The organism is Micromonospora fiedleri, assembly GCF_016774385.1.
GTDB classification, from domain to species: Bacteria; Actinomycetota; Actinomycetes; order Mycobacteriales; family Micromonosporaceae; genus Micromonospora; species Micromonospora gifhornensis.
The window spans coordinates 626,706-684,376 of record NZ_JAETXL010000004.1 but is presented as its reverse complement, the minus strand read 5'-3'; the positions used below and the strand labels follow the sequence as shown (position 1 = coordinate 684,376).

Sequence of the window (57,671 nt, the reverse complement as noted above, 5' to 3'; positions counted from 1 at the left end):
AAAGAACAACCACACACCATCAAGCAACCCACCAAGGCCACCATCCGGGGCATCTGCTCCGTACCCGCACCCGCCGCTCTCGCGCCGGGCACTTTTACTACGTTACCTCACCGTCTGGCCCGTGTCAACCGGTGTGTCCCGGTCCGTCACGCTTCATGCGGTTCGGCACCCGCGATCCGGCGCAGCGGAGATCCGCTTCGCCAGTTCATCGGATTTGGCAGGCCGGCCGCTGCGGTCTCCCGCAAGCTCGCCCGGTGCCCTGCCGGACGTGAACCTTACCCGGTCGGTTCCGCTCCGCCAAATCCGCCTCGCGACGAACCAGACGAGCACCACCCGGACCGAGCTCACCGAGGAGATCCTCCGCAAACCCGGTGCCATTGTCGGAGCGGGGTCACCGGGTCTTTCGCCCCGTTTCGCCCGTTCCGCGCTGGCAGAGAGAAACCTACGCGGCGGGCGGATTGATCGTCAAATCGATCGGGAGCGGTCCCCCCTCACGGTCTCCGGAGCGGGGTTGCGGGGTTAAGGGCGCGGGACGTAAGATGCCGGGCAGTCGCCGTACCGTCCAGGCATCGAACCGGCTCAGGGCGTACGACGGCGTGCTGCTCGCCAGGCGCGGACGCCGAGCAGGCCGACGGCCGTGCCGATCGCCAACGAGGCGCCGATCAGCAAGGCGTGCACCCAGAGGAAGCCGGTGGCCGGCCAGTCCCCGACCACGTCGCTGGTCCACGACCTGGGGTCGTTCCAGATGGCCAGCGCGAAGCGGGGCCAGATCACCCAGGTCCAGACCCCGACCCCGGTGAGGAAGACCGCCCAGCTCCGCGACAACACCATGGTCGGCGAGTATGCCAGCGGCACCACCGGGGGCGGTGCCGAAGCTCTTGCATCGGTACGGTTGAGCGCATGAATCCGCCGCTCAGCCGCACCAGCGCGGAGGCGCACCTCTACATGGACCTGCACGCCTGTTCGTGCGGGTCGACCCGCTTCCCCCGGCACAGTGCCGTCGTCGCGTTGGCCGACGGTGACCTGGCCAGCCGTTACACCGGCGCCTGCGAAGGGTGCGGCGAGGAACGGGAGTTCGTCTTCCGGCTACCGGCCACACCGGGAAGCACGAGCGGCGGGTTCCGCTACGGCGGCGACGGACCGTCTCAACTGCTCGACCCCGGCGAATGGCTCCTGGTCGCCGACGCGTACGCCGGATCGGTGCCGGCCGAATCCGCCGGTGAGGCCGGCCAGCGGGCCCACGCCGCGCTCACCCGGGCGGTCGCCGCGCTGGACGAGGTGGGCAAGTTCGCCCCGGACGGCGGCGGCGAGATTCCGTCGAGCGCCTTCGTCAGCGACCGGGGCCGGCAGCTGCACCAGCGCGAGCCGGGCCGGTTCCGCCGCGACCGACTCGCTGCGGTCCGCGGCAGCTACGCCGAACTGCTCGCACGGCTCGGCTGAGCGCCTCGGCCCCGGCTCAGCTGAGCCGGTCGGGGCGTAGGACTCCCTGCGCGTGATCACCCGGCTATCGGTCAGGGCCGGCCGCCGTCCTGGTCGATGTCAGTGGCGAACGGGGCGAGCTGGGCTGGCGGGAGATGGGCGACATCGAGCGGTGCCAGCCGGCCGACGAGTTCGGACATGGACCCGGCCACCGGTCGCAGCTTGCGCTCCCGGTCAGCTGAGGCGGGACCGACCATGTCCTGCTCGGGCAGGAAGTAGACCGTGCTGTCGTGCGGCTTTGCGGTCGAGACCAGCAGCAGGCCGCCGGACGGTCTCGCAATGACCAGCCACTCCGGTGACAACCAAGGATCGCGGTGTACGCGCTGCGCCGGCACCAGGTCGGTGGGCGGACGCTGCGGGTGCACCCCGAACAGCGGACGCTCCGGCATCAGAGTGAACGTGACGCCCGGAACGTGGTGGTCCACCTCGGGCTGCGCCCCGTTGTTCCGGCGCAGCCAGTCGCGGTAGTCGGGCGGAAGCGGCTGCCCGAGGGCCGCCTCGACGGCCTGGAGTTGCGCCTCGTCGAGTTGACCGTACGGGCTCAGTCGCGCCCGCTCCCACGGTCGGCCGGTGGGTGGCGCCTCGCTGCCGTCCACCCGGCGGACGGTGATCTCCCACTCGTCCAGGCTGGACATGGCGAGGTCGGCGAAGCGCCAGGTCTCCTCCCCGACGGGAAACGTCTCGCCGAGCGTGATCTCGTGGGCGGACTCCGCGCCGTGAGAGGGCATGACGATGATCTCGGCGCGTACGGGCGGCCCGACGTCGACCCAGCGCACCCCGAGCCGAGCCGGTCCCAGGATCGCCGTGGCGTTGTTCGCGATGGCGGCGACATCAGTGAACGAGCGCAACGCTTGTCTCCCGGTTCTCCCGGCTGGGCGTGACGGCGGACCTGGTCAGAACGGCCCGTCCTGGTAGTTGCGGGGGTCGGTGAAGGTGCCGGGCGGCAACATCTGGACCGGCGGCTGGTCGTCCAGCTCCTTCGGGGTCAACCGTCCGATGAACTCGCCCATCGACCAGGCCACCGCGCGCAGCTTCTGCTCCCGTACGGCTGAGCCGGCCGGGCCGGGCGGACCCAGCAGATCCAGTTCGTGCACGAAATAGATCTTTGGGACGTCTGTCAGTGCGGGGATCACCAGCAGCCCACCGAACGGATTCGCGATCACCAACCACTCGCGCGAAAACCACGGATCCCGATGTACGCGCTGCGCGTGCACCAGGTCGAAGGGCGGGTACTGGGGGTGCACCCCGAACAGCGGACGCTCGGGCAGCAGCGAGAACGGTTTGCCGGGAATGTGGTGCTCGACCTCGGGTTGCGCGCCATTGTTCCGGCGCAGCCAGTTGCCGTAGTCCACCGGGAGCGGGTGCCCCAGAGCCGCCTCCACCGACTGGAGTTGTGCCTCGTCCAGCTCGCCGTACGGGCGCAACCGTGCCGGTTTCCAGAGGTGACCGGTGGGCGGCTCCATCACCTCGTCCTCGTCGACCCGACGGATCGTGATCTGCCACGCGTCTTCGCTGGTCATGTCGAGATCCGCGAAGCGCCAGGTCTCCTCGCCCACCGGGAAGGTCTCGCCGAGCCTCACCTCGTGATACAAGGACTGGGTAGCGCCCTCAGGCATGACCACGATCCCGGCACGGACGGGCGGACCCACGTCCACCCAGCGCGCCCCGAGGCGGGCCGGGCCGATGTCGGTGGGGATGTTGTTACGGATCGCGGTTTTGGCGGTGAAGGATCGCAACGGCTGTCCCCCTGTCCCTGCGGCCGGCATCTCAGCCGTCGATCATCTCGTGCAGCGCGGATTCCTCCGGCAGCCTAAACCCGAGCACCTCACGGGCGATCCGTTCGGCCTCCGCCCGACCGACCGGCACCGACCCGCCGATGCCCGACTCTCCGCTGGTCGTCCAGCGAGCCTCACGCTGGCCGCTTCCGGATGACAGCAGGACGACGCTCAAGCCGATCACGGTACCGCTGCCGTCGAGGAGCGCGAGGTAGCTGATGTCGGCCCGCTCGTCTTCCAGGTCGGTACGGCCGAGGGTGTGCCGGCGCGGTCTGTCGCTCGCGGCCCTGGTCGCCGGCTCCGCCGACCGGGGCGCCGGGACCGACGGCGTCAGCGGCATCGTCGGCGGGGTCGGCGGGACATCCGGGCTCGTCACCGAGACGGTCTGCGGGACGCTGCTCGTGCCACCCATGTCCAGGTGGGCGTGGTAAGGCGCCATCAGGTTCAGGAAATCCCGCACCGACATCGGTGTGGGATGGTCGATGTTCCACGGGTTGCGCAGATGCACCAGGCCGTCGACCACCGACACGACCTCGTACGCATGGCCGAACACGAGCCCGAACGGTAGTTCGACGAGTCCGGCCTGGTACTGCCTCTTCGGCCAAGTGCCGACGATCACCGGGCTTCCAGCGGCCAGAAGGGCGGCAAGTCGAGCAGCGACGGCGGCTTCCTGTCCTGGCCTGGTGTCGAAGCGCGACATCCGGCTCGGTGCACCGGTCAGCTGGGTCATCAGCTCGGCTTGGAGATCGCTGGTGCTGCCGACATGCAGCCGGGCGTAGCCGAGCGGCGCCGCCCGATGCGGATCGTTCTTGCTGTGCCAGGCGGTCCAGTCCTGCTGCCAGGCGACGCGACGCTGCATGGTCCACGTCCGGTCGACCGCCGCCAGCGCCTTCTCCAGCACCGACGCCCAGCCCGAACCGTTCGACGACCGGTCCGCATAGGCGGATGTGCCGGAAGGGTGGGTCCGCAGCGGCACGTCCGGCCGTACGGTGATCCGGAGGCGCCGTCCGGTGGGAGTCGAGGTACCCCCGTGCAGCATGCTCTCGTGCAGCAGCACGTCGACAGTGCCGTCCGGGTTCGGCTGGAAGAGCTGGGCCAGCGCATCCGGGCGGTGACCGGCGACGGCGGCCATGGTGGCGAGCATTCCGCAGTCGCCGAGCGCGCCCTGGCGCACCTGCTCGCGCTGCGGTGGGCCGTCGAAGAGTGGCGCCGGTTGACCGGTCCGCAGGTCCAGTGCCTGGCCGTATCCGACCGGGGAGTTCGGGACGGGGTCGGGCAGGGTGACCCGGTCGGCGACCACGGCCACCTCGCTGCCGATGACCGTCGGCTCGACCTCGATCTCGATATCGACGATGGTGCTGGGATCGGGGGGAAGCATCGCCCGCAGCACGTCGGTCAGCGCGTTCGGGACCAGCGCCATCAGCCGCGCGTCGGTCACGTAGTGGAAGCCGTGGGTGCTGAGCACCGCCATCGCGGCGGGGTTGGATCCGTACGCGGCACGGAAGGCGGCGGCGACCCGGCTGCGGTCCTCGGCCAGCAGTGACCTGCGACCGCCCTCGGTGGTCAGGTCGAACGCGGGCGCCGACACGTCCAGCGGGAACTCCGGGGCGCCGTCGAGGGTGTAGGGGCGCAGGTCGAAGCGGCCGGTCAGGTCGACGTAGACGCCTTCGGCGGCGAGCCGGTCGGCCAGCTGTGGATCGGTCTGCCGGATCGCGTCCAGCGCGGTCGGTGGCAGCGCGACGACCTGCCCGGCCAGGGCCGGCATCCGGGGCAGCGAGGATTGGCTCTGCTCCCCGTGCACGGCCAGCTCGCGCAGCTTGTTGGTGAGTTCGGCGGCCGAGCGCGGCTGGAAGTCGGGTGCCAGCCGGGCGCGGTAGTCGATCGCCCGGAACCGCTCGACCCGGTTCGGGTCCGGGTTGACGGCGAGCACCCCGGCCACCGCCTCCGGTGTGATCTTCGGCGTGCTCAGCCGGATGACGTGGTGCCACGCGTCGGCGGGGAGCAACGCGAGGCGGGCGGAGGCTCCCGGCGTACCCCAGGGGAGGCCGAGCTGGTCGACAAGCGCGTCGATCTCGCGGCGCAGGACCAGCCGGGTGCTCGGGTCGGCATTCGGGTACCCGGCGGCCAGCACGCGCAGCTCGGCCAGTCGGCCGCGGTCGCGGGCGGTGAGGCCGGCCGGGTCGATGGGCGCTTCCGGGGTGCCCTGGTCGAAGAGCCCGACCTGGGCCTGGCCGCTCTCGTGTCGGGCCAGCAACTCGGCTAGCTCGTGGGCCACCGCGCGGTCCACCACGGCGTCGACGGCCCGGTCGGAGACGGTGAGGGTGAAGGTGCCGTCGAGGTTGCGGATCGTCTGCGCCACCGTCGTGCCGGTGAGCGCGCCGGTGGTGACCTGGACCCGCAGCGGTGCCAGGCCGCCCGCCCGGACCTCGAAGACGTCCGGCTCGACGGCGGCGATCTGGTCCGCGCCGATCGTGTCGGCCAGGGTGGGCAGCACCAGCCGCGCCCGGTCGAGCACCGCCGTCGGATCGGCCGCCGGTCGGCCCTGCCCGTGGAAGTCGGAGTCCGGCAGCGCCGCCACGCTGCTCTGCGCCACCTCGACGTGCCCGTACCAGGGGCTCATCAGGTCCAGGAAGGCGCGCACCGGCATCGGGGTGGGGTGGCTGGCGTTCCACGGGTTGCGCAGCTGCACCTCACCGTTCGTCACCGACACGACCTCGTACGCGTGGCCGGGGATGAGTCCGTACGGCGGTTTGCCGGGGTACTGGGCGGCCGGCAGGGTTCCGGTGATCACCGGACTGCCGGCGGAGAGCAGGGTGGCCAACCGGGCTTCCGCCTCGGCTTCCCGGCCGGGCGTCGGATCGAGCCGACTGACGCTGCTGGGCAGGCCGGTGAGTTGGGTGAGCAGTTCCGCCTGCACCAGTCGGCTGCTGCCGTTGCCGAGGCGGGCGTAGCCGAGCGGGGCGGCCTGGTGCGGGTCGGCGCCGGGTCGGCCGCTCCACTGCTGCTGCCACTGGTCGTGGCGCTGCTCGGTCCAGGTGCGGTCGACCGCCGCGATCGCCTTCTCCAGCAGCGACGCCCAGGAACTGCCGACCGTGGACTGGTCGGCGTAGGCGCTGCGACCGTTCGAGTTGGCGTGCAACGGCACGTCCGGCCAGACGGTGACCCGCAGTTGGCGTCCGGTCGGGGTGACCGACTGCCCCGGACCGCTCGCCTCGTGCAGCAGCACGTCGACCGAGCCGTCCGGGTTGGGGTGGAACATCTGAGCGATCGTGTCCGGCAGGTGGCCGGCGACCGCCCCGATCACGGCGATCATGCCGCAGTCACCGAGCGCGCCCTGCTGCACGTCCTCGCGCCGGGGCGGACCGTCGAACAGCGGTGCCGGCTGCCCGGTCCGGGCGTCCAGCGCCGGCCCGTACGCCGGCCCGGGGGTGGTCGGTGAATCCGGTGGCAGGGTCACCCGGTCGGCCACGACCTGGGTGTCGCCGGACGGCCCCTGGGTCGACGCGCTCTCCGCCGAGGCGGGCGGGGTCGGCGGTACGGGGGTGATGCCGCGCAGCACGTCGGTCAGGACGTCCGGCACCAACCCCATCCAGCGGGCGGTGCCCTGGTAGTGGAAGTCGTGGTCGGCGAGCAGGGTCGCGGCCTGACCGCCACGCAGGGCACGCAGTGCCGCCCGGGACCGCTGCCGGTCCTCGTGCAGTTGGGCCTGTCGACCGGCTTCGGTGCTCAGGTCGTACGCCGGGCGGGCCGCACCGAGGTCGATCGCCGGCACGTCCGCCATGTACGGGCGCAGGTCGTAGCGGCCGGTCAGGTCGACGTAGACGCCTTCGCTGGCGAGCCGGTCGGCGAGTTGCGGGTCCACCGCGCGGACCCGGTCGAGCTGTGCCGGCGGGATGCCGATGATCTGCCCTGCGAAGGCGGGCATCCGCGGCATGCCGGACTGGGTGTGTTCCGCCTCGGCGGCCAGTTCCCGCATTCGGGCGGTCAGCTCCGTCGACTGCGGCACCTGGAAGTCGGGGGCCAGCCGGGACCGGTAGTCGATCAGTCGGACCCGCTCGACCTCGGTGAGCGTGGGTGCCCCGGCGAGCACCGCCGACACCGCTTCCGGGGTGAGGGCGGGGACGCTGAGCTGCATCAGGTGGGCCAGCACGTCGCGCGGGAGCAGCGCCCACCGGGCCCGGACCCCCTGGTCACCCACCCGGAGGCCGAGGTGGTCGGCGAGGGCGTCGATCTCGGCGCGTACGGCCAGCCGGCCCGGGGCGTCGGTGGTGGGGTACCCGGCGGCGAGCAGCCGGATCTCGGCGAGCCGGCCCTGATCGTGGGCGGTGAGCCCGGACGGGTCGATCGGGCCGCGTACGTTGCCCGGGTCCAGCGGGCCGACAAGCGCCCGGCCGGACTCGTTCAGCGCCACCAGCTCGGCCACCTCGTGCGCCAGCGCCCGTACGACCGCCTGGTCCACGGCCCGCTCCGACACGGTGACCGTGAAGGTCCCGTCAGGGTTGCGGACCGACTGGGCCACCACGCCGTCGGCCAGCGGCCCCGCGGTGAGTCGTACGGTCAGCGGGTGCTGCCCGGCCGGACGGATCTCGAACCGGTCCGGGCCGACCGGCACCACCGCGTCGACCTGCGCGTACGGCGCCACCTGGGGCAGCGCGCCCCGCGCGGCGTCCAGGACCGCGTCCGGGTCGGCGTCCGGTCGACCCAGGCCGTGGAAGGTCGAGCCGGGCACGGCACTGGCGGTGAGCGAGCCGGCCGTCGATACGCTGCCGTCATGGCCACGCCCGCCGAGCTGTACGCCGCCATCCTGGCCGACCCCGACGACCTCGACCTGCGTCGGCGCTACGCCGACGCCATCGAGACCACCGACCCCGACCACGCCGAGGTGATCCGCATCGACCTGGCGGGCACCCGGCCCGACCGGGCCGCCGCCCTGCGGTACCGACGAGTCGTCCCGCGGCTCGCCGCGCCGGTCGCCGACCTGCTCGTCGACTGGAAGGTCCGCAACGGACTCGTCGAGCTGGTCACGATGACCGCCCGCGCCTTCGTCGACCACGGTGCCGAGGTCTTCGCTCACCTGCCCGTCCGCCACCTGACCCTGGTCGACGCGGCCGGGCTGATGCCGGACGTCGCCGGTGTCGCCGGACTGGGGCGTCTGGTCGCCCTCGACCTGAGTGACAACCCGATCGGTGACGACGGCGTCGCCGCGCTGGCCGCCTCCCCGCACCTGGGTCGGTTGCGGTGGCTGGGCCTGGCCAACTGTGGCATCGGGCCGGCCGGTGCCGAGGCCCTCGCCGCCAGCCGTAACCTGCCCGCCCTGCGTTACGTCGAGATGTGGGGCAACCCCGTCGAGGTCGTCGCCAAGGGCGTCGGGCAGGACATCGACGGCAGGCCCGTCGCTGTCGAGATGCCGCCGCTCGGCCGGGAACTCGACGAGCGGTACGGTCCGTTGCCCTGGCTCGACATCCAGTGGGGTTGGCGACTGCTCGGCGTCGCCCGCTGGGACGAGGTCTGACGGCACACCCGAGGTGTCCGGGCCCGTGCCGCCGGTCGGCTGCCCGCCGGGTGGCACGGGCGGGGCGCCCAGGTTCGCTTCGGCGATCCGCTGGGCGTGGAACCGGATGCTGGGCGGGATGCCCCGCGAGTCGTCCGGCAACGCGGCGGCCTGATCCACGATCGTCTGCCGCAGCGCCGGGCCGACCTTGGCCAACAGCGGCCCGGCCACGCTGGCCCCACCGAGAACCCGCAGCTGGCCGCTGGTGTCCCGCAGACCCAGCACGTCGGCCGGGCCGTCGTGTGCGGTGGCCGGGCCGTGCAGCGGCGACAGGTCCACCTCGGACAGCAGGTCGGCGACGCCCCCCGGATATTCGGGCGCCTGCCCGATCGAGAAGACCACCCGGTCGTACGCCTGCCGGCTGCCGTCGGTGAACTCGACCAGGAACCCGCCGTCGACCGTGTGCCGCAGACTGACGATCTCCCGCAGCGACTGCTCCACCTGGCTGCGTACGGAGTCGGCGTAGGCACCGACCTCGGGCAGGGTGTTGCGCCGGTTGTAGCCACCGCCGAAGCTGAACCGCAGCCGCGCGTCGGCGTCGTGTCCGGGGTCGCCGGTCAGCTGGTCGGGTGGCGGCGGCATGGCCCGGGCCGACCAGTCGACGCTGCTGGCCTGGGAGGCCACCGCCTGCTCGATGTCCCACGCGCCGGAGGCACCCGCGCCGAAGACGAGCACCCGGTCACCGGGGCGGTACGCGTCGGCCAGGTTCTGCCCGCCGAAGTCGACGGCGGGCGCGGCCGGGCGGGGATCACCGAACGAGCCGTCCGGCGCGTGGCCGAGCCGGGCGCGTACCTCGTCGGAGAGGGTGCCGGGGTCGACCGGGCCGCCGTCCGGGTCGAAGACCTGCCCGGTCGTGGGGTCCACGGCGTAGCCGGAGGTCGGATCGACCACCAGGGGATTCGTCGGCCGACCGCCGAAGTCGGCAAGCAGTGGTGCGTTGGAGACGCCGGCACCGAGGACGGTTCGTACCGTCGCCGGGAGGGTGTCCGGGTCCACCATGGTGCCGTCGGGGGCCCGGAACACCGGGGTCGGCCCGGACCGGTCGACCCGGTAGCCGGTCGTCGGGTCGACGTACTGCCCGGCTGCGTTGGCCGGTGCGTTCGGCACCCGGGAGGGTCCGGGCCCGGACGCGACATCGACGGAGGCGGTGAAGAACTGTCGCCCACCCACGGTCACCCGGAAGTTCGCGCCGTCCGGCCAGCCCACGGCGTCGGCCGGGCGGGGCGTGATCGCGGTCGCCGTGCCCTGGTAGGTCGGCATTCCGCTGAGCGCCCGCGCCGCGCCCACCGCGTCGGCGAAGACGTCGGACGGCGTGAACTGGGTGCCCGCCTCGGCCAGGTCGGCCGGCTGGAACGGCAGCCCGGGAAGCTCCAGCTCCGACGGGATCTGACCCATCAGCAGGGCCTGTCGCTCCGCCCACGGGTCGTGGCCCTGCGACACGCAGAGCACCGGTGGCAGGCCGTCGCCGGTGTCGGCGGTGCCGCCCATGGTGACGAAGTCGGCGGTGGCGGCCCAACCGCCACCGATCACCAGCCGGCCGAAGACGTGCTCGGGCGCGGTGTCCAGGGCGGCGTCGACCCTGGTGGTCAGGGCCAGGTCGGCGGCGTTGCGCAACGCGGTGGCCTGCTGCGCCCAGGTACGGGCCTCGGCGCGGATCGCCGACCGGGCGGCCCGCAGGTCCGCGACGAGTTGCTGCCCGGTCGCCTGGCCGATCAGGTTCTCGATCGCCGGGGCGACCGGACCCAGGTGGCTGCGGATCAGGTCGAGTCGGGCCTGCGCCGCTTCCGCTCCGACCACCGGGACGTTGGCACCGAGCCCGTGCACGGCATGCGCCGGGTCCTGTTCCAGCAGGCCGGAGGTGACGAGCAGACTCAACGCCTCGGCCTGGAGTTGGCCGGCGCGGGCCGCATCGGTGGTCGCGGCGCTGTCGGCGAGTACGACCCGCAGCTCGGCGAGGCGGCCGATGTCCCGCGCGGTGAGGACGCGGGTGCCGTCGTATTCGGGTCGGGCCCCCTCGGCGAGCGCGGTGGTGGCGTCGGTACGCAGATCGACGGCGCGTTCCTGGGCGACCGTGTCCACCTCGGCGAGCATCGCGGAGACGGCCCGCCGGACGTGGTCCGGATGCGCGCCGGTGGACACCTGCACCACGGCACCGTCGGCGGTGTACCCGACGGTGGCGACCGGCACGGCCGGTACGCCCGCCGGCGGGTCGGCCAGCACGATCCGTACCTGGTAGGGGCCGTCGGCCGTGTCCAGGGTGACGGTGGCGGCGGCCGGGTCCACGCTCGCCTGCTCGGGCAGTGGGCCGGTGGTCAGCGCTTCCTGCACGGCCTGCGCGGTCCGGGCGGGATCGGTGTCGAGCAGCGCACCGCCGAAGGCCGTACCGGCGGCGGCCTGCCGCAGGTCGGGCCCGTCGGCAGGGGTCGGGTCGGAGTCGGTGCCCGGCGGCGCAGGTGGTCCGTTGTGGTCGGCGGCGTCGGTCAGGCCGTCCGCGGTGGTGGAGTCGGGGTTGGTCGGGCCGTCCGGGTCGGTCAGGCCGTCGGTTCCGGTTGGGGCCAGACCTGCCGACCCTTGATCCGGCCCTCGCGTCGCGCCTGGGTGTACTCCTCCATGATCCGCCTCGGAGGCAGGCTGGAGTGAGCCGTGATCACTCCCGTCCGGTCGATGATGTAGCTGCCCTGCCCCACTGCCATCCCCGCCGACCGTTCCTGTTCCGAGAGTCTCTCCCGGGCCAGCCAGCCGAACTCGAACTCCCGAAGCACTATCGGATTCCCGGTCCCCAACAGCCGGCTGATCAGCGTCAACGCCTCGTCCTCGGTCAACTCGCCCCTCTCCGTCAGGCACCATCATCGCCCAGAGGGCGTGGGTGTCCCGCACCTCGGCGGTCGGCATGTTCACCGACGCCGTGCCCGTCTGGGGATCCCACCACACTGGCGCGTCGGCGTCCGCCGGGAAGACGATCACGAAGGCGTGCGAGCCGTCGACCTCCGGTTGACCGTTGTGATCGAGGACGACGTTGCCGGCGTCGTCGAGCAGCAACCAGTCGGCGACCACGAGCGCCGACGCCCCCGGCCCGGCGTCGGCCACCTGCTGGTAGAGGTCGGCGTACTGGGCGGCCACCGCCTCGGTACGGGCCGACAGGTCGGTGGGCAGACCGTCCGGGCCGCCGGTCCACTGCCCACCGATCCACGCCTCGGCCCGCTCCAAGCCACCGCGCTCGCCGGAGAGCCGGTCGATCGAGCCGTCGGGGAGGCGGTCCGGCCAGCGTGGGCGCGACACCTGCGGGTCACCGTGGAAGCTGGCCAGCGCCGACAGCGAACTGTCCAGGCAGTTGTTGCCCCGGCCCGGCTGATCCGGCCCACCGTCGTTGACCAGCCGCCCGTACGGGTGGGTGGACGGGTCGGCGAAGACGGCGTACCCGTGTGGGGTGGCCAGGCTGGCGGCCAGGTCGTCGTGGAAGCGGGCGTCCTCCAGCGGCGCCAGTTCGCCCGGCCCGAACCGCCGTCCCTCGTCGAGCGACGGCGCAGCGGTCAGGTCGCCCGGCGGCAGATCTCCGTCAGTTCGGCTTCCGTCGGCAGCGGCACCGTCGTGAAGTGCGCCGCCTGGCGTTCCGCCGTCGCCCGGTCGACCCGTTCGATCTCGTGACGCTCCGGATTCGCCCACAGGATCGCCGCCGCCACGTCCGGGCGGAACGTCCACGCGCCCGTCGGACGGTCCCAGATCACCGCCTGGGTCGGCCCCGAACTCTCCGCCTCCACGATCAGGTTGACCGGCGGGCCCGTCGGGTCGTCCGGTCTCCGCAGGAGGAAGTAGCCGAACGTCAGCGCCGTCATGCGGGCCCCCCATCAGGTCAGGATCCAGACCGGGCAGGTCGGACGCCGTCAATCCTCGCGCGGCGAGCACGTCGGCGAACGTCTGGCCCTGCTGCCCGAGCCAGTCGAGGTACGACTGACGGATACTCTCCTGCCGGGCCGAGGACATCCACTTCGCGAAGCTGGTGTTCTTCGGGGTGTCGAACCGCGCGGAGTCCATCCCGCCCGGCATGCGCGCCGCGATGCCGTTGGCCTTGTTGATCGCGAGGATGTCGAGGAAGGCGTGCACCCGGGTGCCGGGTGACTGTGCCGGGTCACGCATCACCTCGTACGGCAGGTGGGTCTGCTTGCCGATCGCGTAGCTGGTCGCGGTCGGGAACTGCAACTCGAAGGTGCGCCCGGTCGGCGAGGTCAGCGTGCAGTTCAACCCGAAGAACCGGTTACCCGGGTGCCAGAAGTTCTTCAGGTCGGTGACCTGGTAGCCCTGTGCCTCCAACGACGACAGGACCGCGTCCACCGCCGGCCCGTACGCCTCGGTCTCCGGCCCCTGCACCGAGAACCGCACCACGTCGTTGACGGTGTCCAGCGCGGAACCGAGGTCGTAGCCGAGCGGCTCCATCTCGGTGCGGAACTTGCGGGCCAGCGACTCGGCGCCCTTGACGCGATGCTGCTCGCCGAGCGTGCTCAGCGCGTCCGCCCCGGTCAGCCCGAGCCGGGTGTTCACCTCGGCGTTCACGTCGTGCAGGTCGGCCAGGATCTGGTCGGCGTCGCGCTGCGCGTCGGCGAGCGTCTCGTGCAGGGTCGCCTGATCCGCCTCCGCAAGCCCGTCCAGATAAGGACTCGCCGTGGCGGAGGTGTCGTCGGGTGCTGTCGAGTCCGGTGGGGCTGGGGGCCGGATGTCGGTGTCCGTCGCTGCGGGGCGGTGTGGGTCACCCTCGGCGTCGAGGACGATGGACCAGACGTTGCCGGGATCGCCGTGCACCGGCTCGGTGTCGGAGATCAGCTGGTTCTGGCCGTCGAGCCAGATGATGGTGCCGTCGTGGTTGACCGCGTTCCAGGTGTGTGCGCCGTTGCCGTCCGGCCGAGTGGTGATGATCAGAGCCGCCGAGCCGGGGCCGGCCGCACGCAGCGCGTCGGCGACGGCGTCCAGTCCGGCGGTGCCGGTGCCCTGGTGGGCGAACTCGGCGCGTAGTGCCTGCTCCTGCCGCGCCGTACTGCCCGCCTCCACCTTGGCCGAGGTGATGGTCGGGGCGGCCACCTCGGGCCGACCGAACCAGGTGGCCAGGACGGAGAGCCCGACGTCGGCGCAGTTGTTGTCGCGTCCGGGGACGGTCGGACCGCCGTCGTTGACCAGGCCCGCCCACGATCCGACGCGCGGATCCGGGTGCACCAGCGGTCGACCGGTCGTCGCATCGCGCGGCACGGCCGCGTCGAGCGCCTGCTGGTCGGCCTGGTCCGGGGGGACCAGACCGTTCGGGTCGCCGTACGGCCGGTTGTCGCTCAGCGGAGGGCCGTTGCCCACCGCACCGGGAACCGGCGGCAGATAGGTCCGGGCGTCCCGCTCCGGGTCCACGATCGGCTCGATGCCGAACTGCGGCAGGAAGTGTGCGCACGAGCGGCAGGGTGGCCGGTTGTGCCCCAGCTTGTAGACGATGTCGTTCTGCTGAGCCGGTTTGACCTGATGCGTCAGGATCTTGGCGCCGTTGAAGGCGTCCAGTGCGTACTGCTCGAAGGAGCCTGGCTGACCGGCGTCGCGCCACTGGGTTTCGAGCCGGTAGAGCTGATCCGAGACCAGGGCCACCTCGGCACACTTGCCGTGCCCGCTGCCGGTTCCGTCCGGCAACGCCGCCTTCGTGCGATCCAGTGCGGCCTGCGCGAGCGGGTGCACGGACGGCTGGGTCGGCGGCTTGGTGCCCTTGTCCGCGGTCATGCTGGTGTGCGTGGTGATGCCACCGTCGGGCATCAGCAGGGCACCGGACGTGCCGGGCTGCTTGGCTCGGGAGATCGTGCCGTCCTTCACCGCCCGCCGGGTGGTCTCGGCGAGGGTCCGGGACGCCTCGATCAGGGCCCGCTCCGCGTCCGGGCCGGTGGGGTCGCCGTCCACGGCCGTGGGGGCCAACTGCCAACTGTGGGTGCCGTTGCCGGTCGGCCCCTCGGACCGCCGGAGGGTGTCCGGGTTCACCGGGCCCCGGCCGGGGTCCGGCGTGGTCGGGCCGCCAGGCTGGAGCGTCCCCGTACTGCCCGGCACCGCGACGACGACCGGCCCGCCGGTGGCCGACTGGTCGGCCCGGTCGGCCCGGTGTGCCGCAGGATCCGTGGCAGCGTCCTGGGTGGCGGGCGTGACCGTCGGGTCGGTGCTCGCGGAGGCGGTCGCCGAATCGGTGCCTGCCGTCTCGGCCGGCGCCGTTGGCCGCACCGCCGGACCGGTGTCGGGCTGCGCCGTGGAAGCAACGTCAGGCGGCGTGGCCGAAGCAACGTCAGGCTGAGCCACGGAAGCGGCGACGGGCTGCGTCGCCGAAGCGGCGTCAGGCGGCGTCACCGAAGCAACGTCGGGCTGGGTCGCCGGGGCGGCGCTGGGTGGCGGGGTCAGCGAAACCGATCCCGCCGAGTTCGGGGCCGTGGTGTTGGCCGGTGCCCTCGGGGTCGGCTGCGTACCGGTGTTGCCGGTGGCGGGCGTGGTCGACGTTGTGGATGTGGTCGACGGGCCGGCGGTCGGCGTGCCGGGTGCGGGGGTCGAGGTTGTGGGCGCGGGGGCCGTCGGGGTGGCGGCTGGGGTGCTCGCGGACGGCACGGCGGTGGTCTGCGCCGGGTTCGGCGTGGTGGCGAGGGTGACGTTGCCCGGGGTCGGTCCGGCCACCGGGCTCGCGGATGGTGCACCCGGCACCACAGCGGGAGCGATCTCCGCGGCCAGGGGATCAACCCCGGAGACGACCGGGCCACCCGGACCATCGACGCTCGCGCCGACACCAGAGTCCGGAACCGCACCAACACCGACGGTACGACCGGCACCAGCCGAGACGTCGACCGGCACGCTCTGGGCACCGTCGACCGGCACAGTCCGGGCGTTACCCGCGGAAGTGTCGACGGGAGCACTCTGAACCCGATCGCCTGTGCCGTCGACAGGCGCGCTCTGAGCCCGGTCACCCGAGGTGTCGACAGGAACGCTCTGAGCCCGCTCACCTGTGGTGTCGACAGAATTCGGTGCCTGGTCGCCCGTGCTGTCAGCAGCGGAACCCGGTGCCCGGTCACCCGTGGTGTCGACGGGGGAACTCTGTCCCCGGTCGCCTGTGGGGTCGGTGGCCGTGTCCGGGGCCCCGGCGGCGGCCTGGTCGGTTGGCGGTCCGCTGTCGGCGCGCTCCGCCGGGCCGGCCTGCTCGGTCGAGTCGGACGTGGCGCGGTCGGCGGGTGTGTCGGCGACCGGTGTCGTGGGGTCGCCCGGGGTGCTGTCCCGGTTGGTGTCCCCGGCGGGCTCGGCAGCCGCCGGGGTGCCGTCGGTGGGCACCCGGCCGCCGGTGGTGGCCGCGTCGTCGCGTCCCGCCGTACCGGACTCGTCGCCGCGCGACGCGACATCGGTGGAATTCGGGTCGTTGGCACCGCTGGCCAGGTCCACGCCGTCGGTCGTGGTGGCAGGGCCGCTGGTCGAGGTGGCCCCGTCGGGCGGTGCGCCGACGGACGCGTCGGCCGGTGCCGGTGCGAGGCTGATGGAACCCGCCCCGCTCTGCGGTACGGTGCCGCCGCCGTTCTGGACCGTACCGGCGTCGGTTTCGGTGCTGCCGCGGCCGGCAGCGCCGGAGGAACCCCCGTCCGTGCTGGTGTTGCCGAGGTTGCCGAGGTCCACTCCGCCGACGCCGGGGGACGGGTTGAGGCCCGCGCCCAGGCCGGCACCGGGGGTGGTCGTCCCGTTCAGCCGGTCGAGGCCAAGGTTGGTGACCTTGGCACCCAGGTTGCCGGTGGCGCCACCGGCGAGGGTCGCGCCGGTGCGGCCGGCGCCGCTGGCGAACCCGCCGAGGAAGGCGTCCCCACCGGGGAGCACGAACTGCTGGTTGACGCTGAGGTTGGCGAGCACGCTCGCGGCCGGTGAGATGAGTGCGTTCTGGGCACCCGAGGCGATGCTGGTGCCGCCCCAGCGCACCAGCCCACTGCCCGGGAAGGACAACCGGGACGGGCTGAACGAGACAGGCATCTTGGGTGCCATCCGCCGGCCGGCCCAGTTCATGCCGGAACCGAGCACGGCACCGTACGCGCCACCCACGCCTGCGGTGAGCGTACGGTTGCCGTCCCACTGCCGCCGCTCGCCGCTGCGCATCTGGTACGCCTGGGCGCCGACGTCGATGATCAGCTCTTCGCCGATCTCCTCCATCAGCTCCAGGCCGAGCCGGTTGAGGCCCTGCCGGAAGCCTTGACTCGTGACGATCTGCCCGACCCGACTGCCGGCGGTCCGCAGCGCCGCCTGCAGTCCCGCCCGGGTGAGCAACTGCCGCCCCAGCTGGGCGATGAGCCGCCGGAAGGCGACCGTGACCGCTTGCCGACCGGCCGCCAGGATGCCCGGGATCGCACCGGCCGAGACACCGCCAAGCCAGGCCATCAGCAACGCGACGAAGACCGCGATGACGGTGATGATGACGGCGATCAGCACCGTCAGCTTGGCGTACTCGATCTCCAGGGCCGCCTGGTCGCAGCCGGACGCGTACGCGGCGGCGATCTCCTGGATCAGTGGCAGGCCGGTGTTCGGGTCGACGCCGACCTGGTTCCACAGCGCACCGAACGCCTCGCCGGCCCCGCCGCCCCAGCTCTGCAGGATCTTCATGACCGCCGGGTCGGCCTCGGTCAGCACCTCGCCGACCAGGTCGGCCAAGGACTGCCAGGCATCGGCCAGCTCGCGCATCCGGTCCTCGTCGCCGCTGGGCCACGCCTCACCGGCGCTGACCCAGCAGATGGCGTCCCAGACCCAGCCGTACTCGCCCAGCGAGTGCTTGGGATTGGGTACCGCCACCGGCGCGCGCCCCTCTATCCGATCTCGATCGTCAACTACCGGCGGTTACTTGCCTTCGCCCCCGAACAGCGTCTTGACCATGTCGTCGACGTCGACGGTGCCCTCCACGGCGCCCTTCACCGTCGGGCCCATCTGCTCGACCACGGGCACGACACCGGCGGCCAGGTCGAGCACCTTCTGCGCCGGCTGCTCACCGCCGAGGTAGTCCTTGTTGAACGCCTGGCCCGGCTCGTCGTCGCCCCAGGGGTGAGCACCGTTGAGCGTGTTGATCGTGCCGGCCAGGCCCCGCCAGCGGGCGGCCAGCCGGGCACCGGCGGCGCTGAGGGTGTTGGCCCCTTCCAGGGCGGCATCCGGCTTGACGAACGTTTCGCGGAGCTCGGTCATCGCTTGTCCTCCCCGGGCAGGTCACTGTCCAACTGACGGAAGATGCCGTCGAGGTCGTGGTCGATGTATGCCTGGAACTGGCTGTCCGGCACGTACGGCCGCAGGAGCCGCTCGACGTCGGCCATCGCTTTCGCGGTGGCGCGGTGGATGGTCTCGGTGACCGTGGCGGACAGTTCCTTGGAGTTCGGTCGGCGGTAGATGCGCGGATCGAACTCGACCTTCGTCACCTGACCACGCGGTCCGACGGTGACCGTGACCAGACCGTCCTCGGAGGTGACCGTCGCCTGCACGGCCTTGAGCTGCTGCTGGAGGTCACCGACCCCGGAACGCATCCGCTCGAACTGAGCCATCAGCTCGTCGGCGCGGGCACGCAGCGCCTGCACGTCCATGGCGGTGTCCCTCCCCCGTTCGCGCCCATGACGACTCGACCATACTGAATGCGCGCCCCATCAGGGGATGGGCGAGGGGTCGTTAGGATTCACCGGCACCGGCGCACCGGAGGTGAGCAGCATGGCCCGCAGGCGTCCTATCACGACATTCGCCCTGGTGGGGGCGCTGCTGACCACGACGTTGACGCTTCCCGTACCGGCGCACGCCGCCCCGGAGATCTGTCAGAATCCCAGCGATCCCGGCGAGGTCAACACCGAGACGCCCTGGCACCAGCGGTGGCTCGCGCCGCAGCGGGTGTGGCCGTTCAGCACCGGCGCCGGGGTACGGGTCGCGGTGATCGACTCCGGTACGGACAGCAGCCATCCGCAGTTGGCGGGGCGGGTCGACAGCGGGTTCGACGCGCTGCGTAACGCACCCGGCGGTGACGTGGACTGCGTCTCGCACGGTACGGCGGTCGCCAGCATCATCGTCGCGGCCCGGCAGGAGGGCGTCGGCTTCCACGGCCTGGCGCCGGACGCCACGATCGTGCCGATCCGGGTCAGCGAGCGCAACGCCAACGAGAGCACGGACACCGCCGGTGCCACCGTCGGCGGCGCGGTCTTCGCGCAGGCCATCATGCGCGCGGTCGAGGACGGCGCCGACGTGATCAACATGTCGGTGACGCTCTACCGCCCCGACCCGGACGTGCAGCGGGCCATCCAGTACGCGGTGGACAACGACGTCGTGCTGGTCGCCGCCGCCGGCAACCGGCATCAGGACGGTGCCCGACCCGACCCGGTGCCCTACCCCGCAAGCTACGACGGGGTCATCGGGGTGGGCGCCGTCGACCAGAACGGCGCCCGGATCCGGCAGTCCCAGATCGGGCCGTACGTGGACATCGTCGCGCCGGGTGGGGCGGTGGTCGCCGCGACCAGACTGACCGGGCACGCCGCCTACGACGGCACCAGCTTCGCCACCCCGATGGTCAGCGCGACGGCTGCCCTGATCCGCGCCGCCGAGCCGAACCTGTCGGCGAAGGAGGTGACGCGGCGGATCCTGGCCACCGCCGACCCGGCCCGGGGCGACGCGGCACGCGGCTACGGCAGCGGAGTGGTCAACCCGTACCGGGCGGTCACCGAACGGTTGACCAGCGCGAAGCCGGTGGCGCAGCCGCCCCTGCCCGAGGTGCCCGTGGACGCGGCGGCCCAGGCGCGCGAGCAACGGTGGGCGCTGTTCGGCCGGCTGGCCCTCTGGATCGGTCTGGGCCTGGCCACTGTCGCGGTCGCCGTGGCGGTGCTGGCGGCGCTGCTGCCGCGCGGGCGGCGTACCCGGTGGCGGCCCACCCGGCCCGCCGCGTCACCGGGCGACCGGCCGGAGATCGACGAGCCGGAGGAGGTCTTCTTCCGGGTGCCCACCTCGACCTCACGGGAATGACCGCGCCAGCGGCACGATCGGCGGCGCGGACGACGATGGCCCGGCGATCGGCCGGGCCATCGGGTGCAGCGGTCGGGTGACTCAGCCGCCGAACTTGGCGCGGTTGGCCGCCTCGCGGGCCTGCATCTTGCCCGCCGACTCGCGCAACGCCCGCTCGATCCTGCCCAGCAGGTCACGCAGGTCGTTGGCGGCCGACTCCCACTCGCGCTGACGCTGGAAGTACGCCTCGCGGGCGTCGCCGTCCCAGGTGGCCAGCAGCGGGGCGATGCCCGACTTGAGGCCCTCCAGCTCGCTGGTCATGTTCCGGACCGAACTGCCGCAGCTGTCGGCCGCCGCGTTCAGACCGGCGAAGTTGTACCGGATTTCCATCGTGATCCCCCCGTCAGAGCTTCAGAGCCGCAGTGATCTGGCCGGCGGTCGCACCGGCGCTGTCCATGTCGGCCCGGATCTCCTCGTCGCTGACGTCGTAGTCCTTACCGGCGGAGCCGACGGCCTCGGCGATCGCGCGCAGCGCGACGTTGAGCCGGGCCATGTCCTGGTCGAACCGCTCACGAACCTGCTGAAACGAACCCGCACCAGCACCCTTCCACTGGTCGTAGAGCGGTGCCAGCTGGTCCATCAGCCCGTTGAGGTTGCTGGTGAGCCGATCGGCGACGGCATCGACGTCACCCTCGGTCTTCAGCATCAAGCCGGTGTCGGTACGCATCGACATGGCGGAAGTCACCCCCGTCCTTGTTGGATCGCCCCGCGAGACGGGGGCGGTCTGTCAATCAGCGCTTACGCACCATCGTCACTGAAAAGGTATCGGGTCGCGTCGAGCCCGCGCTAGACCGTGGGCCAGGGGTGCCACTCCAATGTGGCGGGTTTCGTCACTCCGGGTCGATGGCCTGTTTCGCGGTGGTCGGATCGAGCGCCGGCCCGGCAGGCAGGCGAACCACCAGGCTGGCGGGCAGACGGATCGGCCGCAACCCCGAGTAACCGAGCATCGCCGGCACCCCCTCGGAGGCCAGCGGATAGCGGTAGCCCAGATCGGTGACCAGGTTCAAGGTGCCGCCGTCCTGGTCGGGCGACGAGAGCGCGGCGACCAGCACACCGTAGCCGGGCTCGATGACCACCCGGTCGGCAAGCGGTATGCCGCTGCCGGTCTGCTCCCGGGTGCGCACCGGTTCGCGTACCGGCTCGACCTGGGCGTCGAGCAGCACCGTCGGCTCGTCCTGATCCGGCTGGTAGGCCGCACAGACGGCCGGGTCGCTCCCGCTCAGCCGGGCGATGTCGGGTCGCTGCTCCGGTGCGCGGTGCCGCCCCTGCTGCGGTGCCGACGCCTTCGGTGCGGCGGCGGCCGTGCCGGCGGCGAGGTCGATCGGAGCCGGCTTCGTCCCGTCCGGGTACGCGGCCTGCGTCTCGCCGTCGGCCAGCAGGACGTCCGCCTCGACGGGGGTGATCGGGACCAGCCGCTCCCGTTCGACGACGTAGTACTGGCGGCTGTCGTTCTGGCTCTTGACCACGTAGACCTGACCGACCCGGGCGTCCGGCAGCGCCGTGGAGGCAGCGCCACGGTCGGTGACCCGTCGCGGGGTGACGGGCTCACCGGCGGGCAACGCGTTCAGCCACGCCCCACCGACCTCCACCACCGGCTCGGCGGTCATCACGAGACCCTCCAGCACGACCTTCTCGTTGCGGATCTCGTAGCGGTGGTCACGCCACACCAGATGCAGGCGCTTGGTCTTACGGTCGCGGACCAGCAGCGCGGCGTCGCCCGGTTCCCGGCCACCGACGGGCGCCCGGCCGACGGTGAGCACAGTGGTGGCGACGATCCCGCCGGCCGCGTCCCGGGCCGGCTGGGTGCACAGCGTCCACGGCCCGTCCAGGATCCGGTTCGGTGCCGGCAACGCGTCCGGCGCGTCCGGGATGCCGATGCGGGGACCGCGAGGCGTACCGACCAACGAGTTGCGGGACACCGAGACCGTCGGGGCGGCCGACTCCAGAGCCAGCAGGGCGGATGCGTAGTTGACCACCGGGTGCAGCCGGCCCTCCCGGTAGAGGTACCGGGTGCCGGTTTCCTTCTCCAGGATGACGCCGGCACCGTCCTTCCACTTTGTCGCCCCGCCCGGACGCAGCAGCCCGTACACGCCCACCGCCGCCAGGCAGAGCACCGCCACCATGACGCTGGCGAAGCCGGCACCACCCAACCGGCGGAACGGCGCCGCCTCCGGGTCCGGCTCCCGCGCCACCAGGGCAGAGGTCATCCGCTGCACGAAGAACTGGTACGACTGGACCTGATCTCGCCGCGACGGCATGGCACCCTCCCCCTGGCGTACGCCGTGCGGTCACGACCGCCGGACCGCGGTGCCTACCATAGGCACGATGTCGAGCCAGCCGGTCTCCGCACTCGACGCCGACCGTTGACGTCGACCACGGCAGCCCGAGGAGCGCAACGATGATCAGTCGCGACGAGGCCCTGGAGATCGCCCGCCGGTGGGCCGGTGCCGGCCGCCCCGGGCCCGCCCCCGAGGTCTTCCTGCACGAGTTCGACCTGGGCTATGTCGCCTGGCGAGCCGAACCGGCACCTGCCGCCACCGACGGGCCGCCGGCACCTCCGCCCGCCACCGGCTACCCCCGGGCGGTCATCGACCGGGAGACCGGCGAGGTGTCCCAGTGGCCGTCCCTGCCCGAGCAGACGATCGCCGAGCGGTACGCGAGTCGCCGCGCCGCCGAAGGACGGTTCCCGCCGGACGTACGCCATGTGTTGGAGTCCGCCGGCTGGTTTCCCGGCCGTGACGTCAGCTCGGCGGTCGAGCACTGGATGGTCCGGTTCGCCGACGACCTGGCCGGCCTGGACTGTCCGCCGGTCGCGCGGGCGGCGCTTGTCGAGTTCGGTGGCCTGACGCTGCCGCAGTTCGGCAAGACCGGCCGAGCGGGTGCCGGCTTCACCAGCTACCTCCATCCCACCAGCGGCGGGGTGGTGACCGAGGGGGCGCGGGGCTTCGCCGAGGAGTACGGCACCCCGGTCTACCCGATCGGCAACAACGAGGACGGCCCGTCGGAGCTGGTGATGGACGCCCAGGGACGGGTCTTCCTGCTGCACTGGGCCGACGAGTTCCTCGTCGGGCCGGATCTCGACTCGGCAGTCGTCAACCTGATCCGGGGCGGCGAGATGACCGAGGCGAGCGACCTCGACTGGTGACCCTGCCGGTCAGCCGTTGATCGCCCGCATGAACGCGTACAGGCCCAGCACGCTGCAGGCCACCGGCACCACGGCGAGTTGGAGCAGGATGTCGAGCACGTCGCCGAGCCGGGCCAGCCGGGGCGACGGGGCACGCCGGCTGTAGGCGAGCCCGGCCGCAGCCGAGATCCCGGCCGCGACCAGCGCCACCGGCAGCACCGCCAGCACCCGGGTGGCGGTGGACGCGTCGGCGGCACCGACCAGCGGCAGCAGGCCGAGGCCCACCAGACCGACGGCCAGCAGCGGCACCCGGTGCCGGACGGTCGTCACCAGCCGCGCGCGCAGCAGGTAGCCCAGCGAGATCACGGCGGCGAGCAGCAGCGCGGCGACCGTGCCGGTCGCGGTGAGCATCACCAGGCAGCCGATGGTGACCAGGAACGCGCCGAAGATCATGCCGGTGAGCACCTCGTCGGCCCGGGCGGTGGCCTGGTAGATCACCTCCCGCTTCGGTTGCGGCTCGTCGCGCAGCAGGTCGTCGGCGGTACGTGGCAACGCCGGCATCGGCATCTTGCCCAGTCGTACGGACAGCAGCGGCATGGCCGGCAACAGCAGGACGACCGCGCTGATCACGACGGCGCTGCCCTGCGCGGCGTCCATCGAGCCGAGGGCGAGCAGCCCGCCCACCATGCCCCAGAAGCCGACGAAGACCGCCGCCACGAAGACCCGGGTCGCGTCTCCCACCCCGAGCAGGCCGAGCAGGCCGGACAGCAGCAGCACGGCCGAGCCGAGCAGGATGTGCGGTGCGCCCAACGCCCACACCGACTCGCCGGTGCCGATCACCAGCACCCCGCCGACGAAGGCGTAGGGCAGGCCGGCGGCGGCGAGCACCGCACCGGCCAGGGAGTCGGCCATCGCCCGGGACAGCACGATCCCGCCGATCAGCAGCAACGTGGCGGCGCCGAGGGCCACCGCACCGCCGAGCCAACCGGGCTGCTCGGAGGTGACGATCACGGCCAGCCCGAGCAGCAGCAGCACGCCGGCCACGATCAGGCCGGTCAACCGGGTGGCGAACGGGGTCCAGGCCACGCCACGGCGGCGGGCACCGTCGGCCACGGCCTCCATCAGGTCGTCGTACGCCAACTCGGGCCACTCGGTGCGGCGCGGCACCAGGTGCAGCGTCTCGCCGTCGCGGACGTTCTGGGCGGCCAGCGTACGCGTCAGATCGACGGCGCTGCCGTCGCTGCGGCGCAGCGCCCAGCCACCGTGGGCGGTGCCGTCCGAGGGTTCCTCGTCGGCTTGACGCAGCACCGCCGGCAGCAGCCCGACGAGCGGCAGATGCTCGGGCAGAGCTAGATCCAGTCGCCGCTTGGGGGCGGCGACGGCGATACGCGCGAGTCCGGTTCCGGCCTGGGTGACCACTGACGACCCCTCGATACGAGGAGCGGGCCGATACGGCCCGCGGCTGTCCTGACGGGAGAAGGCTACCTACCATGTGCCGGTGACGCGGGGGTGCCGGTTCGCGGCGGTGGCCGAGCGCACGGGGGTGCCGGGCGTGACCACCACGCCCAGGAGAGGCAACGGAGGTCCGTCACGTGAGCACGGTCGTCGTCAAACGACCCGCCCGACAGCCGGAACCGGAGTATCCCTCCGGCGAGGTGCTCCTGGAAGCGCCACCGGAGGTGCCTGCACCGACCGGTAAGGCGTGGGGGCAGATGATGATGCTGCTGCCGATGCTCGCCGGCTCCTTCGCGATGGCCCTGATGTTCGCCGGTCGCGGCGGGTCGACCCTCGGCTACGTCACAGGTGGCCTGTTCGGACTCTCCGCCATCGGCATGCTCGGCGCGCAGCTGACAAACAACTCCGGCGGCCCGAGCAAGCAGGAGATGCTGCAGAAGCGCCGGGAGTACATGGCACACCTGTCGCGGCAGCGTCGACGCGTCCTCAAGACGGTCCGCCGGCAGCGTGAGGCCGCCTTCTACCGGCACCCGGATCCGGACACGCTCTGGTCCCTGCCGCTGGGGCCCCGGCTGTGGGAACGCCGACGCGGCGACGTCGACTTCGCTACCGTCCGGATCGGACTCGGGCCGCAGGAACTGGCCACTCCGCTGGTGCCGCCACCGGCCACGTCGCTGGAGAAGCTGGAGCCGATGTGCGCGCTGGCGTTGCGCCGGTTCCTCACCACGTACGGCGAGGTGCCGGACCTGCCGGTGACCATGGCGTTGAACGGGTTCGCCCGGGTGCACCTGCGCGGCGACACCGACGCGGCCCGGGGCCTGGTGCGGGCCCTGCTCGCCCAGGCGACGGCCTTCCACGCCCCCGACGACATGCTCGTCGCGGTCTGCGTCTCCGCCGAGCGCCGGGCCGACTGGGAGTGGACGAAGTGGTTGCCGCACGCGCTGCACCCGTCGCGTACGGACGCGCTCGGTCAACTGCGGCTGGTGTCGTCCTCGGTGACCGGCCTGGAGGCGATGCTCGACGACGTGCTGGCCAGCCGGCCCCGGTTCAACGCCAGCGGCGGATCGTCCCAGGTCGGCGGGCCGCACATACTTGTGATCATCGACGGTGGCGACACCGCTGGCTCGGATCACCTGATGACCGACGGCGGCGTCGAGGGCGTGACCCTGCTCGACCTGTCCAGCCCGGCACCCCGGATGTTCGACCGGGCGCGCCTGGTGCTGGACGTGGCGGCGGATCGTCAGCTGCACGGTGTCACCGTCGACGGTTCGGCGGAGATCGGTCGGGCCGACGACTGCCAGGTCGCGGAGATCGAGGCGTTGGCCATGCAGTTGGCCCCGCTGCGGCTGTCGGCTGCCTCCCGTGGCGGTGGCGACACCCCGCTGACCAGTGAGTTGGGCCTGGCCGATCTGCTCGACATCGGCGACCCGTACGAGTTCGACGTCGATCGGGCCTGGCAGCCGCGACCCAACCGGGACCGGTTGCGGGTGCCGATCGGGGTGGGTACCGACGGTGGGCCGGTGGAGCTGGACCTGAAGGAGTCGGCGCAGGACGGCATGGGCCCGCACGGGCTGCTCATCGGCGCCACCGGTTCCGGCAAGTCGGAGCTGCTGCGCACCCTGGTGCTGGCGTTGGCCGCGACCCACTCGTCGGAGAACCTCAACTTCGTCCTGGTCGACTTCAAGGGTGGCGCCACCTTCACCCGGCTGGACGGGTTGCCGCACACCAGCGCCGTGATCACCAACCTGGCCGACGAACTGCCGCTGGTGGATCGGATGACCGACGCCATCAACGGCGAGCTGGTCCGCCGGCAGGAGTTGCTGCGGTCGGCGGGCAACTACGCCTCCCAGCGCGACTACGAGAAGGCGCGGGCGGCGGGCGCTCCGCTGTCGCCACTGCCGAGCCTGCTGATCATCTGCGACGAGTTCTCCGAGCTGCTCACCGCGAAGCCCGACTTCATCGACATGTTCGTGCAGATCGGCCGGGTGGGTCGGTCGCTGGGTGTGCACCTGCTGCTGGCCTCGCAGCGGTTGGAGGAGGGGCGGCTACGCGGGCTGGACACCCATCTGTCGTACCGGATCGGTCTGCGGACCTTCTCGGCGATGGAGTCGCGGGTGGTGCTCGGCGCGACCGACGCGTACGAGCTGCCCCGCTCTCCCGGGCACGGGTACCTGCGCTTCGGCACCGAGCCGCTGGTCCGGTTCAAGGCCGCGTACGTCTCCGGCGCCTACCGCAGCAAGACCGCCGCGGCGGTGGCGGCCGGTGACGGCGAGGATCGGGTACGCGAGTACACCACCAGCTACGTCGCCCCGCCGGTGACCCGTACGCCGAAGGATGAGCAGCCGCCCGAGCCGGCCGACGGGGTCGGTGAGAGCGTGCTGGACATCCTGGTCGGGCGGCTCGCCGGCCGGGGCAAGCCGGCCCACCAGGTGTGGCTTCCGCCGCTGGCCGAGCCGCCGACGCTGGACCAGTTGCTGCCGCCGCTGACCGCCGACCCGACCCGTGGGGTGACCGTGGCGCACGCCGGTCTGCTCGGCGAGTTGCAGGTGGCCGTCGGCATCGTCGACAAGCCCTTCGAGCAGCGCCGGGACGTGCTCTGGTTCGACCTGGCCGGTGCCGCCGGCCACGCGGTGATCGTCGGCGGGCCGCAGAGCGGCCGGAGCACCCTGCTGCGCACCATGGTCACCTCGCTGGCCCTGACCCACACCCCCCGGGAAGCCCAGGTGTACTGCCTCGACCTGGGCAGCAGCGCGCTGTCGTCGCTGCGGGACCTGCCCCATGTCGGTTCGGTGGCGACCCGGCTGGACGCGGGCCTGGTCCGGCGTACGGTCGCCGAGATGCAGCTGCTGATGGGCGAGCGTGAGCGGCGGTTCGCCGAGCGCGGCGTGGACTCGATGGCCGAGTACCGGCGGGCCCGCCGGCACGGGCAGCACGGCGACGACCCGTTCGGCGACGTTTTCCTGATCATCGACGGCTGGGCGACGTTGCGCTCGGAGTTCGAGGACCTGGAACCGACGATCAACGACATCGCCAACCGGGGACTCTCCTTCGGCATCCACCTGATCGTCACCGCCGGCCGCTGGATGGACCTCCGCCCGGCCGTCCGGGACGTCTTCGGCACCCGGCTGGAGCTGTGGCTGGCCGACGCCAGCGACTCCAACCTGGACCGTCGGGCGGCGATGAACGTGCCGGAGAAGTCACCGGGACGCGGCATCACGCCGGACGGGCAGCAGTTCCTCGCGGCGCTGCCGCGTATCGACGGCGCGCAGGAGACGGAGACGCTGCCCGAGGGGGCCCGCAAGCTGGTCACCGACCTGGCTGCCGCCTGGCAGGGCCCGGGTGCCCCACCGATCCGGCTGCTCCCGCCGAACGTCCCGTACGGCAGCCTGCCGAACACCGGGCAGGCCGGGATCCCGATCGGCATCGCCGAGGTCGACCTCGCACCGGTGCACCTGGACTTCACCGCCGACCCGCACTTCATCCTCTTCGGCGACGGCGAGTCGGGTAAGAGCACCTTCCTGCGGGCGTTGGCGCAGACCATCGTCGACAGCCACGAGTTGACCGAGGCGCGGCTGGTCATCGTCGACTACCGGCGCAGCCTGCTGGGCGACATCGAGACACCGCACGTCATCGGGTACGGCTCGACGGCGCAGATCACCGAGAGCATCGTGACCGAGGTCGCCGCCGTGATGCGGGACCGGCTGCCGCCGGCGGACATCAACGCCGAGCGGCTGCGGGCCCGGGACTGGTGGAAGGGCCCCGACCTGTACGTGCTCGTCGACGACTACGACCTGGTCGCCGGTGCGGGCAGCAACCCGCTGACACCCCTGCTGGAGTTCCTGCCCCAGGCCCGGGACATCGGTCTGCACCTGATCGTCGCCCGCCGCACCGGCGGCGCGAGCCGTGCGCTCTACGAGCCGGTGCTGATGCGGTTGCGGGAGATCAGCACTCCCGGCATCGTGATGTCCGGCAACCGCGACGAGGGCGTACTGCTCGGCACGGTACGGCCCGGACCGCTGCCGCCGGGTCGGGGCTGGCTGGTGTCCCGACGGGGTGGCACCCGACTGGTGCAGTTGGTGAATCTTCCGCCTCGTGCATAGCCGGCGTACGGGGTTGCCGGACCGGACTACCGTCGGCCAGAGTGGACCTACGGTACGCGGTCGGGTCGCTCCGGTAACCGGAGTTCGGGTCGGCCGCGCCAGCACCGTGTGAGCGGGACGGGGGAGGGACCATGGGCGGCGAGTGGCTCGTCAACGAGAACATCGACGTCGACGTCAACCAGTTGCAGGACTTCGCCAGGGCCATTCAGAAGGAGCTGGACACCAACTTCCAGCCCAGCTTCGAGAACGGTCTGCGTCCGATGCTCACCGTGCAGGCTCCCTTCGGCGGCGGCGGGATGAAAGAGGCCGCGTTCTTCCGGGGCCGGCACGACGAGAGCCGGATGGCCGTGTCGCACCTGATGGGCGATGTGATCAAGGGTCTGACCGCGCTCAGCGCGGCGGCCACCTCCATCTCCGGCGAATACCTGCTGGGCGATGCGATGGCCGAGGCCACGAACGACGACGTGTACAACGCTTTCAACGCGGTGGACGGCCAGAAGACCCTCAGCGGCAAGTGGGAGCAGGAGGGCGACCCGATGGAGGAGATCCCCGAGCAGGCGCGGAATCCGGAAGTCGTCGGGCCGTACCACGGGATGGATTCCTGCCCTACCGAGGACACGCGTGAGCAGGCGCCCAAGTGGGCCGCGGGGGACACCGTGGGTGAGGGTCCGGGCGCGTACCAGATCGAGGCCGAGGACCAGCGCATGCACGGCGAGGAATTCCGACTGGACCAGTCCAACCTGCGATGACGGCTGCCAGGAGCGGGGGACCTGAGGAGCGGGGATGACCGACGACTACTACGGCTACAGGCCGATCAGCTACCCGGCGTACGGGGGCATGCGGGACGACTACGCGGCCGACCGCGCGGCCCAGGCAACGCCGTACCAGCCCACCGACTGGGACGGCGTCAACATCGAGCAGATGTGGGAGTACGTCCGCAAGGAGAGCGACGAGCGCACCGTGGCGCTCGCCGAGATGTGGCGGCGGGCGGCGAGCCTGCTGGAGTCGACCAGGGACAACCTCAAGCGGCACGCCGACGCGCTCGGCGCCAAGTGGAACTCTCCCGCCTCCCGGGTCTTCATGTCGAAGGTGGGTGCCACCCTGCACTCGCTTGACGAGTGGAAGAACGTGGCCACCAGCAACGCCACCGGTCTGGACCAGTTGGCGCGCAAGATCTCGACCGCGCAGCGGGAGATGACCCAGCTCTGGCTGGAGTACAAGGCCGAGCAGCAGCACCAGCAGGACGTCTACGAGAAGGACAAGGCCAAGATCACCTTCAGCGACATCTTCGGCGACAAGCACAAGTCGTACGAGGAGGTCCAGAAGGAGTTCCACCAGCGCGCCAAGAACATCACCAAGCCGCTCGCGGACATGTACATCGACGTGTACATCTCGAACATCTCGCGGGGCGGCAAGTTCAAGGGCCCCACCGAGGCGGCCCTCTTCGACGGCAAGACCGCGCCCGGCGGTCCGGGGCGAACCGGCGGCCCGACCCGCCCGGGTGCCGTCCCGCCGGGTGCGCGGGGCGCACGGCCGGACCGGCCGGAGATGCCGAACCGGCCCGAGCAGCCGAACCAGCCGGAGGTGGGCGCTCGTCCGCCCCAGCCCACTGCGCCGACGCTGCCCGACGGCGTCGACCTCGCCGGCGGCACCGCAACCGTGGCCCCGCCGGGACCCGCGCCCACCCCGCCGCCGGTCACCGCCGCGCCGAACGCGCCCGGAACACCCGGCCCGCCGGTACCGCCGGTGGTGCCGCCGGGACAGCGGCCGGGCGGCGGCGGTCCGGGCACGCCGAACCCGGGTGGCCGACCGAACGCACCGCGGGCCACCCTGCCGGGCTCGGGTGGCGGTCCCGGCCCGGGTGGCGGTCGCGGCCCCGCACCGAACCGTCCGACGCTGCCCGGTGCGGGCGGCGGCTCCGGCGCGCCGGGCAGTGGCCGGCGTGGGCCCGCACCGAACCGTCCGACGTTGCCGGGCAACACGGGTGCCCCCGGGCGTCCCGGCACCGGTGCGCTTCGCCCGAAGCCGTCGGCCAGCCCGCCACCGTCCAGCCCGCGTCTACCGGGCTCCACGGCACCGTCCGGCCAGCGGGGCGCAGCCTCGGGTCGGCCCACCGCACCGCCGCCAAGCCTCGGCGGTCAACGTGGCGCGACCCCCGGCACCCCACCCAAGGCGGGCGGCCCGCTCGGCAGCCGCCCCGCCACCCCGCCGGGTGGTCGGGCCAGCGGTCCGGGAGCACCGGGCAGTGCCGGTCGACCCGATCTGAGCGGTCGTACCGGTGCCCCACGACCGGCACCGACCACCGGGCCAGGTCCGTCGCTCAGCGGCCGGCGCGGCGCTCCGGCCGCACCGGGCGCGCGCAAGGGCACCCAGCACGACCTGGAGCAGGAGACCTGGGAGTACGGCGACGGCGACGACGAACTGTGGGTCACCGAGTCCTCCGCCGTCGGGGTCGTCGAGGCACCGGCGGAGCACCGGCCTCGGGAGCAGGGCAGGACGCTCGGCCAGAGTTGAACACGGACGGGCCAGTCACCGCAGCATCGGTGACTGGCCCGTACCATGCGGTGAACGCCCGTTTTCGGCCGTCCCGTGACGAACGAACCACAAAGGAAGGTAGGACGGGCATGCGTGTCCTCACCCGACCGACTGCCGTCCTGGCGCTCAGCACCGTGAGTGCCCTGGCGGTGCTGACCCTGCCCGCGGCACCGGCCCTGGCGGATTCCACCCGGGACGACTCGTGGCACGTCAAGGCCCTGGAGTTGCCCGAGCTACACAAGATCACCCAGGGCGAGGGTGTCGTGGTGGCGGTGGTGGACACCGGGGTGGACGCGAAACACCGGGACCTGAAGAACAACGTGCTGCCCGGCGCGGATCTCTACGACGACGACACCAAGGGCGGTGTCGACCGGGTGGGCCACGGCACCGGGATGGCGTCGCTGATCGCCGGGCACGGGCATGGGCCGGGCGGCGGCAACGGGGTGCTCGGGGTCGCGCCGAAGGCCAAGATCCTGCCGGTGACGATCAAGAGTGAGCGGAGCCCGCTGATCGCACCCACGGCGCTCGCCGCCGGGATCAACTGGGCGATCGACAACGGCGCGGACATCATCAACGTGTCGCTGGGCAGCAGCTTCAACGAGGAACTGGACCGCGCGGTCGCTCGGGCGTACCAGCGCAACGTGGTGGTGGTCGCCGCCGTGGGCAACCGCGAGGACATGATCATCAGCAACCCGGCCCGGCACCCGGCCACGATCGCCGTCAACGGCACCGACCGCAAGGGCGTCATCAGCAAGGAGGCGGCCCTGCCGGCCGAGGAGGTGAGCATCGCCGCGCCGGGCGAGGACATCGTCCAGGCCGCACCCGGCGACAAGTACGTCACCTCGCTCGGCAGCAGCAGCAGCGCCGCGCTCGTCTCGGGTGCCATGGCCCTGATCAAGGCCAAGTACCCGGACCTGAACGCGTACGAGCTGTTCGAGCGGCTGCTGGAGACCGCGCGTGACGCCGGTGACCCCGGCCGGGACCTGGACTACGGGTGGGGCGTGCTCGACCTGCGCACGGCGCTGACCGGTGAGCCCGACGGCCGGGCCAGCCCTCGTGCCAGCGGCCCGCCGTCGGCCCAACTCGAACCGTGGCAGGTCAACCCTCGCGAACGCGAGGACGGCATCCTGGTCTTCGTGTGGGCCGCCATCCTCGTCGTGCTCGTCGGCGGGGGCATCGCCACCGTCTGGATGCTGCGCAACCGGTCGCAACGTCGGCAGGCGGAACTCGTCGACGACGAGCCCGTGCCGGTGGGGACCGCTTTCGGCGATGGGTCGCCGAACGACCCGGGTCAGCCTGCGGAGGCTACGGACGACGTCTGGCGGCGGCCGCCCGGCTGAGCCCTCCGACCTCAGGAGGTCACACCCATGTCGACCACCTCGTCCGGAGCGTTTCCACCGCCGCCCGGTCGACGGCCGATCGTCGTGACGCTGGCCGTCGTCCTGATGGTGCCGTCGATCGTGACCTGGTTGATCGCCGGCATCGCCTTCTTCCGGGCGATGCTGGCCGCCGAGGGCACCGGGCTCGGTCGCGTCCTGGTGGTGGGCATCGGCGCGGGGGTGCTCGCGATCGCGCTGCTGATGGTGCTGCTCGCCGCGCTCGGGATGCTCATGGCGTGGACCGGTGACAGCGCCCAGGGGCTGGCGGTGCCGGCAGGCTTCACCTTCGGTCTGTTCGTCGTCGTCATCGTCGTGCTGCTGGTGCAGGGCAAGCTGACCTTCGAGCCGACGATGGTCACCCCACTGGTCGTGGGCGGGCTGGCCGGCGTGGCACTGGCCCTGGTCAAGAGCCCGCCGGCCCGCGCCTGGTTCACCAGCCGGTCAGGCGGGTGACCAGCGGCGGGCGGTGGCGTCGAAGCGGGCCAGGAACTCGTCCCGGCCGTCCTGGTGCAGGCAACGCAGTTCGGTGCCGTCCGGGACGATCAACGACTCCATTCGCGGCTGACCTTGGCCCCACTCCGGCGGCGTGCTCTCGTCGGGCGGCCAGCGCAGCACGGCCACCCACTCGTCCGACTCCTCGAAGGGCGAGCCCGGGCCGAGCAGTCCCAGCCGCCGGTAGAGCCGTACCGGGGTGTCCCGCCCGGGACCGTACCAGGCGTGCACCAGGCCGGCGGCGCGGTCGTACCCGTCGTCGAGATAGGACGCGAGGTAGCGGTGCGGGATGACCAGTTGCAGCCGCAGCGGGACGTCCGGATCGGGACCCTCGTCAACGTCGACGGTCGGCTCCGCCGCTGCGCGGGGCACAGGTATGCCCACCGTCGAGGGGTCGGCGTACGCGGCGCTCACCCGCCGGGTCCGCTCCTGCTCGGCGGCGTCGTCGAGGACGTGGCGCAGCTCGCCCAGCCAGTCGCGCAGGGTCAGCACCGCCTCGCCGGGCAGCGTCGCGGCCAGTGGAGTCTCCGGGTTGAGCGACAACTGCCAGGAGGCGTCCGGCCAGTGTTCGGTGAGCTGGAGACTGCTGATCGCCACCAGATCGTGATCGCCGAGCGCCTGCCGTAGCCGGGCCTCGGAGGTGAACACCGGCAGGCTCGGCCGGCCCTGCTCGTCCGGTAGACACCACCAGGGGAAATCGGGATCGCCGAGGTCACGGGTGGCCGGCCCATCGGGCCGCAGGGGGAGCAGGAGTTCGGTCCGCAGCAGCGCGGACATCAGGGCGTCCGGGTCCTGTCGGCGGACCGCCTCCCGCAGCGGCCGTTCGGCCTCGACCAGGGCGGCGGTGAGGCTGGCGAGTTCGTCTGCGGTCAGCCGTACGGCGATGGGTAGACCGGCGTTCACGGCCAGCATCCAACGCTCATCGGGCCAGTCGACGGCGAGATCGGTCAGCACCGACACCCGGTAGGTGACGTCCTGGCCGGGCAGCCCGGCGGCGATCGCCGCCGGGGACGTGTAGGCCATCACGTGGGTGACGCCCTCGTGGTGACCCGTCGGCCAGGGCACCGGCGCTTCGGCGGTCGCCGTCGGCGGCACCGGCAGCAGCAACGGCCCGGTGGCGAGCGCGGCGAGGAAGGCCGTGCCGTCGTCCTGCTCGGCGGCGGCCAGCAGCGCGCGTTCGGTAGCGGTGGTCGGTTGCCAGCCGGTGACGGTGGTCGGCTGCGGGTCGGTCCGCTGCGGGTCGGTCACCAGGTGCCGTCCTCGCGTACCCGGGACGGTTGACGGCCGAGCAGCAGCGTGCCGAGCGCCTCCTCGACACTCGCCCCGAGAAACCAGTCACCCGTGTGATCCAGTACGAACACCCGGCCCTGCTCGTCGATGGCGAGGATGCCGGTGCCGTCACCCTCCTCACCGAGCGGACTCAGCGGTGCCCCGGTCACCGAGGCCAACTCCGCCAGCGTGGCCACGCTGTGGCGGACCCGGAACGGGTCGAGGTGGACGTCGCTCGGGGCGACCTGCTCACCCTCACCCTGCGGGTGGAGACGCAACCCACCGAACTCGGCGTACGCCTGCACCGCGGCGGTCGTCATGACGTGCTGGCGGCCGTCCACCGCGGCGTCGGCGGCGATGCGCAGCGCCCACTCGCGGGCCCGCTCCTCGTCGCGCCGACCGGGTGACCAGCCGGCGGCGGCGAGGATCTCGGCCACCTGAGGTGGAAAGCGCTCGGTCATGTCAACGCCTCCATACCGAACCAGTCCAGCAGGGCCGCGCACGATCGGCAGGGCGGCTGGACCTCGCCGTGCCGGGGGTCGCCCTCCTCCCGTACGCGGGTCAGTCGCAGCTTCGCTCCCCACAGCAGCGCGCGGGCCCGGGCGGCGTCGAGCGGCGGCCCGTCCGCCTCGGCGGCGTACAGCCGGTCGGATATCAGCACCGGCTCGGCGCACCAGCCGGTGAACCGCTCCCGTTGCCCGACCGGCAGCCCGTGCAGGAACCGCCGGACGATCGGATGCAACTCCGGTGCAGTCCGGCCGCGTACGGAGGTGTGCGTGTGGATGGTCCCGTCGGCCAGCAGTGCACCCGCCACCAGCGGCAGCGTCCGCAGCTCGGTCATCCGTCCCCCCGCAGTCGAGAGTGTCCCGGCGCCAGAAGTCGACCGGTCCGCCCGACGCAGCCTAGCGAGCGGGGCTCCATGGCATGGACCGCCTGGGATATCGTCGGGCCAACCCCTCATCGCCGTACGAAGCCCGGAGTCATGACGCGCACCCTTCTCGTCGCCCCGGATCAGCCCGGCGCCTACCCCTCCATCGGGGAGGCTCTGGCGGTGGCCGGCGACGACACAGTCGTCTCGGTCAGCCCTGGCACCTACTACGAGGCACTGTTCGTCAACGACCGTGCGGTGACCGTCGTCGCCGCGCAGGGCGCCGGAACGGTCACCATCGACGCCTCCTCCGGGGCGTACCCGACGGTCTCCTGCAACTCGGGGCGACTGGAGTTGCGCGACCTCGTGCTCAAGGCGGGCGACGCGCCAGTGGTGGTGGGCGACCGGGCCACGCTCACCATGAGCGGCTGCGAACTGAGCGCCGGCTTCGGTGCGGCCATCCAGGTGGCCGGCCGCTCCGAGTTCACCCTGACCCGCTGCCGGGTCACCGGCGGGCGGTACGGCCTGGTCGTCGAGGACTCCGACGGCACCGTCGAGGGCTGCGAGTTCGCCGACCTCAGTGAGGACGGCATCATCGTGCGCATCGGCGCCGCCCCGACGATCCGCACCAGCACGGTCACCCGCTGCGGCAACCGGGGCATCTACATCTACCAGTACGGCCGCCCGACGATCGAGGCCTGCGACATCTCGCAGACCGGTCACGCCGGGGTGGCGGTGGTGCACCAGAGCGCCCCCGTGCTGCGGCGCTGCCGGATCCGTGACACGCGTGGGCCGGCGATCTCCTTCGCCCGTGGCTGCCAGGGCACGGTCGAGGAGTGCACCACCGAGAACACCGCCCAGCCGGCGATCGAGGTCGCCGAGGGGGCCGCGCCGACCATCGTGGAGGGCACGGCGAGCCGGAAGGCGGCCTACGGCGCGGACGCCGCCCGGGCCGCCACCCCGCAGGACACCGCCCGGGTCGACAAGCTGCTGGCCGATCTGGAGCAGATGGTCGGCCTGGAGTCGGTGAAGGAAGAGGTCCGGGCCCTCATCGACGAGATCCAGGTCAACGAGTGGCGACGCAGCGCCGGGCTGCCGGTCGGTGCGGTCAGCCATCACCTCATCTTCGCGGGTGCGCCCGGTACGGGTAAGACCACCGTGGCCCGCATCTACGGTGACCTGCTCGCCGCGTTGGGTGCGCTGCCCGGCGGCGAGTTCCGCGAGGTGTCCCGGCGGGACCTGGTCGGCCAGTACATCGGCCACACCGCCGAGAAGACCGCCGCCGCGTTCGAGCAGGCGCGCGGTGGCGTGCTCTTCGTCGACGAGGCGTACACCCTGTCCCGGTCCTCCGGCAGTGGCGGTGACTTCGGGCAGGAGGCGATCGACACGCTGGTCAAGCTGATGGAGGACCACCGCGACGAGGTCGCGGTGATCGCCGCCGGCTACACCGGGGAGATGCTCCAGTTCCTCGATGCCAACCCCGGTCTGGCCTCCCGTTTCGCCAAGACGATCGAGTTCGGCAACTACAGTCCCGACCAGCTCGTCGTCATCGTGGAGCGGATGGCCGGTGGCGACGAGTACCTGCTCGCCGACGGCGTGACAGACGTGCTCCGGGAGCACTTCGGCACGATCGAGCGGGACCAGAACTTCGGCAACGCCCGCGAGGCGCGCAAGCTGTTCGAGGGCGTACGCAAGGCGCAGGCGCAGCGGCTGCGCCAGTCCGGTCAGCGGCCCAGTCTCGACGAGTTGCGTACCGTGACCGTTGCCGACGTGCGTACCGCGATCGGCCATTGATCATGTCGGGCCGGTCAGGGAGGGGCGCGCGGTGACTCATCCGGGCGCGGCGCGGCCGGGGGATCCAGGTTGGCAGCATCAGCCGGAGGCCACGGCGCCGCCGGCACAGCGAACGGGCTCTCCACAGCAGACCGGCGTACCGGCCCCCACGGTCGGTGGGACCACGGGACAGGCCTGGGCCGCCCAGCGGGGACAGGGCCGAGCGACGGTCGGCACCGCGTACCGCAGCCAGACCGCCGCCCCGGCGTCGGCCACCGTGTCGACGGCCCAGGCCGCCCAAGCGGCTCAAGCAGCGCAGGCGGCTCAGACCGCCCCGGCCGCTCGGGCCGCGGCAGCCGCCGCGTCGCCGGCAGATCAGGCACAGCCCACGGCGGCGACCGCCCCGGTGGTACGCCCCTACCGGCGACCGTTGCGCATCGCCGGCATCCACGTCGCCCAGCTGGTGGCCTGGCAGGCCGGTGCGGCGGCGGTGCTGGCCGCGACCGGGCACGGCACCCTGCTGACCGTCGGGGTCGGCGCTGCGGTGCTGCTGCTGCTCGCCCCGACCGTGCTGCGCTACCGCGGCCGGTGGATGTACCAGTGGTTGACGGTCTGGTGGGGTTATCGGCGTCGCCGCCGGCAACTCGCCGCGACGGGGTCGGATGCCCGGTGGCAGTTGCTGACCCATCTTGAGAACAGTGTGGAGCTCGAACAGGTCGAGATCGACGACCAGCCCGCCGTGCTGCTGACCCACCGGGGTGGGCTCAGCGCCGTGCTGGAGGTCGACCCGACCGAGGGCGCGCTGCTGGTGGGCTCTCCGCAGGCCCTGCCACCGCCGGTGTCACTGCTTCCGGCGACCGATCCCAAGGCGCCGCCGGTGACGGTGCAGGTGTTGATCCAGGTCACCCCGGCCCCCCGGGTGCGGGCGGCGGCGGTGGAGCGGGCGTACCGCGAGCTGACCGAGGGCAATGTGCCCGCCAGTCGGCAGGCCTGGGTGGTGCTTCAGGCACCCCGTACCCCTGATTTTCATGCCGACCGTGACCTGCGGCCGGCGCTGACCGCGGCGATCCGCCGGACCCGACGCCAGCTTCGCCAGGATCGGGTGACCGCCCGCCTGCTCAACCGCGACGAGGTGCTGGCCGCCGTCGCCAACCTGACCCATCTGACCGGTGAGCCGGTGGCCGGTGACCGCCCGCTGGCCCGGGAAGGATGGCGCAGTTGGTCGGCGCAGGGCACTCCGCAGAGCTGCCACCGGCTGCTCGACTGGCCCGACCGGGTGTGGGACGTGGACCCACTGCTGCGTGGGCTGCCCGCCGCGGCGGCCGTGGTGTCGATCGCGGTGGCCCGGGAACCGGATCGTCAGGGTGCCGACGACGCCGTGGTGGAGGTGGCCTTCCGGCTGATCGGTGCGGACGCCGCCGCCCTGACCGCCGCCGACACCGCGCTGCACGAGGCGATCCGTGGTCACGGTGGTCGCCTGCAACGACTCGACGGCGAGCATGCCCGGGGCGTCGCCGCCACCCTGCCGCTCGGAGGTTTCCTGCGGTGAACACCGTCTCCTTCCCGGGCAGCCGGATCGGCCTGCACGTCGCCGACGGGCCCACCGTGGCCGGCCTGCGCCTGGTTGCCGGCGGGGGCGGGCTGGTGGTGGGCCGCAATCGCCAGCAGGAGCCGGTCGGCCTACGGCTGTTCCGGGCCGAGCCGACCCGGTTGATGTTGATCGGCGGGGTACGCGCCGCGGAACTGCTCGCCTTCCGGGCCCTGGCGCTCGGTGCCCGGCTGTTCATCCAGACCGCTCGCGAGCAGGAGTGGGACGCCTTCCTGCGTCGCTGCGTCATCGGCCGGGAGATCGCCTCGTTCCTTCCGCCCGGGGTGCCGCCACCGCTGCCGGCGACGCCGACCGAGCCTCAGCTCGTCGTGATCGACACGGGTCCGGTGACCGGGCCAGACACCAACCTGAGCGCACCGTGGCGGGCGACCCTGGTGGTCCGCGACGACCTGGCCGGTTGGGATGTCGAGGTGCTGGTGCGCAGCGACATCGTGGTGCTCCAGCGACTCACCGCGCCCGAGGCGGCCACCGCGGCGAACGCCCTCGGCCTGGTCAGCGTGCAGAGCTGGTTCACCCAGCTCCATCCGGAAATGGTCGGCCTGATCACCAAGGGAAAGGTGCAGTGGGTCATGCTCAGCATGACCGGCACCGAACGGCAACTGATCGGGCCGGTCGCCCGCGGCGGTTGAGCCGTCGGCACCGGACGGCGCCGGAAAATCACTGTCAACATCGCGATTCGCGCACGATCACGCAGGCCAATGCCGTGCCGGCTACCGCCTCGTTTCGCGAATAAGTACATCTGGTGGCTCCCGCGCGGACACTTGTGCCGCTTATTCTCCACCGGTCTAACACCCTCGGAGGCCCCGCGGAGGCCCAGCAGATGCAGCTACGAAAAAGCAGGCGGCAACTCACAATTCCGGGCGTACTGGTCACCGCCACTGCGCTCTTATTGGGCAGCGGCACCACCGCTTTCGCCGCGCCCGCGTCAGCTACACCGTTCATCAGCGAGATCCACTATGACAACGCCGGCACCGACGTCGGCGAGGCGATCGAGATCGAGGCGCCGGTCGACTTCGACCTGAGCGGCTGGCAGATCGTCCTCTACAACGGTGGAAACGGGGCGGCGTACAACACCCGGACGCTGACCGGCACGGTGCCGGAGTCCGGTGTGGTCGTCGCCGAGTACCCGGCCAACGGCATCCAGAACGGTGATCCCGACGGTGTCGCGCTGGTCTCGCCCAGCAACACGGTGAGCGAGTTCATCACCTACGGCGGCACCTTCACCGCGGTCGGCGGGCCGGCGAACGGCCTGGTCGGCACCGACATCGGGGTCAAGGAGGCGAGCAACACCCCGGTCGGGCACTCGCTCCAGAAGATCGACGGGGTCTGGAAGGCGCCCGCGCCGAACAGCTTCGGCGTCCGTAACACCGCTGGTGGCGACCCGGGACCGGGCGACCCGCCGGTCGGCTGTGACGTCGCGGTCAGCCACACCATCGCCCAGGTCCAGGGCTCCGGCACCACCACACCGGTGGCCGGCAGCCGGGTCACCGTCGAGGGCGTCGTCACCGCCGACCACCGCACCGGTGGCTACAACGGCGTGTACGTGCAGACGGCGGGCAGCGGCGGGGAGCGTACGGTCGCCGCCGGCACCGCCTCGGACGGGATCTTCGTCTACCTGACCACGAACACCGCCAATCACCCGGCGGTCACGATCGGTGACCGGGTCCGGGTCAGCGGTACGGCCAGCGAGTTCAACGGGCTCACCCAGCTCAGCATCGCCGCCCGTGGCGACGTGCAGGTGTGCGAGCAGGGCGCGCCGCTGCCCGCTCCGGTCCCGGTGGAGCTTCCGCTCACCGACGACGCCCGCGAGTCGGTCGAGTCGATGCTGGTCGCCCCGGTCGGCGCGTACGCCGTCTCCGAGGTCTACAACACCAACCGCTACGGCGAGGTGGCCCTGGCCGCCGGTGACAAGCCGGCGCTGACCCCGACCGATGTGGCCCGGCCCGGCTCGGCGGAGGCCCGCCAGATCGCCGCCGACAACAAGGCCCGCCGCATCCTGCTCGACGACGGCAAGACGACCAACCTGTCCACCGCCGGGCTGCTGCCGCCGTACGTGTCGAAGGACAGCCCGTTGCGGGTCGGCGACTCGGTCGAGGCGTTCGGACCGTCGGTGCTGTCGTACGCCTTCGAAGAGTGGCGTCTGCAGCCCACCCGCCCGGTCGACGCGGACACCCGCCCGGGCGACCGGACCACCTTCAAGGTCACCAACCCGCGTACCGCCGCCCCGGTCAACGTCGGCGGCGACCTGCGGGTGGCCAGCTTCAACGTGTTGAACTACTTCGTGCACTTCGGTGGCGACGCGCGTGGCGCTGCCAACGAGGCCGCGCTGGCCAAGCAGGAGGCGAAGATCGTCTCGGCGATCAGCGCGCTGGACGCCGACGTGGTCGCACTGGAGGAGATCGAGAACTCGGTCCGGTTCAGCTCCTCGGACCCGCAGCGGGCGCTCAAGCGCCTGGTCGCCGCGCTGAACACCGCCGACGGCGCGGGCACCTGGGACTACGTTCGCACCCCGACCGAGCTGCCGGGCGCCGCCCAGCAGGACTTCATCACCACCGCGATCATCTTCAAGCCGGCCAAGGCGCAGCCCAAGGGCGCGTCGCGGTCGGTGAACGACGAGAGCGTCTGGTTCAACGCCCGCGAGCCGATCGCGCAGACCTTCACCGCCGGGCCGTTCGACTTCGTGGTGGTGGCCAACCACTTCAAGTCCAAGAGCGGTGCCGGTTCCGGCGACAACGCCGACTCCGGTGACGGTCAGGGCGGTTGGAACGGTGACCGGGTCCGGCAGGCGACCGCGCTGGCCACCTTCGTGGACCAGGTCAAGGCCGACAGCGACACCGACAACGTGCTGCTGCTGGGTGACTTCAACGCGTACACCCAGGAGGACCCGATGCAGGTCCTCTACGGCAAGGACTACCGCAACCTCAACAACACCGGGAAGACCAGCTACGTCTTCAACGGTGAGTCCGGCTCGCTCGACCACGCGCTGGCTTCGCCGTCGCTGGCCGACCGGGTCACCGGCGTGGACGTGTGGCAGATCAACGCGGTCGAGTCGTACGCCTTCCAGTACGACGGGCTGGCTGCCTTCTACGCTCCGGACCCGTACCGGGCCAGCGACCACAACCCGCTGGTCGTCGGGATCAACACCGGGGCCAGCCCGGTCGACCTGCAACTGCTGAGCATCAACGACTTCCACGGCCGACTGGAGTCACCGGCCACCGTGGGCGGTCAGCCGGCCGGTGGGGCGGCTCAGCTCGCCGGTCTGGTCAACCAGTTGCGTACGCAGAACCCGAACACCGGGTTCGTGTCGGCGGGCGACAACATCGGCGCGTCCACCTTCATCTCGGCGATCGACGACGACAACCCGACGATCGACGCGTTGAACGCGGCCGGTCTGATCGCCTCGGCGGTCGGTAACCACGAGTTCGACAAGGGCATGGCCGACCTGACCGGTCGGGTCACCGACCGGGCGGACTTCCCGCTGCTGGGCGCCAACGTGTACCGGGACGACACCCGGGCGCTGCCGGCGTACTCGGTCAGCAGCATCGGTGGTGTCCGGGTCGGCTTCGTCGGTGTGGTCACCGAGCAGACCGGCTCGCTGGTCAGCCCGGACGGCATCGTCGGCATCACCTTCCGCGACCCGGTGGCCGAGGCCAACCTGGTCGCCGGCCAGCTCAAGGACGGCAACCCCGCCAACGGTGAGGCCGACGTGGTGGTGCTGCTCGCCCACGAGGGTGCCGCCACGGAGAACATCGACTCGGCCGAGGCGCTGGTGAACGACCCGGTCTTCGGCAGGTTCACCCGGGTCGACGCCACCATCGACGCCATCTTCAGCGGTCACACCCACCAGCCGTACGCCTTCGAGGTCCCGGTGCCGGGTACCGACAAGCTGCGTCCGGTGGTGCAGGCCGAGGACTACGGCAAGCGGCTGGGCAAGGTCACCCTGACCTTCGACCCGGAGTCGAACTCCGTCACCGCCGCCGACGCCTCGCTTGTCGACGTGGTCGGTGCGCCGCAGGACCCGGCGGTGGCCGACATCGTGGCCGCTGCCAAGGTCCGGGCGCAGGAGCTGGGCCAGCGGAAGCTGGGCGAGATCACCGCCGACATCCGCCGGGCCTACACCGACGGCAACGAGGACCGGGGCAAGGAGTCGGCGCTGGGCAACTTCATCGCCGACGTGCAGCTCGCCGACACCTCCGCCCCCGGTCGGGGTGGGGCCCAGATCGCCTTCATGAACCCGGGTGGTCTGCGGGCGGACCTGCTGTACCGCACCGACGGCACGGTGACCTACGCCGACGCCTTCTCCGTGCAGCCGTTCTCCAACGACGTGGTCACCAAGTCCTACACGGGTGCGGAGATCAAGCAGACGTTGGAGCAGCAGTGGCAGCCGGCGGGCGCGTCCCGTCCGGTGCTGTGGCTGGGTGTGTCGAAGGGCTTCAGCTACACCTACGATCCGCAGGCCGAACGGGGTTCGCGGATCACCTCGATGCAGCTCAACGGCGTACCGATCGACCCGGCAGCCACCTACCGGGTGACGGTGAACTCGTTCCTCGCCTCCGGTGGGGACAACTTCACCGCTCTGGGTGGCGGCACCGACCGGGCGACCACCGGCGACAACGACCTCACCATGCTGGTGAACTACCTCGCCGCCAACTCGCCGGTCACCGCCGACACCACGCCCCGCTCCACCATCGGGCAGGGCGGCCCGGCGTGGGAGGTCGAGGTCCAGGCCCGCACCCAGTGCGTCGGCAGCAACGCGTACGTCTCGGTCAGCGCCCGCAACGCCGACGACGTGGCGCTGAGCATCGAACTGGTCACGCCGTACGGGTCGCGCGTCGTCGCCGACGTCGCCCCGGGCAAGACGGCGTACCAGGCGTTCAACAGCCGGGCGAAGACGGTGGCCGCCGGCACCTCGACGGTGAAGATCACCGGTACGGTCAACGGCCAGCCGGCGACGATCCAGGTCGAGTCGGCGTACGCCGCGATCACCTGCGGCTGATTTCTCGTACGGGGTGGCGGCGATCCTGCCGCCACCCCACCCCCATCGAGCAGATACGCACAACGGAGCAACGCATGCACAGAAGGAACCACCGGCGACTGTTCGCGGCCGCCACGGCCAGCGCCGTTCTCGCCGGTTCGGTGGCGCTCGGCACGCCGGCCTCGGCCGAGCCGGTCGACAGCAGCGACGTACGGGTGACCGTCGACATCGAGGAGATCCGCGAGCCGGGTGTCCTCGCCATGACGGTCGCCGCCGACTCGGTCGCGCTGGCCGAGAACGGGTCGACGCTGCTGGTCCGCCAGTTCACCGGCACCCTGCCGACGGTGACGGTCACCGACACCCGTACCGCCGACGAGGTGCCCGAGGGCGCCGCGTGGGCCGTGCTGGGCAGCGCCACCGACTTCGTCGGCGACGCCGACCAGGCGCCGATCGGCGCCGGTCACCTGGGCTGGAAGCCGAAGCTGATCGACGGTGGCGACACCGGCCTGGTCAGCGAGGGCGAAGAGGTCGTCACCGTGCTGGACGAGCCGACCCAGCCGGGCAACAACGTGGGTCTGGTCGACCAGGAACTGCTGGTCTCCACCTTCGACTCCGGAGCGGTCGCCGGTGGCGAGTACACCGTCAACGCGAACCTGTTCCTGCGCACCCCGGCGGACGTCGCCGCCGGCAAGTACACCTCGACGCTGACCCTGTCTCTGTTCGAGTAGATCCATCGGGGGAGCCGCCTGGGCGTGGCTCCCCCACCCGCTCCTCCCGCAAAGGAAAACCGCCATGATCCGAACCCCGCTGCGAGCACTGACCCGGATGCTCGCCGTGCTGGCTGTGGTGCTGGCCGTCGTGCCGATCTCGTCGACCGGCGCGATGGCGGAACCGACCAGTCCCGCGGTCACCTGGGCGGTCCAGCCGGCCGACCGTAACGGCCCGGACGGTCGCCGGTTCATCGAACGGACCCTCGACCCCGGCCAGGTGGTGACCGAGCACCTCGCGGTACGGAACTTCAGCGACTCGGCGGTGGTCTTCTCCCTCAAGGCGGCCGACGGATACCTCACCGACAAGGGCCGCTTCAACATGCTGCCCTCGAACGAGAAGTCGGTGGACGGTGGCACCTGGATCACCGTCCAGGAGAAGGTGACCGTCGAGGCCAACGGCACGAAGGTGGTGCCGTTCACCATCACCGTGCCGGAGGACGCCACCCCCGGCGACCACCCGGCGGGTATCGCGGCGACCGTCACCAGCACCGGCGGCACCGTCGCCGTGGAGAGCCGGGTCGGTTTCCGGGTCATGTTGCGGGCCAGCGGCACGGTCACCGCCAGTGTGGCGATCAGTGACCTCAGCACCACCTACACGCCCTCGTGGAACCCGTTCTCCGCCGGCACCCTCAAGGTCGGCTACACCGCGAAGAACGACGGCAACGTCGCGTTGACCGGTAGCGGAAAGGTGTCCGTCGGCGAACTGTTCGGCCTGGTCAAGCAGGAGGACCCGACCCAGGTCACCGAGACGCTGCCCGGCGGCGTACAGGTGGTGGACACCCAGGTCGACGGGGTCTGGGGGCTCGGCCGGCTCAAGACCACCGTCTCGGTCACGCCCGCCGTTCAGGGTGGCGACCCGACGGGCGCCGAGATCCGCCCCGGCACCGCGACCGTCACCACCTGGATCGTGCCCTGGCCGCAGCTGGCGCTGCTGCTCCTGATCGGCCTGCTCGTGCTCGCCTACCGGGTCATCACCCGGCGCCGTCGGCGGCGGCTGGCTCAGCTGCTGGCCAGCGCGCGGGAAGAGGGCCGGGCCGAGGGGCGCCGGACCACCCCGGTCGGCTGAGCTGCGCCTCAGCCGGCGCGGAACACGATGGTGTAGCTGAACGACGTGCCGTCGACCTGGTACGCGTAGCAGCCCGGACCGTCGACAGTGGTGGTGCCCGGCAGGTCGGTCTCCGGCCTGGTCAGCACGGCATGGTGGCCGTCGTGGCGAGGCTCGCCGAGGTAGGAGAACTCGGCCGAGGCGGCACCCGGCGCGTCGATGCGCCCCGCGCGTACCAGCACCGGGCCGGTGTAGTCGGCGGCCAGCCAGCGCACCTTCGCCGTGTAGCTGCCGTCGGCCTGCCGGTTGGTGGGGCGCAGCGGCAGGGCTCCGCCGGTGAAGTAGTCGGCGATCGGATAGACCGGGCCCGGCCCCAGCACCCGCTGGGCCTGGTCCGGGTTGCTCCAGCGCTGCGGCTCGGCGACCGGGCAGGTGCCGTCGGGGGCCACGCTGGGCAGTTGCAGTGGTGGGACCGCGAGGTCGCCGGGGGATGCCGAAGGGGAGGGCGCCGTCGGTGAGGGTGACGGGGTGTCCACGGGTGCGCGGTCACAGGCGACAAGTGCCGACCCGAGCGCTACGAGTGTCAGGACCCGCACCAGTCGCGTCATCTCCACAGTATCGACCGCCGTCGGCGTTTCCGCTGCCCCCGTGGCGTACGGCCCGGTCGACCAGTGGCCGCGTACGGTGCGTCCGTCCGCGTCGCCCCGGGGCAGGTCAGCGCAGGCCGCGCATCAGGTTGTCGACCAGGGTGGCGGCGAACTCCTCGGTGAGTGGCTGGTCCGGAATCAGCAGCCGGTGGTAGCAGGCGCCCCAGAGTTGGTCGACGACGGACTCGGCATCGATGTCCGGGCGTAGCTGTCCTCGGGCCACCGCCCGGGTGAGGGCCTCGACGCCCATCGCGCGACGGGGGGCCGAATAGCGCTCGCGATAGACGACGGCGAGGTCCGGATCGGTCTGGGCCTGCGCGATGAGCTGGCTGACCACCCGACCGGCGGAGGTGTCGGTCATCAGGTGGACGAACGCGGTGAGCTGGCTGGTCAGGTCGGCGACGATGTCACCGGTGTCGGGGAACGCCAGCACCGGGCCGACCACCGCGAAGTAGCCGTCGAGGGCCAACGCACCCTTGGACGGCCACCATTTGTAGATCGTCATGCGGCTGGCACCGGCCTGGGCCGCGACCTTCTCGATCGTGAAGCCCGCCATGCCCTCGGCCAGCAGCAGGTTGCCGGCGGCGGTGAGGATCTCGGCGCGTACCTGGTCAGCAGGGCGGCGACCGCGCCCACGCCGACGCGGAGCCTCGTAGTCTGGGGTGAGCTGCGTCACCTGTCCTCCGTTATATGGACGCTGCGTCTTCATGACAAGTTATATGGACACAGCGTACACATATTGGATTCGGGAGGAACCATGACCACCACCTTCAGCACGACCGGCCGCGTCGCGATCGTGACCGGCGGCTCCCGGGGCATCGGACGCCGCGTGGTCGAACGACTGGCCGCCGAGGGGTACGCGGTCGTGGTCAACTACCGCGGCCGACAGGACGCGGCGGAGGAGGCCGTGACCGCCGCCCGGGCCGCCGGTGGGACGGCCATCGCGGTACCGGCCGACGTCGCCGACCCCGCTGCGGTGGCGGCCCTCTTCGACACCACGGAACGTGAGTTCGGCGGCGTCGACGTGGTGGTGCACGCGGCGGGGATGATGACCCTGGCCCCGCTGGCGGATCTCGACCTCGACCAGCTCGACCAACTGCTGCGGATCAACGTACGAGGCACCTTCGTGGTCGACCAGCAGGCCGCGCGGCGGGTGCGCCCGGGCGGCGCCATCGTCAACTTCTCCAGTTCGTTGACCCGGTTCGCCCGCCCCGGCTACAGCGCCTACGCGGCGAGCAAGGGCGCCGTCTCGACGATGACCCTGATCCTCGCCCGCGAGCTGCGCGGACGGGACGTGACGGTGAACGCGGTGGCGCCCGGCCCGACCGCGACCGACCTCTTCCTCGACGGCAAGGACGAGCAGACGCTGGCCCGGATCGCCGCCGAACCGCCGTTGGAGCGCATCGGGACGCCGGACGACATCGCCGAGCTGGTCGTCTTCCTCGCCGGCCCGGGGCGCTGGGTGAACGGCCAGGTGCTCTACGCCAACGGCGGCGCGATCTGACCGGCTCTCGTCACCGGGCTTACGCGGTGAGGGTCGAGACCGCAGCGGCCACGTAGAGGCAGCCGCCCAGGCAGACCGCCACCCCGGCGATCGCCGGAGTCCAGGCCGACACGCTGGACAGCAGGGCCCACCTGCGGCTCTGACCCGCCAGCAGGGCCTGCCCCCGGATGGTCAGCACCCCGACCCCGGTCAGGGTCAACGCCATCCCGGCACCGAACGCCAGCACGATCACGACCGCGCCGACGGCGCGACCGGTCAGCAGTCCGCTGACCAGGATGAGAAAGGCCGACGGGGAGGGCAGCAGCCCACCCGACAGCCCGAGCGCAACCAGACCCCGCCGGGACCACGGGTCGACCGTCTCGTCGTGCTGATGGTGGTGGTGATCGTGGCTGTGATCGTGATCGTGGCCGTGGTGGTGATCGTGGGCGTGGGCGTGGCGACGCCGCAGGTGGCGGCGGATCAGGTGCGCGCCGACGCCGATCACCACGAGCCCGGCCAGCACCTGAAGCCCGGCCGTGATCGTCGTGGTGCCGAGGCTGGCCGCGCCGCTGAAGGCGGTCCAGACCAGCGCCAGCACCAGGACGGAGAAGGTGTGCATCACCGCGACGATGACGCCCAGCCGCAGCGCGTCCCGGTACCGGCCATGCGTGCCGACCAGGTACGCGGCGGTGATGCTCTTGCCGTGTCCCGGTGCCACGGCGTGTGCCGCGCCGACGCCCACCGCCACGACCAGGGCCAACCAGAACAGGGCCGAGTTGTCGAAGAGTGCCAGCAGTCGTTGGTCGAGGTCGTTGAGGCCGTTCATGCCGTGCTCCGGGTACGTCGTCGGGAAAGTGGTACGAGCAGCGCACCGAGCACTGCGGCAGCGCCGACCCCGAAGGCCAGCGCGGTGGCCGATCCGAGCCCACCGCCGGACTGCGTGAAGTCGACCTGGTGGGTGTCGGCCGCGGCGGTGTACAGCGTCTCGGCCGGGCTCGCCGACTCGGCGCGAAGGATCGTGCGGTACGCCTGGTTGAGGTCGGTCAACGCGGTCAACGTGATGTCGAGCGTGCGGACCGGGGCGGGACAGTCGAAGGTCAGTCGGGCGCCCTGCGCGAGCAACCCGTCCAGCGGCTTGAGTTCGCCGCGACAGGGCTGGCCGTGCTGGCTGACGGTGATCCGCTCGCGCAGGTAGTCACGCACCGCGGCGGACTCCCGGAGCTTCTGTTCGCCGGTGAGCTGGGTGGCCACCGGGCCGGCGCTGGGGTCCTCGAAGGCACCGAGTGACTGGCCGAGCGCCACCCAGTCGTCCTCGGCGGGCTGCCAGGAGATGTCGACCCGGGAGCCGTCGACGGCGACCTGGGCGGTCGTCGGCGGGCCGAAGGGGTGCGCGGCGGCCGGCGCGCCGCCCCCGACAGCCGCCGCCAGGGCCGTACCGCCGGCGAGCAGAGCGCCGATCATCTTGCTGCGGTGATTCATTGTCGTCTCCGGCAGACCACGGGTGTGGGGGTCGCCGCCTGCGGACCCCCACACCCGCGATGGTCACTCGAACAGGGACAGGGTCAGCGTCGAGGTGTACGCACCCGCCGCCACGTCCGCGGGCGTACGCAGGAACAGATCGGCGTTGACGGTGTACGCCCCGCCGGCCACCGCACCCGAGTCGAAGGTGGAGACCAGCAGTTCCTGGTCCACCAGACCCACGTTGTTGCCCGGCTGGGTCGGCTCGTCCACCACGGTCACGACCTCTTCACCCTCGCTGACCAGGCCGCTGTCGCCACCGTCGATCAGCTTCGGCTTCCAGCCCAGGTGACCGGCACCGATCGGCGCCTGGTCGGCGTCGCCGACGAAGTCGGTGGCGCTGCCCAGCACCGCCCACGCGGCACCCTCGGGCACCTCGTCGGCGGTACGGGTGTCGGTGACCGTCACCGTCGGCAGGGTGCCGACGAACTGGCGGACCAGCAGCGTCGACCCGTCCTCGGCCAACGTCACCGAGTCACCGGCGATGGACATCGCCAGCACACCCGGCTCCTTGATCTCCTCGATGTCCACGGTCACCGACACGTCGGCGCTGTCACCGGGCGCGGCGAACACGGGTGATCCCGCCGCCACCGATCCGGCCAGCAGGGCACCGGCGGCGCCCACCGCGAAAAGCCGCCTACGACTTGAAGTCTTCATCTCTACTCCATCGCCACTCAGGGCAGTTGAAGGAAGTTCAGCCGGGGGAACGCTTGTCCCACCGGCGGGAGGCGGTGGCGATGCCGATCAGGCACCGCCACCGCACACGGACTACTCGCAGCTGGCCGCCTCGTACGCAGCCTCGACCCGCATGGTGACCGGGTCACCGTCGACCATCCCGGTGACGTCGACGGTCGCGACGCCGGCCGGCACCGACCTGGCCCGGCTGTTGAACGCCTGGCCGGCGGACTTGCCACCGGCCACGCCGGCGACGGTCCGCGACCCGTACGGGGTCACCATCTCGACGCTCAGCGGCTCACCCTCACCGTTGCGCACGGTGACCGAGACGTACGCGTTGGCACCGACGCAGTGCGCGCGAGCCTGGACGTCGGCACGCCAACCGTTCAGCGTGATCGCCGGGCTGGTGATCTGCTGGTTGGCACTGGACAGGAACACCTCGTAGGTGCCGCCGGCCTTGGCGGAGGCGGGGATCGCCAGCTGGTAGCTGATCCGGCCCAGCTGGTCCGCGGTCAGGTTGGCCACGGAGATCTCGGCCTGACCGGGGGTGTTGCCGAGCTTGCGCAGCGAGACGGCGACCTTCTCGGCCGGGTCGTAGCCGTACGCGGAGACCTTGACCTCGCCCTTGACCGCGACGCTGGTCCGGTCGACGGTGACGTGCTGGCCCGTCGTGTTCGACGGGGTACGCAGCTCGTTGACGGTCCGCTCGCCCTCGTCGTTCTTGCGGATCAGGAACCCGTCGTGGTGCTCACCGTTGGCGTACCGGGCCTCGTAGCGCAGGGTGCCCTGCGAGACGTCGATGAGCTGGTAGAGCTGGGTGTTCTGGCTGGTGCTGGTCACCTCGGCACCGTTGCCGGTCCAGTTCTGACCGTTGTTGAGGGCGTACATCTTGCCGCCGGAGACCGACACCGCGTACACCGTGCCCTCGTGCACGGCGGCCGAGCGGCGGTTGGTGGCCACGTTGCCCCGGCCGTACGAGTGGTCGTGGCCCTGCAGCACCAGGTCCACGCCGTACCGCTCGAACAGCGGGCCCCACTGGGCCCGGACCTGCGGGTTGTTGCGGGTGCCCGTGGTCGAGTAGACCGGGTGGTGGAAGGTGACCACCGTCCACTTGTTCGGGTTGTCCCGGAGCACATCCTCCAGCCAGGCGGTCTGGGCGGCCATCAGGGTGCTGTTGCTCTGGTGGTTCGAGTCCAGGGCGATGAAGCGTACGCCCTGGTAGTCGACGTAGTAGACGGTCTGCTTCAGCTCCGGGTTGCCCGGGCCGTTGTCCGGGTACGGGAACTGCGGCCGCCAGAACTGCGACAGCCCACCGCTGTACTCGTGGTTACCCGGCACCGAGATGTTGTTGATCTGGCCGTCGATGAAGCCGCTGGCCTTGTACCACTGGCCCCACTGCTCTTCGCTGTTGGCGTGGTCGATGAGGTCACCGGCGTTGACGATCATCTTGGCCTCGGGCCGCTCGGCGAAGGCCTGCCGGAACACCCGGGGCACCGCCGAGTCGAGGTTGTTCTGCGCGTCGCCGTAGTAGATGAACGAGAACGGCTCGAAGTCGCTGGCCGCGGTGGTGAAGTCGATCCACTCGCTCCAGTTGGTGCCGTCACCGACCCGGTACGTGTACCGGGTGTCCGGCTTCAGGCCGGTGAACTCGACGGTGTGGTAGGTCGAGGCGTACCCCAGGGAGGTGTTGACCGGGGTGCTGGAGAGGGCGGCGAGGCGGGTCACCGCACTGCCGGAGGCCGGCACGCCACCGACGAGAGCCCGGGGGGCCTCGATGAGCTCGGCCCGCGCCCACTCCGCCGTGGCCTCGGCCCGCCAGGTCACCCGCTGCGAGGTGGACGGGTTGGCGGTGGGGGTCAACATGATCCGGTCCGGCACCGGCGACGGCTTGTGAATCTCGGCGGCGGGGAACTTGGCTGGCGTTGCATCACCGAAGGCGGCGGGGCTGAGTGCCACGCCCCCGGCGAGCAGTGCCGCGGCACCGATCGCCACGATCTTCGCCCGACGGGCCCCGATGCTCCAGGGGAGCTTCTGGTCGGTCACGACTCTGGTCACCCTTCAAATGAGGAGGTGGGTGGCGCCCGACCAGCTGTTGTGCGGGCGGCGCGCCGTCGTCATTGGCCCAGTCCCGCTCAACCGGACAGCTACAAGATCCTTTCCAGCACATGAACACTCGCCGCGTCGCCTGCCCCACCAGCCGGTGTTGGCCGTCGCGTCACCTCGTCGACACCTGTGAGCAGCTCGCCGGCAGGGATCGCGTTCCTACGATCGACGCGCTATGACCAACCAGGACACTGTCACCGGCCAGCTCCCGCGCCGCTCGCTGCGCGGCGTCGTCGCCCTGCTCTGCACGGCGGGACTGCTCGCCACCATGGCCGGCAGCACCATGTCGGCCCCCGCCGTGGTCAAGGACGAAACCTTCGTCGACGCGCAGACGCCGGGCATCCTCCACATCGAGGGCGGCGAGTGCTTCGATGATCCGGCCCACCTGCCGGAGGCAGGCGGCGTCGTCGTCCGCTACCGGCCCTGCGCACTGGGTGCCGACAACCAGGTGTACGGCTTCGTGCACGCCGACGACACGAACTGGGATCCGGTGGCGCTACGGGAGTTCGCCTGGTCGGCCTGCCGGCAAATGTTCACCAGCACCTGGCCCGACGACACCGGCCAGGCACTGCGCTTCTACCCGGTGCTGCCCACAAGGGAGACCTGGGCCGACGGCGACCGGGACGTGATGTGTGTGGTCTACCGCTTCGGTGGCCGGCTAACCGGTTCGACGCTGCCGAGCTGGTGACGCCCCGCCCGGCGGCGCCACCGACGCGAGCACCGCGTCCAACGGACGCGGCACGCGCTCCAGGTCGAGCGCCTGCACCAGCAGTCGGGCGTACGCCTCCTTGCGGCCGGACGGGTGCCGATGAACCGGCGCAGCTGAGCCGGCAGCTCTCGGCCCTGCTGCGCGGGCTGCCGTTGGAAGAGCCGGAACGAGCGCAGATCGCCCTCGGCCGCCAGCACCTCCTGCATCCCGTCGGTGCCGAGCGCCCGGATCAACTCGTCCTCCAGATCACGCACACAGACGTGGAAGCCCAGCTCAGCCAGCGGGGCCGTACCAAGACCTGCCCGCTCCAGTCCACGCCGGACGAAGCCCTCCTCAGCCACGTCGTAGAGGCCGGCCAGGCGCAGGCCACGTCCACGCGGACCGAGTTGCTCCAGGTAGTGCCCGATGTTGGTGGCCCCGCCCATGGCCAGCACCCGTACGCCCTCGCCGGCCAGGTCCCGTCCCCGCCGTTGCGCCAGGGTCTGCACGGCGACCAGGTCGCTGGCCCCTTCGACCAGCAGCACCGTTCGGGCGTCCCGCAAGGTGGCGACCTCGATCCGCACCTCCACCTCCCCACCCCTCAGCCCCATCATGCCGACCCGAGCCCGGGTTCTGCTGGCCCGCCGTTTCGGCGAAATGGCGGGATCCGCGCCGGCGGGATGCCGCCGTTTCGGCGAAACGGAGTCGATCACCCCGGCCCGGCCACCTCCGGCGACTCGGCCGCAGGCGGTATGGGTGCGGCTGCCGCCCCACGGGTGGCGGCGATCGATCTCAGGCGAGCGGCGCGACGTCGGCGCAGTACAGCGGCGAGCAGCACGACCGCGCCCACCGCGCCCAGATAGAACGCAAGGTAGATCAGGCGCGTCTCGTCGAGCCACCGATCCGGCTCACGGGAGTAGAGGTTGACCGCTCCGACGATCGGCACCTGCCAGTACATCCCGCTGGTGCAGTACACCACCGCGAGCGTGACGGCCAGGGCCGCCATCGCGAGGGAGAGCCGCCGCGCACCGTCGAGGACAGCGATCCCGAGCACGGCCAGCACGGCCGCCCACCATGCCCAGGCGACCGCACCCAGCAACGGCGAGAGAACCCACGGGACGGTCGCCACCACGCAGGCCACCCCGAGCCGGTACCGGGACAACGCGACCGCCGCCACCGCCGCGAAATTCGCGAGCCCGAGCACCAACCGTTCCAGATCCACGAGCCATGGGCTGGAGGTCTCGTCGAGACCGTCCACTCCCCACCACGGGGTCGCCACGAGCAGCATTCCGACCGCCGCCGCGAGCACCAGCGGCGCACCCCACCTGACTGCCCCGCCACGGGGGTCAGCATCGGCCGGATCGGTCGGCTTCTGGTCCGGATTCGCCATACCCGCGAGCATGCCAGCGGGCCGCCAGCCGGTGCCTCCCCGATCGTCGGGAAATCACGGCTCGAAACGCTCCCCCGAACGGGGACGACAGGTCTTCACCGGCTGGTCACCGGCTGTTCGGCTGCCGTGCGTAACCGGACCGTACAGTCCCGACGCTGGTTGCCGTTACGGGGTGAGGACGGGTCTCGGGTGTGGCTCAGAGCTGACAAGAAGGCATTCGACGGGTTCCTCGACGCCGCCTCGGTGTACTGGCGCAAGAACCTGGGATCCACGTCGTCCGAGCGGTACCTGGTCGTCGAGGTGTTCCACCAGGACATCCGGGTGGCTCTGCGGAACCTGGCGGTGGCCAACGCGATCCGCCGGATCGTCCCCGCGCAGCTCGTCGTCGTCACCGGGGTCGAGCAGATGTGGCACGACGCGCTCTGGACCGAGTTCGACGTGCAGCTGGTCCGGCGGCTCGCCGAGGCGTACGGCGCGAGCGAGGTCATCGACCTGTACCGCCTGGTCGACGGGCCGGCCCGGTCCGCCACGCCCAGCGAGGTACGGCTGGAGCTGTTCGGCAGGCCGCTGCGCCCCGGACCGGCGATCAGCGAGCAGACGCTTGCGGAGTTCGTCAGCGCCACCTACTGCCGGGTGACCAAGCGTCCCCGACCGCCCGAGGATCCCACCGCCGACCCGCGCTACCAGCGGCGGCAGGCGCTGGCCCGGGCCATCTCGTCGGCGTACGACGCGTTGCTGGGGGACGAGTCGGTGGTGGCGCTGGTGACCAGCCACGTCGACTACGACCACTGGGGCCTGGCGGTGGACTCCGCCCGGCGCGCCGGGGTGCCGGTCGTGCACACCCAGCAGACCGGGTGCCTGAAGGCGTACGCCCTGTTTCCCGAGACCGACACCGGCCAGCACACCTTCCGGGGTGAACTCACCCAGCAGATCGGCACCTTCTTCGCCGAGCGGGTCTGGTCCCGACGCGAGGAGGTACGCCGCAACGCGGAGTTGGTGGCCTGGCGTTCGAAGGTCAACCTGGGCCGCCCGAGCTGGTGGCGGGGTGGGGCCAGCGCCTCGGTCGACATCAACAACAGCGCGGAGCGGGCCCGGCTGCGTACCCATTTCGCGGCGCGTCTGGGCTTCGACCCGGCGCGGCCGATGGTGGCGGTGTTCAACCACGCCGTCTCCGACGCGCCCGGCACCAACCACCAGTCCTTCCCCACGTTGGCCGACTGGTTCGAGGAGACGGCCCGGTTCGCGAGCACCGCGACGCAGGTGCAGTGGCTGTTCCAGGATCATCCGAGCCAGTTCCGGTACGACAGCACCGGCTTCTTCGAGTCGGTGGCCGCCCGGTACGCCCGGCACCGGCACATGGTGTTCCAGCCCAGCAAGGATCTGAGCAAGAACGGGTTGTGGAGCCTGGTCGACCTCGGTGTGACCGTGCGGGGCAGCGTGAGCAACGAGCTGCCCGCGTACGGCATCCCGGTGATTCAGGCGGGTTGGTCCGAGTGGAGCGAGTGCGGCCTGTCCACCGTCGTGCACGACCCGGAGACGTACTGGAAGGCCCTGGACTCGGCGATCGGCGCGCTCGGCAGCGGCGAGGAGCTGATCTCCGCCGAGCAGGTCGAGCGGGCCCGGTTGTGGTTGTGGTTCTACCGCAGCGCCACCGACCTGTTCACCCCGCAGGTGCCGCAGTGGGAGGTCTGGCCCGCCGACCATCTGCTCAAATCCGTACAGGTCGCGTTCCGGCACATCGAGAGCGACGCCGATCCGCTGTTCGAGGCGGTGGAGCGGATGTGGAACCGCCGCGAGCCGGTGTTGACCCGCACGGACCTGCACCGGCCCGGAGGGCAGCGGTGACAGCGACGGGTGCCCGGTTCGCCACCGAGTTCGACGAGCCGGCCGCGCCGCGCGAACTGCCCGCCGTGTTCACCAGCGGCGGCGACCCCGAGGTGCTGGTCGCCGACCAGCTCACCCGGGGCGCGGCCATCGTCGGGCGGGTCCAGGGCGACTCCGGTGCGGTCATGCTCAAGGTGCGCAGCGGCGGGCGGCCGATCCGGGTACGGGTCGATCTGCACGTGGACGGCGCCACGCAGGCGGCCTGGTCCCGCGCCGTGGTGCCCGGCCGCGGCATGCGGGAACTGCCTCGGCTGATCATGGTCCGGGCCCAGGGGGTGGCCCGGGCCGCCGCGCTGATCTGCCGTCAGCGTGGGCGGCTGCGGATGGTGGAGGCCCACGCCTGGGTCGAGTTCGACCTGGCCGCGCAGGAGATGGGCGTCGACGATCTGCTGATCATCGAGCTGGCGGACGCCACGTTGCCGCCGTGGGCGGCCCCGGCGCTCAGCCCGCTGGCGGCGGTCGGCGTACGGATCAACCAGGTCGAGGTGACCGCGATCGAGGGCGGCGACGGCCCGGGCGGGCCGCCGCTGACCGGGGCGTCGGCGCAGCTCGCCGGCCTGATCAGCGCCGGTGGTCTGGTGGGGGCGAAGGGACACACCGAGGGACCCGCCCGGTCCCGGTTCGTCGTGGTCAACGCGCCGGACCCGACCGTACGCTGCCGGTTGCGCACCACCGTCGCCTCGGTGCCGCCGGCGGCGTTCCGCCATCCCACCCGGCCCTGGCTGCGTCGTCAGCAGGGCCAGACCGTGCTGAAGGCGGTCCGGGTGGCCAAGCGGGGAGCGGGGTACGCCCTGTTCGAGGCGTCACCGTTCACCCGAGCACCGGAGACCGACCGCCTGGTCGTACGCGCCACGCATCTCCTCGACGGCACCGACTGCCCGGTGCGTACGACGACGGTCGCACCGGACGTGCTCGACGTGCTGGTCGAGCGGGCCACTGCGGGGCCGGTGCTGCTCGGGCTGACCGACCCGGCGGCCGAGACGGTACGACCACGAGTGTCGGAGATCGCCTGCCAGGTCACCGAAGTGGAGTGCTGAGATGCCCGCGACCGACCGTCACGACGTGCCGCTCGGCGCCGACCCGGCGGCCAATCGGCAGGCGATCGAACGCCTCCTGGCCGACCATGCGGGCGGGACACTGCACCTGCCGGCGGGCACCTTCCCGCTCGACGGCGGGATCGTCGTCGGTGCGGGCTGGACCCTGGCCGGCGCGCCCCGGCACGACGGGCCGGTACGAACCTGGTTGACCTCGTCCGCCTCGGACGGCCAGCCGATCGTCCACGTGCTCGGTTCCCAGGTGACGATCCAGGACATCGGGTTCCGACCGCCGCCGGTCTCCCCCGGCGAACACGGCGGGGACCGGGGCACCGCCATCACCGTCGGCAGTTACCTCTACCCCGCCGAGGCGGAGTGGATCGAGGGGATCCAGCTTCGCCGGGTACGGGTGGAGCGCCCGGACACCCGGGCCGCCAACTGCATCGCGCTCGTCGGGGCGGTACGCCACCTCACCCTCACGGACGTGTCGATCGTGGGTGGCTGCACCGGCATCGCGGTGCACTGGGGTGCGGTCGGCGACAGTGTCAGCTCGATCAGCGGGCCGTCGTACCACCCTCACCACATCGACATCCAGGATCTGGTGGTCAGCGACGCCTTCGAGGGCTTCTATCTCAGCTCGGTGCACGACGTGTCGGTGCAGCGGGCCCGCCTGTCGGACGTCGAGATCGGCTTCCGGTTGCTGCCGGGCGACAACACCGACCGCTTCCACGTCGGCGACGACAATGCCATCGGGCAACGGATCCGGGTGTCGGAGGCGCGGGTGTCCTGGAACGGCCCGTTGTACGCGATCCGGATCGCGGGCTGGGGCCGCAGCGAGGTCGACCATTCGGTGCGGGTGCTGGAGTACCGCGACGTGGTGGTGACGGACTGCACCCTGGTGCCGCTGCCGGTCATCGGCGCGAAGGACCCGCTCCGCTCGCGGACCCCCGTCGTCGTCGAGCAGGCGTCCGGGGTGCTCCTCGACAACATCCGTGTCGACCTGCGGGGCAAAGCGTGAT

The 57,671-nt window shown here is 71.8% G+C and carries 41 protein-coding genes and 3 pseudogenes; 20 read left to right on the top strand and 24 right to left on the bottom strand.

The features are described from left to right. Positions 1–579: 579 nt before the first annotated feature. Positions 580–831, bottom strand: coding sequence for an SCO4848 family membrane protein (locus tag JMF97_RS14075; protein ID WP_203221950.1), 252 nt, complete (start codon positions 829–831; stop codon positions 580–582). Between the two features lie 69 nt (positions 832–900). On the opposite strand from JMF97_RS14075, the gene JMF97_RS14070 reads away from it, so the two are divergent. Continuing rightward, entirely contained in the window at positions 901–1,440 is a 540-nt protein-coding gene (locus JMF97_RS14070; RefSeq protein ID WP_203221949.1) for a hypothetical protein, read from the top strand. 71 nt (positions 1,441–1,511) lie between these two features. Here the strand turns inward: JMF97_RS14070 and JMF97_RS14065 are convergent, their stop codons facing one another. The 3 genes and pseudogenes from JMF97_RS14065 to JMF97_RS32235 all read right to left on the bottom strand — a co-directional run. Next, positions 1,512–2,327 (bottom strand): DUF6406 domain-containing protein, encoded by an 816-nt coding sequence (locus JMF97_RS14065; protein ID WP_203221948.1) that lies wholly within the window; start codon positions 2,325–2,327, stop codon positions 1,512–1,514. Positions 2,328–2,372: 45 nt separating this feature from the next. Then, positions 2,373–3,215, bottom strand: a complete 843-nt coding sequence (locus JMF97_RS14060; protein ID WP_238359265.1) for a DUF6406 domain-containing protein — start codon at positions 3,213–3,215, stop codon at positions 2,373–2,375. A gap of 31 nt (positions 3,216–3,246) precedes the next feature. Then, positions 3,247–6,603, bottom strand: a pseudogene (locus JMF97_RS32235) (C2 family cysteine protease); the annotation flags it as partial. Between the two features lie 1,422 nt (positions 6,604–8,025). Between JMF97_RS32235 and JMF97_RS32230 the strand changes: the two are divergent. Further along, a complete protein-coding gene (locus tag JMF97_RS32230) occupies positions 8,026–8,766 on the top strand; it encodes a hypothetical protein (RefSeq protein ID WP_368856434.1) in 741 nt (246 codons plus the stop codon). 2,955 nt (positions 8,767–11,721) lie between these two features. Here JMF97_RS32230 and JMF97_RS32225 read toward each other — a convergent pair. The 5 genes and pseudogenes from JMF97_RS32225 to JMF97_RS14045 form a co-directional block, all read right to left on the bottom strand. Beyond that, a pseudogene (locus JMF97_RS32225) lies at positions 11,722–12,129 on the bottom strand (toxin glutamine deamidase domain-containing protein); the annotation flags it as partial. A gap of 206 nt (positions 12,130–12,335) precedes the next feature. Further along, positions 12,336–12,638, bottom strand: coding sequence for a hypothetical protein (locus tag JMF97_RS32015; protein ID WP_307816907.1), 303 nt, complete (start codon positions 12,636–12,638; stop codon positions 12,336–12,338). Between the two features lie 997 nt (positions 12,639–13,635). After that, positions 13,636–17,610: pseudogene (locus JMF97_RS32010) on the bottom strand (YwqJ-related putative deaminase); the annotation flags it as partial. A 45-nt stretch (positions 17,611–17,655) separates the two neighbouring features. Further along, a complete protein-coding gene (locus tag JMF97_RS14050; protein ID WP_203221945.1) occupies positions 17,656–17,994 on the bottom strand; it encodes a hypothetical protein in 339 nt (112 codons plus the stop codon). Continuing rightward, positions 17,991–18,383: a YbaB/EbfC family nucleoid-associated protein gene (locus tag JMF97_RS14045; protein ID WP_203221944.1), complete on the bottom strand. Its 393-nt coding sequence runs from the start codon at positions 18,381–18,383 to the stop codon at positions 17,991–17,993. Before JMF97_RS14045 ends, JMF97_RS14050 begins: the two co-directional genes overlap by 4 nt. A gap of 121 nt (positions 18,384–18,504) precedes the next feature. Here JMF97_RS14045 and mycP (JMF97_RS14040) point away from each other — a divergent pair, with 121 nt between their 5' ends. Next, positions 18,505–19,797, top strand: a complete 1,293-nt coding sequence (gene mycP, locus JMF97_RS14040) for a type VII secretion-associated serine protease mycosin (RefSeq protein WP_203222010.1) — start codon at positions 18,505–18,507, stop codon at positions 19,795–19,797. 81 nt (positions 19,798–19,878) lie between these two features. Here the strand turns inward: mycP (JMF97_RS14040) and JMF97_RS14035 are convergent, their stop codons facing one another. The 3 genes from JMF97_RS14035 to eccB form a co-directional block, all read right to left on the bottom strand. Then, the gene (locus JMF97_RS14035; RefSeq protein WP_013736415.1) at positions 19,879–20,166 is read right to left on the bottom strand and encodes a WXG100 family type VII secretion target; all 288 of its coding nucleotides are present in this window, start codon (positions 20,164–20,166) and stop codon (positions 19,879–19,881) included. Between the two features lie 13 nt (positions 20,167–20,179). Next, positions 20,180–20,509, bottom strand: a complete 330-nt coding sequence (locus tag JMF97_RS14030) for a WXG100 family type VII secretion target (RefSeq protein ID WP_013736416.1) — start codon at positions 20,507–20,509, stop codon at positions 20,180–20,182. A gap of 157 nt (positions 20,510–20,666) precedes the next feature. Beyond that, entirely contained in the window at positions 20,667–22,094 is a 1,428-nt protein-coding gene (eccB, locus tag JMF97_RS14025) for a type VII secretion protein EccB (protein WP_203221943.1), read from the bottom strand. A 140-nt stretch (positions 22,095–22,234) separates the two neighbouring features. Between eccB and JMF97_RS14020 the strand changes: the two genes are divergently transcribed. Beyond that, positions 22,235–22,981 (top strand): SUKH-3 domain-containing protein, encoded by a 747-nt coding sequence (locus JMF97_RS14020; RefSeq protein WP_203221942.1) that lies wholly within the window; start codon positions 22,235–22,237, stop codon positions 22,979–22,981. A 9-nt stretch (positions 22,982–22,990) separates the two neighbouring features. Here the strand turns inward: JMF97_RS14020 and eccD are convergent, their stop codons facing one another. After that, positions 22,991–24,379, bottom strand: a complete 1,389-nt coding sequence (gene eccD, locus JMF97_RS14015) for a type VII secretion integral membrane protein EccD (protein ID WP_203221941.1) — start codon at positions 24,377–24,379, stop codon at positions 22,991–22,993. Positions 24,380–24,552: 173 nt separating this feature from the next. Between eccD and eccCa the strand changes: the two genes are divergently transcribed. From eccCa to JMF97_RS13990, 5 genes are all read left to right on the top strand, one after another. Next, on the top strand, positions 24,553–28,515 hold the full coding sequence (gene eccCa / locus JMF97_RS14010; protein ID WP_203221940.1) for a type VII secretion protein EccCa: 3,963 nt from the start codon (positions 24,553–24,555) through the stop codon (positions 28,513–28,515). A 131-nt stretch (positions 28,516–28,646) separates the two neighbouring features. Beyond that, positions 28,647–29,264 (top strand): hypothetical protein, encoded by a 618-nt coding sequence (locus JMF97_RS14005; RefSeq protein ID WP_203221939.1) that lies wholly within the window; start codon positions 28,647–28,649, stop codon positions 29,262–29,264. Positions 29,265–29,298: 34 nt separating this feature from the next. Beyond that, positions 29,299–31,029 carry a WXG100 family type VII secretion target gene (locus JMF97_RS14000; RefSeq protein WP_203221938.1) on the top strand — a complete coding sequence of 577 codons (1,731 nt, stop codon included), beginning with the start codon at positions 29,299–29,301 and terminating at the stop codon, positions 31,027–31,029. A 110-nt stretch (positions 31,030–31,139) separates the two neighbouring features. Continuing rightward, on the top strand, positions 31,140–32,390 hold the full coding sequence (gene mycP / locus JMF97_RS13995; protein ID WP_203221937.1) for a type VII secretion-associated serine protease mycosin: 1,251 nt from the start codon (positions 31,140–31,142) through the stop codon (positions 32,388–32,390). Positions 32,391–32,417: 27 nt separating this feature from the next. Further along, entirely contained in the window at positions 32,418–32,882 is a 465-nt protein-coding gene (locus JMF97_RS13990; RefSeq protein ID WP_203221936.1) for a hypothetical protein, read from the top strand. Here JMF97_RS13990 and JMF97_RS13985 read toward each other — a convergent pair. Genes JMF97_RS13985 through JMF97_RS13975 form a run of 3 tightly spaced genes read right to left on the bottom strand, consistent with a single transcriptional unit; the run spans position 32,871 to position 35,031 of the window. Next, positions 32,871–34,169: an SseB family protein gene (locus JMF97_RS13985; RefSeq protein ID WP_203221935.1), complete on the bottom strand. Its 1,299-nt coding sequence runs from the start codon at positions 34,167–34,169 to the stop codon at positions 32,871–32,873. The two genes, JMF97_RS13990 and JMF97_RS13985, sit on opposite strands and share 12 nt — an antisense overlap. After that, positions 34,166–34,651: an SUKH-3 domain-containing protein gene (locus tag JMF97_RS13980; RefSeq protein ID WP_203221934.1), complete on the bottom strand. Its 486-nt coding sequence runs from the start codon at positions 34,649–34,651 to the stop codon at positions 34,166–34,168. The genes JMF97_RS13985 and JMF97_RS13980 overlap by 4 nt, the downstream gene beginning before the upstream one ends. Beyond that, positions 34,648–35,031, bottom strand: a complete 384-nt coding sequence (locus JMF97_RS13975; RefSeq protein WP_203221933.1) for a YwqJ-related putative deaminase — start codon at positions 35,029–35,031, stop codon at positions 34,648–34,650. Before JMF97_RS13975 ends, JMF97_RS13980 begins: the two co-directional genes overlap by 4 nt. Positions 35,032–35,172: 141 nt before the next feature. Between JMF97_RS13975 and JMF97_RS13970 the strand changes: the two genes are divergently transcribed. The 6 genes from JMF97_RS13970 to JMF97_RS13945 all read left to right on the top strand — a co-directional run bounded on the left by JMF97_RS13970 (position 35,173) and on the right by JMF97_RS13945 (position 45,251). After that, positions 35,173–36,852 carry a right-handed parallel beta-helix repeat-containing protein gene (locus tag JMF97_RS13970; RefSeq protein WP_203221932.1) on the top strand — a complete coding sequence of 560 codons (1,680 nt, stop codon included), beginning with the start codon at positions 35,173–35,175 and terminating at the stop codon, positions 36,850–36,852. A 31-nt stretch (positions 36,853–36,883) separates the two neighbouring features. Then, positions 36,884–38,380, top strand: coding sequence for a type VII secretion protein EccE (gene eccE / locus JMF97_RS13965; RefSeq protein WP_203221931.1), 1,497 nt, complete (start codon positions 36,884–36,886; stop codon positions 38,378–38,380). After that, positions 38,377–39,069 carry a hypothetical protein gene (locus JMF97_RS13960; protein ID WP_203221930.1) on the top strand — a complete coding sequence of 231 codons (693 nt, stop codon included), beginning with the start codon at positions 38,377–38,379 and terminating at the stop codon, positions 39,067–39,069. Before eccE ends, JMF97_RS13960 begins: the two co-directional genes overlap by 4 nt. Positions 39,070–39,260: 191 nt before the next feature. Continuing rightward, positions 39,261–43,436, top strand: coding sequence for an ExeM/NucH family extracellular endonuclease (locus tag JMF97_RS13955; protein WP_238359264.1), 4,176 nt, complete (start codon positions 39,261–39,263; stop codon positions 43,434–43,436). Between the two features lie 74 nt (positions 43,437–43,510). Continuing rightward, positions 43,511–44,143 (top strand): hypothetical protein, encoded by a 633-nt coding sequence (locus tag JMF97_RS13950; RefSeq protein ID WP_203221929.1) that lies wholly within the window; start codon positions 43,511–43,513, stop codon positions 44,141–44,143. A 64-nt stretch (positions 44,144–44,207) separates the two neighbouring features. Next, a complete protein-coding gene (locus JMF97_RS13945) occupies positions 44,208–45,251 on the top strand; it encodes a WxL protein peptidoglycan domain-containing protein (protein WP_203221928.1) in 1,044 nt (347 codons plus the stop codon). A gap of 8 nt (positions 45,252–45,259) precedes the next feature. On the opposite strand, the gene JMF97_RS13940 is transcribed toward JMF97_RS13945, so the two are convergent. Then, on the bottom strand, positions 45,260–45,838 hold the full coding sequence (locus JMF97_RS13940) for a hypothetical protein (protein ID WP_203221927.1): 579 nt from the start codon (positions 45,836–45,838) through the stop codon (positions 45,260–45,262). Between the two features lie 106 nt (positions 45,839–45,944). Continuing rightward, positions 45,945–46,553, bottom strand: a complete 609-nt coding sequence (locus JMF97_RS13935; RefSeq protein ID WP_307816902.1) for a TetR/AcrR family transcriptional regulator — start codon at positions 46,551–46,553, stop codon at positions 45,945–45,947. Positions 46,554–46,634: 81 nt separating this feature from the next. On the opposite strand from JMF97_RS13935, the gene JMF97_RS13930 reads away from it, so the two are divergent. Next, positions 46,635–47,381, top strand: coding sequence for an SDR family oxidoreductase (locus JMF97_RS13930; protein WP_203221925.1), 747 nt, complete (start codon positions 46,635–46,637; stop codon positions 47,379–47,381). A 19-nt stretch (positions 47,382–47,400) separates the two neighbouring features. Here the strand turns inward: JMF97_RS13930 and JMF97_RS13925 are convergent, their stop codons facing one another. From JMF97_RS13925 to JMF97_RS13910, 4 genes are all read right to left on the bottom strand, one after another. Beyond that, entirely contained in the window at positions 47,401–48,186 is a 786-nt protein-coding gene (locus JMF97_RS13925; RefSeq protein WP_203221924.1) for a nickel/cobalt transporter, read from the bottom strand. Further along, entirely contained in the window at positions 48,183–48,839 is a 657-nt protein-coding gene (locus JMF97_RS13920; RefSeq protein ID WP_203221923.1) for a hypothetical protein, read from the bottom strand. The genes JMF97_RS13925 and JMF97_RS13920 overlap by 4 nt, the downstream gene beginning before the upstream one ends. Before the next feature lie 63 nt (positions 48,840–48,902). Continuing rightward, positions 48,903–49,535: a hypothetical protein gene (locus JMF97_RS13915; protein ID WP_203221922.1), complete on the bottom strand. Its 633-nt coding sequence runs from the start codon at positions 49,533–49,535 to the stop codon at positions 48,903–48,905. Positions 49,536–49,646: 111 nt separating this feature from the next. Continuing rightward, complete coding sequence (locus JMF97_RS13910) at positions 49,647–51,608, bottom strand: purple acid phosphatase family protein (protein WP_307816901.1); 1,962 nt, start codon at positions 51,606–51,608, stop codon at positions 49,647–49,649. A gap of 223 nt (positions 51,609–51,831) precedes the next feature. Between JMF97_RS13910 and JMF97_RS13905 the strand changes: the two genes are divergently transcribed. Then, complete coding sequence (locus JMF97_RS13905; protein ID WP_203221921.1) at positions 51,832–52,344, top strand: hypothetical protein; 513 nt, start codon at positions 51,832–51,834, stop codon at positions 52,342–52,344. Here JMF97_RS13905 and JMF97_RS13900 read toward each other — a convergent pair. After that, positions 52,296–52,934: a TOPRIM nucleotidyl transferase/hydrolase domain-containing protein gene (locus JMF97_RS13900; protein WP_203221920.1), complete on the bottom strand. Its 639-nt coding sequence runs from the start codon at positions 52,932–52,934 to the stop codon at positions 52,296–52,298. The two genes, JMF97_RS13905 and JMF97_RS13900, sit on opposite strands and share 49 nt — an antisense overlap. A 119-nt stretch (positions 52,935–53,053) precedes the next feature. Next, entirely contained in the window at positions 53,054–53,734 is a 681-nt protein-coding gene (locus tag JMF97_RS13895; RefSeq protein ID WP_203221919.1) for a hypothetical protein, read from the bottom strand. 189 nt (positions 53,735–53,923) lie between these two features. Here JMF97_RS13895 and JMF97_RS13890 point away from each other — a divergent pair, with 189 nt between their 5' ends. From JMF97_RS13890 to JMF97_RS13880, 3 genes are read left to right on the top strand one after another with little or no spacing between them, the layout of a single operon-like run. Next, the gene (locus JMF97_RS13890) at positions 53,924–55,579 is read left to right on the top strand and encodes a hypothetical protein (protein ID WP_203221918.1); all 1,656 of its coding nucleotides are present in this window, start codon (positions 53,924–53,926) and stop codon (positions 55,577–55,579) included. Further along, positions 55,576–56,655 (top strand): hypothetical protein, encoded by a 1,080-nt coding sequence (locus JMF97_RS13885; protein WP_203221917.1) that lies wholly within the window; start codon positions 55,576–55,578, stop codon positions 56,653–56,655. Before JMF97_RS13890 ends, JMF97_RS13885 begins: the two co-directional genes overlap by 4 nt. 1 nt (position 56,656) lies before the next feature. Further along, entirely contained in the window at positions 56,657–57,670 is a 1,014-nt protein-coding gene (locus JMF97_RS13880; RefSeq protein WP_203221916.1) for a right-handed parallel beta-helix repeat-containing protein, read from the top strand. Position 57,671 lies beyond the last annotated feature (1 nt).

What these genes read in the sequence shown, in the direction of transcription:
- JMF97_RS13975 (WP_203221933.1), bottom strand. Translation starts at nt 35,031, where the DNA reads ATGACCGAGCTGCGGACGCTGCCGCTGGTGGCGGGTGCACTGCTGGCC.
- JMF97_RS13905 (WP_203221921.1), top strand. Translation starts at nt 51,832, where the DNA reads ATGACCAACCAGGACACTGTCACCGGCCAGCTCCCGCGCCGCTCGCTG.
- JMF97_RS14030 (WP_013736416.1), bottom strand. Translation starts at nt 20,509, where the DNA reads ATGTCGATGCGTACCGACACCGGCTTGATGCTGAAGACCGAGGGTGAC.
- JMF97_RS13990 (WP_203221936.1), top strand. Translation starts at nt 32,418, where the DNA reads ATGTCGACCACCTCGTCCGGAGCGTTTCCACCGCCGCCCGGTCGACGG.
- JMF97_RS14075 (WP_203221950.1), bottom strand. Translation starts at nt 831, where the DNA reads ATGGTGTTGTCGCGGAGCTGGGCGGTCTTCCTCACCGGGGTCGGGGTC.
- JMF97_RS32015 (WP_307816907.1), bottom strand. Translation starts at nt 12,638, where the DNA reads ATGACGGCGCTGACGTTCGGCTACTTCCTCCTGCGGAGACCGGACGAC.
- JMF97_RS14045 (WP_203221944.1), bottom strand. Translation starts at nt 18,383, where the DNA reads ATGGACGTGCAGGCGCTGCGTGCCCGCGCCGACGAGCTGATGGCTCAG.
- JMF97_RS13940 (WP_203221927.1), bottom strand. Translation starts at nt 45,838, where the DNA reads ATGACGCGACTGGTGCGGGTCCTGACACTCGTAGCGCTCGGGTCGGCA.
- JMF97_RS13930 (WP_203221925.1), top strand. Translation starts at nt 46,635, where the DNA reads ATGACCACCACCTTCAGCACGACCGGCCGCGTCGCGATCGTGACCGGC.
- JMF97_RS13925 (WP_203221924.1), bottom strand. Translation starts at nt 48,186, where the DNA reads ATGAACGGCCTCAACGACCTCGACCAACGACTGCTGGCACTCTTCGAC.
- JMF97_RS13920 (WP_203221923.1), bottom strand. Translation starts at nt 48,839, where the DNA reads ATGAATCACCGCAGCAAGATGATCGGCGCTCTGCTCGCCGGCGGTACG.
- JMF97_RS13955 (WP_238359264.1), top strand. Translation starts at nt 39,261, where the DNA reads ATGCAGCTACGAAAAAGCAGGCGGCAACTCACAATTCCGGGCGTACTG.
- JMF97_RS13950 (WP_203221929.1), top strand. Translation starts at nt 43,511, where the DNA reads ATGCACAGAAGGAACCACCGGCGACTGTTCGCGGCCGCCACGGCCAGC.
- eccB (WP_203221943.1), bottom strand. Translation starts at nt 22,094, where the DNA reads ATGCCGTCGCGGCGAGATCAGGTCCAGTCGTACCAGTTCTTCGTGCAG.
- JMF97_RS13945 (WP_203221928.1), top strand. Translation starts at nt 44,208, where the DNA reads ATGATCCGAACCCCGCTGCGAGCACTGACCCGGATGCTCGCCGTGCTG.
- JMF97_RS32230 (WP_368856434.1), top strand. Translation starts at nt 8,026, where the DNA reads ATGGCCACGCCCGCCGAGCTGTACGCCGCCATCCTGGCCGACCCCGAC.
- JMF97_RS13980 (WP_203221934.1), bottom strand. Translation starts at nt 34,651, where the DNA reads ATGACCGAGCGCTTTCCACCTCAGGTGGCCGAGATCCTCGCCGCCGCC.
- JMF97_RS14070 (WP_203221949.1), top strand. Translation starts at nt 901, where the DNA reads ATGAATCCGCCGCTCAGCCGCACCAGCGCGGAGGCGCACCTCTACATG.
- JMF97_RS14035 (WP_013736415.1), bottom strand. Translation starts at nt 20,166, where the DNA reads ATGGAAATCCGGTACAACTTCGCCGGTCTGAACGCGGCGGCCGACAGC.
- JMF97_RS14000 (WP_203221938.1), top strand. Translation starts at nt 29,299, where the DNA reads ATGACCGACGACTACTACGGCTACAGGCCGATCAGCTACCCGGCGTAC.
- JMF97_RS13880 (WP_203221916.1), top strand. Translation starts at nt 56,657, where the DNA reads ATGCCCGCGACCGACCGTCACGACGTGCCGCTCGGCGCCGACCCGGCG.
- JMF97_RS13915 (WP_203221922.1), bottom strand. Translation starts at nt 49,535, where the DNA reads ATGAAGACTTCAAGTCGTAGGCGGCTTTTCGCGGTGGGCGCCGCCGGT.
- JMF97_RS14020 (WP_203221942.1), top strand. Translation starts at nt 22,235, where the DNA reads ATGATCAGTCGCGACGAGGCCCTGGAGATCGCCCGCCGGTGGGCCGGT.
- JMF97_RS14050 (WP_203221945.1), bottom strand. Translation starts at nt 17,994, where the DNA reads ATGACCGAGCTCCGCGAAACGTTCGTCAAGCCGGATGCCGCCCTGGAA.
- mycP (WP_203222010.1), top strand. Translation starts at nt 18,505, where the DNA reads ATGGCCCGCAGGCGTCCTATCACGACATTCGCCCTGGTGGGGGCGCTG.
- JMF97_RS13970 (WP_203221932.1), top strand. Translation starts at nt 35,173, where the DNA reads ATGACGCGCACCCTTCTCGTCGCCCCGGATCAGCCCGGCGCCTACCCC.
- JMF97_RS13895 (WP_203221919.1), bottom strand. Translation starts at nt 53,734, where the DNA reads ATGGCGAATCCGGACCAGAAGCCGACCGATCCGGCCGATGCTGACCCC.
- mycP (WP_203221937.1), top strand. Translation starts at nt 31,140, where the DNA reads ATGCGTGTCCTCACCCGACCGACTGCCGTCCTGGCGCTCAGCACCGTG.
- JMF97_RS14005 (WP_203221939.1), top strand. Translation starts at nt 28,647, where the DNA reads ATGGGCGGCGAGTGGCTCGTCAACGAGAACATCGACGTCGACGTCAAC.